At 64.4% G+C, this 54,986-nt stretch carries 55 protein-coding genes (2 of these 55 cut by a window edge); 28 read left to right on the plus strand and 27 right to left on the minus strand.

Annotation, left to right across the window (positions count from 1 at the left end; translation table 11 throughout):
* Positions 1 to 746 carry the 3' portion of an L-rhamnose 1-dehydrogenase Lra1 gene (lra1, locus tag B0G62_RS06550; protein ID WP_103703352.1) on the plus strand. It extends 37 nt beyond the left edge of the window, so only the last 746 of its 783 coding nucleotides appear in the window; the start codon falls outside the window, past its left edge; it ends in the stop codon at positions 744 to 746.
* 22 nt (positions 747 to 768) lie between these two features.
* On the opposite strand, the gene B0G62_RS06555 is transcribed toward lra1, so the two are convergent.
* Positions 769 to 1,752 carry a LysR family transcriptional regulator gene (locus B0G62_RS06555; protein WP_103703353.1) on the minus strand — a complete coding sequence of 328 codons (984 nt, stop codon included), beginning with the start codon at positions 1,750 to 1,752 and terminating at the stop codon, positions 769 to 771.
* A gap of 195 nt (positions 1,753 to 1,947) precedes the next feature.
* Between B0G62_RS06555 and rhaM the strand changes: the two genes are divergently transcribed.
* From rhaM to B0G62_RS06590, 7 genes are all read left to right on the plus strand, one after another.
* Positions 1,948 to 2,262 (plus strand): L-rhamnose mutarotase, encoded by a 315-nt coding sequence (rhaM, locus tag B0G62_RS06560; RefSeq protein WP_103703354.1) that lies wholly within the window; start codon positions 1,948 to 1,950, stop codon positions 2,260 to 2,262.
* Between the two features lie 20 nt (positions 2,263 to 2,282).
* Entirely contained in the window at positions 2,283 to 3,170 is an 888-nt protein-coding gene (locus B0G62_RS06565; RefSeq protein WP_103703355.1) for an amidohydrolase family protein, read from the plus strand.
* Positions 3,171 to 3,241: 71 nt separating this feature from the next.
* Positions 3,242 to 4,777, plus strand: a complete 1,536-nt coding sequence (locus tag B0G62_RS06570) for a sugar ABC transporter ATP-binding protein (protein WP_244193126.1) — start codon at positions 3,242 to 3,244, stop codon at positions 4,775 to 4,777.
* Positions 4,774 to 5,829, plus strand: coding sequence for an ABC transporter permease (locus B0G62_RS06575; protein ID WP_103703356.1), 1,056 nt, complete (start codon positions 4,774 to 4,776; stop codon positions 5,827 to 5,829). The genes B0G62_RS06570 and B0G62_RS06575 overlap by 4 nt, the downstream gene beginning before the upstream one ends.
* The gene (locus tag B0G62_RS06580) at positions 5,822 to 6,832 is read left to right on the plus strand and encodes an ABC transporter permease (protein ID WP_103703357.1); all 1,011 of its coding nucleotides are present in this window, start codon (positions 5,822 to 5,824) and stop codon (positions 6,830 to 6,832) included. Before B0G62_RS06575 ends, B0G62_RS06580 begins: the two co-directional genes overlap by 8 nt.
* A gap of 101 nt (positions 6,833 to 6,933) precedes the next feature.
* Positions 6,934 to 7,941, plus strand: coding sequence for a rhamnose ABC transporter substrate-binding protein (gene rhaS, locus B0G62_RS06585; RefSeq protein ID WP_103703358.1), 1,008 nt, complete (start codon positions 6,934 to 6,936; stop codon positions 7,939 to 7,941).
* 317 nt (positions 7,942 to 8,258) lie between these two features.
* On the plus strand, positions 8,259 to 9,791 hold the full coding sequence (locus tag B0G62_RS06590; RefSeq protein WP_103703653.1) for a methyl-accepting chemotaxis protein: 1,533 nt from the start codon (positions 8,259 to 8,261) through the stop codon (positions 9,789 to 9,791).
* 96 nt (positions 9,792 to 9,887) lie between these two features.
* Here the strand turns inward: B0G62_RS06590 and B0G62_RS06595 are convergent, their stop codons facing one another.
* Positions 9,888 to 10,328 carry a hypothetical protein gene (locus B0G62_RS06595; RefSeq protein WP_103703359.1) on the minus strand — a complete coding sequence of 147 codons (441 nt, stop codon included), beginning with the start codon at positions 10,326 to 10,328 and terminating at the stop codon, positions 9,888 to 9,890.
* Positions 10,329 to 10,706: 378 nt separating this feature from the next.
* Between B0G62_RS06595 and B0G62_RS06600 the strand changes: the two genes are divergently transcribed.
* The 5 genes from B0G62_RS06600 (at position 10,707) to B0G62_RS06620 (ending at position 13,801) form a co-directional block, all read left to right on the plus strand.
* Positions 10,707 to 11,588, plus strand: a complete 882-nt coding sequence (locus B0G62_RS06600) for an alpha/beta hydrolase (RefSeq protein WP_103703360.1) — start codon at positions 10,707 to 10,709, stop codon at positions 11,586 to 11,588.
* Positions 11,589 to 11,998: 410 nt separating this feature from the next.
* Positions 11,999 to 12,580, plus strand: coding sequence for a type 1 glutamine amidotransferase domain-containing protein (locus tag B0G62_RS06605; protein WP_103703361.1), 582 nt, complete (start codon positions 11,999 to 12,001; stop codon positions 12,578 to 12,580).
* Between the two features lie 10 nt (positions 12,581 to 12,590).
* Entirely contained in the window at positions 12,591 to 12,908 is a 318-nt protein-coding gene (locus tag B0G62_RS06610) for a DUF1488 family protein (RefSeq protein WP_103703362.1), read from the plus strand.
* Between the two features lie 30 nt (positions 12,909 to 12,938).
* Positions 12,939 to 13,517: a hypothetical protein gene (locus B0G62_RS06615; protein ID WP_103703363.1), complete on the plus strand. Its 579-nt coding sequence runs from the start codon at positions 12,939 to 12,941 to the stop codon at positions 13,515 to 13,517.
* A gap of 119 nt (positions 13,518 to 13,636) precedes the next feature.
* Positions 13,637 to 13,801 (plus strand): DUF1328 family protein, encoded by a 165-nt coding sequence (locus tag B0G62_RS06620; RefSeq protein ID WP_027820439.1) that lies wholly within the window; start codon positions 13,637 to 13,639, stop codon positions 13,799 to 13,801.
* Between the two features lie 101 nt (positions 13,802 to 13,902).
* On the opposite strand, the gene B0G62_RS06625 is transcribed toward B0G62_RS06620, so the two are convergent.
* A complete protein-coding gene (locus tag B0G62_RS06625) occupies positions 13,903 to 14,697 on the minus strand; it encodes an SDR family NAD(P)-dependent oxidoreductase (RefSeq protein WP_103703364.1) in 795 nt (264 codons plus the stop codon).
* A gap of 134 nt (positions 14,698 to 14,831) precedes the next feature.
* Here B0G62_RS06625 and B0G62_RS06630 point away from each other — a divergent pair, with 134 nt between their 5' ends.
* Both B0G62_RS06630 and B0G62_RS06635 read left to right on the plus strand, forming a co-directional pair.
* Positions 14,832 to 16,058, plus strand: a complete 1,227-nt coding sequence (locus B0G62_RS06630; protein WP_103703365.1) for a YbfB/YjiJ family MFS transporter — start codon at positions 14,832 to 14,834, stop codon at positions 16,056 to 16,058.
* 286 nt (positions 16,059 to 16,344) lie between these two features.
* On the plus strand, positions 16,345 to 17,550 hold the full coding sequence (locus tag B0G62_RS06635; RefSeq protein WP_103703366.1) for an NAD(P)/FAD-dependent oxidoreductase: 1,206 nt from the start codon (positions 16,345 to 16,347) through the stop codon (positions 17,548 to 17,550).
* A 75-nt stretch (positions 17,551 to 17,625) separates the two neighbouring features.
* Here B0G62_RS06635 and B0G62_RS06640 read toward each other — a convergent pair whose 3' ends face one another.
* From B0G62_RS06640 to B0G62_RS06655, 4 genes are all read right to left on the minus strand, one after another.
* Entirely contained in the window at positions 17,626 to 18,147 is a 522-nt protein-coding gene (locus tag B0G62_RS06640; protein ID WP_103703367.1) for an RrF2 family transcriptional regulator, read from the minus strand.
* A gap of 90 nt (positions 18,148 to 18,237) precedes the next feature.
* The gene (locus tag B0G62_RS06645; RefSeq protein WP_103703368.1) at positions 18,238 to 18,843 is read right to left on the minus strand and encodes a TetR/AcrR family transcriptional regulator; all 606 of its coding nucleotides are present in this window, start codon (positions 18,841 to 18,843) and stop codon (positions 18,238 to 18,240) included.
* Positions 18,844 to 18,917: 74 nt separating this feature from the next.
* Entirely contained in the window at positions 18,918 to 21,059 is a 2,142-nt protein-coding gene (locus tag B0G62_RS06650) for a phosphocholine-specific phospholipase C (protein ID WP_103703369.1), read from the minus strand.
* Between the two features lie 100 nt (positions 21,060 to 21,159).
* Complete coding sequence (locus B0G62_RS06655) at positions 21,160 to 22,068, minus strand: LysR substrate-binding domain-containing protein (RefSeq protein WP_103703370.1); 909 nt, start codon at positions 22,066 to 22,068, stop codon at positions 21,160 to 21,162.
* A 130-nt stretch (positions 22,069 to 22,198) separates the two neighbouring features.
* Between B0G62_RS06655 and B0G62_RS06660 the strand changes: the two genes are divergently transcribed.
* Positions 22,199 to 22,465, plus strand: a complete 267-nt coding sequence (locus tag B0G62_RS06660) for a hypothetical protein (RefSeq protein WP_103703371.1) — start codon at positions 22,199 to 22,201, stop codon at positions 22,463 to 22,465.
* A 67-nt stretch (positions 22,466 to 22,532) separates the two neighbouring features.
* On the opposite strand, the gene B0G62_RS06665 is transcribed toward B0G62_RS06660, so the two are convergent.
* The 3 genes from B0G62_RS06665 to B0G62_RS06675 all read right to left on the minus strand — a co-directional run bounded on the left by B0G62_RS06665 (position 22,533) and on the right by B0G62_RS06675 (position 23,626).
* The gene (locus B0G62_RS06665) at positions 22,533 to 22,739 is read right to left on the minus strand and encodes a hypothetical protein (RefSeq protein WP_103703372.1); all 207 of its coding nucleotides are present in this window, start codon (positions 22,737 to 22,739) and stop codon (positions 22,533 to 22,535) included.
* A gap of 68 nt (positions 22,740 to 22,807) precedes the next feature.
* Positions 22,808 to 23,158 carry a response regulator transcription factor gene (locus B0G62_RS06670; protein ID WP_167401194.1) on the minus strand — a complete coding sequence of 117 codons (351 nt, stop codon included), beginning with the start codon at positions 23,156 to 23,158 and terminating at the stop codon, positions 22,808 to 22,810.
* A gap of 192 nt (positions 23,159 to 23,350) precedes the next feature.
* On the minus strand, positions 23,351 to 23,626 hold the full coding sequence (locus tag B0G62_RS06675) for a DUF2795 domain-containing protein (RefSeq protein ID WP_103703374.1): 276 nt from the start codon (positions 23,624 to 23,626) through the stop codon (positions 23,351 to 23,353).
* Between the two features lie 330 nt (positions 23,627 to 23,956).
* Between B0G62_RS06675 and B0G62_RS06680 the strand changes: the two genes are divergently transcribed.
* A complete protein-coding gene (locus B0G62_RS06680) occupies positions 23,957 to 25,150 on the plus strand; it encodes a GGDEF domain-containing protein (RefSeq protein ID WP_103703375.1) in 1,194 nt (397 codons plus the stop codon).
* A gap of 880 nt (positions 25,151 to 26,030) precedes the next feature.
* Complete coding sequence (cqsA, locus tag B0G62_RS06685; RefSeq protein WP_103703376.1) at positions 26,031 to 27,329, plus strand: alpha-hydroxyketone-type quorum-sensing autoinducer synthase; 1,299 nt, start codon at positions 26,031 to 26,033, stop codon at positions 27,327 to 27,329.
* A gap of 42 nt (positions 27,330 to 27,371) precedes the next feature.
* Here the strand turns inward: cqsA and B0G62_RS06690 are convergent, their stop codons facing one another.
* Positions 27,372 to 28,397, minus strand: coding sequence for a response regulator (locus B0G62_RS06690; RefSeq protein ID WP_103703377.1), 1,026 nt, complete (start codon positions 28,395 to 28,397; stop codon positions 27,372 to 27,374).
* Positions 28,394 to 29,755 carry a sensor histidine kinase gene (locus B0G62_RS06695; protein ID WP_244193127.1) on the minus strand — a complete coding sequence of 454 codons (1,362 nt, stop codon included), beginning with the start codon at positions 29,753 to 29,755 and terminating at the stop codon, positions 28,394 to 28,396. Before B0G62_RS06695 ends, B0G62_RS06690 begins: the two co-directional genes overlap by 4 nt.
* A gap of 515 nt (positions 29,756 to 30,270) precedes the next feature.
* Here B0G62_RS06695 and B0G62_RS06700 point away from each other — a divergent pair.
* A complete protein-coding gene (locus tag B0G62_RS06700) occupies positions 30,271 to 30,735 on the plus strand; it encodes a PaaI family thioesterase (protein WP_103703378.1) in 465 nt (154 codons plus the stop codon).
* Positions 30,736 to 30,751: 16 nt separating this feature from the next.
* Here B0G62_RS06700 and B0G62_RS06705 read toward each other — a convergent pair whose 3' ends face one another.
* The gene (locus B0G62_RS06705; RefSeq protein WP_103703379.1) at positions 30,752 to 31,663 is read right to left on the minus strand and encodes a ketopantoate reductase family protein; all 912 of its coding nucleotides are present in this window, start codon (positions 31,661 to 31,663) and stop codon (positions 30,752 to 30,754) included.
* 59 nt (positions 31,664 to 31,722) lie between these two features.
* Entirely contained in the window at positions 31,723 to 32,568 is an 846-nt protein-coding gene (locus tag B0G62_RS06710; protein ID WP_103703655.1) for an NADPH-dependent oxidoreductase, read from the minus strand.
* Positions 32,569 to 32,865: 297 nt separating this feature from the next.
* Here B0G62_RS06710 and B0G62_RS06715 point away from each other — a divergent pair, with 297 nt between their 5' ends.
* Positions 32,866 to 33,726: an oxidoreductase gene (locus B0G62_RS06715; RefSeq protein ID WP_103703380.1), complete on the plus strand. Its 861-nt coding sequence runs from the start codon at positions 32,866 to 32,868 to the stop codon at positions 33,724 to 33,726.
* Between the two features lie 21 nt (positions 33,727 to 33,747).
* On the opposite strand, the gene B0G62_RS06720 is transcribed toward B0G62_RS06715, so the two are convergent.
* Together B0G62_RS06720 and B0G62_RS06725 are read right to left on the minus strand one after the other, a co-directional pair.
* Positions 33,748 to 34,398: a hypothetical protein gene (locus B0G62_RS06720; RefSeq protein ID WP_167401195.1), complete on the minus strand. Its 651-nt coding sequence runs from the start codon at positions 34,396 to 34,398 to the stop codon at positions 33,748 to 33,750.
* Positions 34,399 to 34,409: 11 nt separating this feature from the next.
* A complete protein-coding gene (locus tag B0G62_RS06725; protein ID WP_103703657.1) occupies positions 34,410 to 35,804 on the minus strand; it encodes a selenium-binding family protein in 1,395 nt (464 codons plus the stop codon).
* A 266-nt stretch (positions 35,805 to 36,070) separates the two neighbouring features.
* Between B0G62_RS06725 and B0G62_RS06730 the strand changes: the two genes are divergently transcribed.
* A complete protein-coding gene (locus tag B0G62_RS06730; RefSeq protein WP_103703381.1) occupies positions 36,071 to 36,373 on the plus strand; it encodes a DUF4148 domain-containing protein in 303 nt (100 codons plus the stop codon).
* Between the two features lie 75 nt (positions 36,374 to 36,448).
* Here the strand turns inward: B0G62_RS06730 and B0G62_RS06735 are convergent, their stop codons facing one another.
* A complete protein-coding gene (locus tag B0G62_RS06735) occupies positions 36,449 to 37,024 on the minus strand; it encodes a TetR/AcrR family transcriptional regulator (protein ID WP_103703382.1) in 576 nt (191 codons plus the stop codon).
* Positions 37,025 to 37,139: 115 nt separating this feature from the next.
* On the opposite strand from B0G62_RS06735, the gene B0G62_RS06740 reads away from it, so the two are divergent.
* The gene (locus tag B0G62_RS06740) at positions 37,140 to 37,943 is read left to right on the plus strand and encodes an SDR family NAD(P)-dependent oxidoreductase (protein ID WP_103703383.1); all 804 of its coding nucleotides are present in this window, start codon (positions 37,140 to 37,142) and stop codon (positions 37,941 to 37,943) included.
* Between the two features lie 91 nt (positions 37,944 to 38,034).
* Here B0G62_RS06740 and B0G62_RS06745 read toward each other — a convergent pair whose 3' ends face one another.
* The 6 genes from B0G62_RS06745 to B0G62_RS06770 form a co-directional block, all read right to left on the minus strand.
* The gene (locus tag B0G62_RS06745) at positions 38,035 to 39,507 is read right to left on the minus strand and encodes an efflux transporter outer membrane subunit (protein ID WP_103703384.1); all 1,473 of its coding nucleotides are present in this window, start codon (positions 39,505 to 39,507) and stop codon (positions 38,035 to 38,037) included.
* Positions 39,504 to 40,463, minus strand: coding sequence for an efflux RND transporter periplasmic adaptor subunit (locus B0G62_RS06750; protein WP_103703658.1), 960 nt, complete (start codon positions 40,461 to 40,463; stop codon positions 39,504 to 39,506). Before B0G62_RS06750 ends, B0G62_RS06745 begins: the two co-directional genes overlap by 4 nt.
* Positions 40,464 to 40,470: 7 nt before the next feature.
* Entirely contained in the window at positions 40,471 to 40,680 is a 210-nt protein-coding gene (locus tag B0G62_RS06755) for a DUF1656 domain-containing protein (protein ID WP_027818583.1), read from the minus strand.
* Positions 40,681 to 40,717: 37 nt separating this feature from the next.
* A complete protein-coding gene (locus tag B0G62_RS06760) occupies positions 40,718 to 42,862 on the minus strand; it encodes an FUSC family protein (RefSeq protein ID WP_103703385.1) in 2,145 nt (714 codons plus the stop codon).
* A gap of 17 nt (positions 42,863 to 42,879) precedes the next feature.
* Entirely contained in the window at positions 42,880 to 43,335 is a 456-nt protein-coding gene (locus tag B0G62_RS06765; protein ID WP_103703386.1) for a MarR family winged helix-turn-helix transcriptional regulator, read from the minus strand.
* Between the two features lie 267 nt (positions 43,336 to 43,602).
* Positions 43,603 to 44,307 carry an HAD family hydrolase gene (locus tag B0G62_RS06770; protein ID WP_103703387.1) on the minus strand — a complete coding sequence of 235 codons (705 nt, stop codon included), beginning with the start codon at positions 44,305 to 44,307 and terminating at the stop codon, positions 43,603 to 43,605.
* A 115-nt stretch (positions 44,308 to 44,422) separates the two neighbouring features.
* Between B0G62_RS06770 and B0G62_RS06775 the strand changes: the two genes are divergently transcribed.
* On the plus strand, positions 44,423 to 45,181 hold the full coding sequence (locus B0G62_RS06775; RefSeq protein ID WP_103703388.1) for a class I SAM-dependent methyltransferase: 759 nt from the start codon (positions 44,423 to 44,425) through the stop codon (positions 45,179 to 45,181).
* A gap of 18 nt (positions 45,182 to 45,199) precedes the next feature.
* On the opposite strand, the gene B0G62_RS06780 is transcribed toward B0G62_RS06775, so the two are convergent.
* Positions 45,200 to 46,336 carry a pyridoxal-phosphate-dependent aminotransferase family protein gene (locus B0G62_RS06780; protein WP_244193148.1) on the minus strand — a complete coding sequence of 379 codons (1,137 nt, stop codon included), beginning with the start codon at positions 46,334 to 46,336 and terminating at the stop codon, positions 45,200 to 45,202.
* Between the two features lie 419 nt (positions 46,337 to 46,755).
* On the opposite strand from B0G62_RS06780, the gene B0G62_RS06785 reads away from it, so the two are divergent.
* Positions 46,756 to 47,151 carry a PaaI family thioesterase gene (locus tag B0G62_RS06785; protein WP_103703390.1) on the plus strand — a complete coding sequence of 132 codons (396 nt, stop codon included), beginning with the start codon at positions 46,756 to 46,758 and terminating at the stop codon, positions 47,149 to 47,151.
* A gap of 100 nt (positions 47,152 to 47,251) precedes the next feature.
* On the opposite strand, the gene B0G62_RS06790 is transcribed toward B0G62_RS06785, so the two are convergent.
* The 3 genes from B0G62_RS06790 to B0G62_RS06800 all read right to left on the minus strand — a co-directional run bounded on the left by B0G62_RS06790 (position 47,252) and on the right by B0G62_RS06800 (position 50,114).
* Positions 47,252 to 48,046: an ABC transporter ATP-binding protein gene (locus tag B0G62_RS06790; protein WP_103703391.1), complete on the minus strand. Its 795-nt coding sequence runs from the start codon at positions 48,044 to 48,046 to the stop codon at positions 47,252 to 47,254.
* Between the two features lie 3 nt (positions 48,047 to 48,049).
* The gene (locus B0G62_RS06795) at positions 48,050 to 48,946 is read right to left on the minus strand and encodes an ABC transporter permease (protein ID WP_103703392.1); all 897 of its coding nucleotides are present in this window, start codon (positions 48,944 to 48,946) and stop codon (positions 48,050 to 48,052) included.
* Between the two features lie 178 nt (positions 48,947 to 49,124).
* Entirely contained in the window at positions 49,125 to 50,114 is a 990-nt protein-coding gene (locus B0G62_RS06800; RefSeq protein WP_103703393.1) for an ABC transporter substrate-binding protein, read from the minus strand.
* A gap of 1,041 nt (positions 50,115 to 51,155) precedes the next feature.
* Here B0G62_RS06800 and B0G62_RS06805 point away from each other — a divergent pair.
* The 4 genes from B0G62_RS06805 to livG form a co-directional block, all read left to right on the plus strand.
* A complete protein-coding gene (locus B0G62_RS06805) occupies positions 51,156 to 52,283 on the plus strand; it encodes a branched-chain amino acid ABC transporter substrate-binding protein (RefSeq protein ID WP_103703394.1) in 1,128 nt (375 codons plus the stop codon).
* A gap of 143 nt (positions 52,284 to 52,426) precedes the next feature.
* A complete protein-coding gene (gene livH / locus B0G62_RS06810; protein ID WP_103703395.1) occupies positions 52,427 to 53,353 on the plus strand; it encodes a high-affinity branched-chain amino acid ABC transporter permease LivH in 927 nt (308 codons plus the stop codon).
* A gap of 7 nt (positions 53,354 to 53,360) precedes the next feature.
* Positions 53,361 to 54,635, plus strand: a complete 1,275-nt coding sequence (locus tag B0G62_RS06815; protein WP_103703396.1) for a high-affinity branched-chain amino acid ABC transporter permease LivM — start codon at positions 53,361 to 53,363, stop codon at positions 54,633 to 54,635.
* On the plus strand, positions 54,632 to 54,986 hold the 5' portion of the coding sequence (gene livG, locus B0G62_RS06820; RefSeq protein ID WP_103703397.1) for a high-affinity branched-chain amino acid ABC transporter ATP-binding protein LivG. Its footprint extends 416 nt past the window's final position; 355 of the gene's 771 nt are visible here — the first part of the coding sequence; its start codon is at positions 54,632 to 54,634; the stop codon falls past the right edge of the window. Before B0G62_RS06815 ends, livG begins: the two co-directional genes overlap by 4 nt.

A 54,986-nucleotide genomic window follows, 5' to 3' on the forward strand; every position in this document is an offset into this window, starting at 1 on the left:
GCTCGCGCGGCATCGGGCGCGCCATTGCGGTTGCGAGCGCGCGCGAAGGCGCGGACGTCGCGATCAACTACTGGGGCGATAACGACGCCTCGTATGGCCGCCGCTCGGCGATTGGCGAAGTGCTCGACGAGATCGAGCGGCTCGGGCGTCGCGCGATTGCCGTCGAAGGCAACGTGGCGGCTCCGCAAACGGGCGTCGATCTCGTGCGCCAGACCGTCGAGCATTTCGGGCACGTCGACGTGCTGGCGAGCAACGCGGGCATCTGTCCGTTCCATTCGTTCCTGGACATGCCGCCGGCCGTGCTCGAACGCACCATCGGCGTGAATCTGAACGGCGCGTTCTATGTCACGCAGGCCGTGGCGCGGCAGATGAAGGAGCAGGGCACGGGCGGAGCGATCGTCGCGACCAGTTCGATCAGCGCGCTCGTCGGCGGCGGCATGCAGACGCACTACACGCCCACCAAGGCCGGCGTGCATTCGCTGATGCAGTCGTGCGCGATTGCGTTGGGGCCGTACGGGATCCGCTGCAATTCGGTGATGCCGGGCACCATCGCCACCGATCTGAACGCCGAAGACCTCGCGGACGAAGAAAAGCGCGCGTACTTCGAAAAACGCATTCCGCTCGGGCGACTGGGCGCGCCGGAAGACGTGGCCGACTGCGTGGTATTTCTCGCTTCGGATCGGGCGCGTTATGTGACGGGCGCAGCGCTGCTGGTGGACGGCGGCTTGTTCGTCAACCTGCAATAGCAGGCAATGGATCGATAAGGACTCACGAATGTGTGGCGAGCCTCATGTCGCGAACGGTGTCGTCGGGCTTGAAGGGCTGCGAGAAGCGGCGCAGCAGGCCGACGAAATGCTCGGCGGGTTCCGCGAGCGCCTCGCCTTTGCGCGTGAGCACGCCGTAGCCCGGCAGGCTCTTGCCGATTTCGAGCGGCAGCACGGTGAGCAGCTTGCCGCGCACATGATCGCGCACGACGGATTCGGGCAGCATCGCCACGGCGTCGAAGCTTTCGAGCAGTTGCAGCGTGGCGAAGATGGAAGCCGACTCCGTGAGGTTCATCGGCGTGGCAAGACCGGCGCGCGCGAGTTCGCCTTCGAACAGTTCACGCGCGGGACTCGTGATGGGCTGCGCGACCCATGGCCAGTCCATCAGTTCGGCGAGTGTCACTTGTTCGCGGCGCGCGAGCGGATGGCGCGCGCGCACCACCAGCACGAGCGTTTCGCGCGCGAGTGGCTCGAAGCTGAAATCGTTGTGTTGCAGCGGCGTGGTCAGGCGGCCGAGCGCAAGGTCGACATCGCGGCGATGCAGCAGTTGCACGACCTGATCGCTGGTTTCGCCAAGGATGCGCACATGCAGCAGCGGCCGCTCGGTCTTGAGCGTGGCGACGGCCTGCGCGAGCAGATCGGGCGCGGCGCCCATGATCGCGCCGACGGTGAGCTGACCGTGGCCGCCGCGCCGCTTCACGTCGAGATCGTCGGCGAAGCGGGTGAGATCGGACAGCGCGCGGCGCGCGTAGGCCAGCGTGACGACGCCCAGCGCCGTAGGCTGCATGCCGCGCGCGTTGCGCTCGAAGAGGCGAAAGCCGAAGGCTTCCTCGATGTCGCTGAGCATGCGGCTCGCGCTGGGTTGCGCGACGTTGATGGCATCGGCGGCCTGATGGACATTGCGGGCGTCGTCGAGCGCGACGAGCAGGGCGAGGTGCTTGAACTTGAGACGATTGACGAGCGAAACGACGGCGGTCTGATGGTTCATGAGTCCTGCGATCCGGTTTGTGTATCGCCCGATCCCAACAACGGATTGGTTGGCTATCGATGGCGGAATTATAGTCGTTCGAATCGCTGCAAGACCATGTGAAAACACGCGTAAAGGTTAGGGCAAACGCCAGGCCCGTGACTAAAACCGCGCGCCAGAAAAACGCAGCAACCAGGCTGGACCGGAGACACGATCATGGAAACAGTTGCGTTTCGGATGCAGCTCGATCCCGGCAACCGGGATGAATACGAGCGGCGTCACCGCGAAATCTGGCCCGAACTCGCCGGCGCGCTGCGCGACGCGGGCGTGCAGGACTACTGGATCTTTCTCGACGAAAGCACGCATGCGCTCTTTGCGGTGCTCAAACGGCGCGACGATCACACCATGGATCGCCTGCCCGAAACGGCCATCATGCGCAAATGGTGGGATTTCATGGCCGACATCATGGCGACCGGCGAGAGTAATGTGCCTTTGACGCAGCCGCTGGTGCCGGTTTTCCATTTGCCATGATTCGCCACGAGGAGCACGCCATGCAGGTGGTCGATCCGCACGTTCACTTCTGGGATCTCGACACGCATCACTATCCCTGGCTCGCGAACCAGGGCACGTCCTTCGTGGGCGATGCGCGCGATCTTAAGCATAACTATCTACCTGACGATCTCTTGCGCGAAGCGGGCGATATCGAAGTGCTCAAGGTCGTGCACGTGGAAGCGAATCACGATCCGGCCGATCCCGTAGAGGAGACGCGCTGGCTGGAGTCGATCGCCGACGCCGGGAAGGGACTTCCCAACGCCATCGTTGCCGCCGCGGATCTGAGCGCGCCGAATGCATCGGAAATCCTCGCGGCGCACGCAGCGTTCGACCGCACGCGCGGTATTCGCCAGATTCTCAACGTGCATGCGAATCCGCTCTATGACTATGTGGGCCGCCACTATATGCGCGAGCCGGCCTGGCGCAAGCACTTCGCGCTGCTCGAACAACACGGGCTGTCTTTCGATCTGCAACTCTATCCGGCGCAGATGGAAGAGGCCGCCGCGCTCGCGCGCGCGCATCCCGGCGTATCGCTCATCGTCAACCACGCGGGCATGTTCGTGGACCGCAACGGCGTGCAGGGGTGGCGCGATTGGCGCGACGGCCTGCGCGTGCTCGCGGCGTGCCCGAATGTGTCGGTGAAGATCAGCGGCCTGGCGATGTTCGATCACGAATGGACGGTGGAAAGCCTGCGTCCCTACGTGCTCGAAACGATCGACGCCTTCGGCGCGTCGCGTGCCATGTTCGCATCGAATTTCCCGGTGGACCGGCAGTTCGGCGGCTATGCCGAATTGTGGCGCGCCTATGCCGCCATCATTGGCGATGCCAGCGAAAGCGAGCGTACGGCGCTCTTTCGCAGCAACGCCGAACGCATTTACCGTATCTAGCGATCCAGCGCCCGAACAAGCTGACCAAGCTGAACAGAAAGATTGCGGGAGCAACGAATCAGGAGACATGCGTGGAATCGAAAGCAACGGCAGCAGGCGTGCCGCGCCTCGAGCTAAGACGGGCCAGCAAGTCGTTCGGGCGCGTGCGCGCGCTCGTGGACGGCACGCTCGTGCTCTGGCCCGGCGAGGTGCATGCGCTGCTCGGCGAGAACGGCGCCGGCAAATCGACGCTCGTGAAAATCCTCGCGGGCGTGCATCGTCCCGATGGCGGCGAAATGCTGATCGACGGCAACGAGCAACAGTTCGTCACGCCCGCGCAGGCGCGCGACGCCGGAATCGCCGTGATCTATCAGGAACCCACCTTGTTCTTCGATCTATCGATCGCCGAGAACATCTTCATGGGACGTCAGCCCGTGGGCCGATTGGGCCGCATCGATCATGACGCGATGCATCGCGACGTGGCGGCGCTGCTCGCCTCGCTGGGCGTCGATCTCAAGGCCGAGCGGCTGGTGCGGGGTCTGTCGATCGCGGACCAGCAGGTGATCGAGATCGCCAAGGCGCTGTCGCTCAACGCCAACGTGCTCATCATGGACGAGCCGACGGCGGCGCTTTCGCTGCCCGAGGTCGAGCGGCTCTTCACGATCGCGCGCAAATTGCGCGATCGCGGCGTGGCGATCCTCTTCATCACGCACCGGCTCGAAGAAGTGTTCGCGCTCACCCAGCACGTGACCATCATGCGCGACGGCGCGAAGGTGTTCGACGCGCCCACGGCGACGCTCACGACCCAGGAAATCGTCGCGCGCATGGTCGGGCGCGACCTTGCCACGTTCTATCCGAAAGCCGATGTCGCGCCTGGCGAAGTGATGCTGCGCGTGCGTGGCCTCACGCGGCGCGGTGTGTTCAAGGACATCGCCTTCGATGTGCGCGCGGGCGAGATCGTGGCGCTCGCGGGTCTCGTGGGCGCGGGCCGCAGCGAGGTGGCGCGCGCGATCTTCGGCATCGATCCGTGCGACGCGGGCCAGGTGCAGGTAGCGGGCAAGGCGCTCGCGATGGGCCGTCCCGCGCGCGCGGTGAAGGCCGGTCTCGCGCTAGTCCCCGAGGATCGTCGCCAGCAGGGCCTGGCGCTTGAATTGAGCATCGCGCGCAATGCGTCGCTCACGGTGCTGGGCCGCCTGGTGCGCTTCGGATTGATTTCCACGCAGCGCGAGGTCGAACTGGCCGGGAAGTGGGGCACGCGCCTGCGTTTGAAGGCGAGCGACCTGAACGCGCCGGTCGGCACGCTCTCGGGCGGCAACCAGCAGAAGGTGGTGCTCGGCAAGTGGCTCGCGACGGGGCCAAAGGTGCTCATCATCGACGAACCCACGCGCGGTATCGACGTGGGTGCGAAAGCGGAAGTCTACGGCGCGCTCGCCGAACTGGTGCGTGAGGGCATGGCGGTGCTGATGATTTCGAGCGAATTACCCGAGGTGCTGGGCATGGCCGACCGCGTGCTGGTGATGCACGAAGGCCGCATCACCGCCGATATCGCGCGCGCCGACGCCGACGAGGAGCGCATCATGAGCGCCGCGCTCGGTCAGGCCAACATCCATCTGGGGAACGCAGCATGATGGGTCATTCCACTTCTCCGCATCCCTTGCAAGGCGGCGGCCCGCGCGTGCCGCGGCGCGGCGCGGCAGCGCTCGCGCAGACGCTTGCGAAAAGCCGCGAAACCACGCTGTTCGTGGTGCTGCTGCTGATCGTCGGCGGCACGGCGCTGGCAAGGCCCCAGTTCCTCAATCTGCAGAATCTGCGCGACGTGCTGCTCAATGTATCGATCGTGAGTCTGCTCACGGCGGGCATGACGATCGTGATCCTGATGCGGCATATCGATCTGTCGATCGGCTCGACGGTGGGCATCAGCGCGTATGCGGTCGGCAGCCTGTATGTGGCGTTTCCGCACATGCCGGTCATCGTGGCGCTGGTGGCGGGCCTCGCGATCGGCATGGTGGCCGGCTCGATCAATGCGCTGCTGGTGGCGGTGGGGCGCGTGCCGTCGCTGGTCGCCACGCTGTCCACTTTGTATATCTTTCGGGGTGCTGATTATGCATGGGTGCACGGTGGACAGATCAACGCGACGAGTCTGCCTGACGCGTTCTCGCATCTCGCGACCGGCGCGTTGCTGGGCGTGCCCGTGCTCGCGCTGATTGCGATCGTGCTGCTCGCCGCGCTCTCCGTCTATCTCAAGCAGTTCCGGCCAGGCCGCGAGTACTACGCGATCGGCTCCAACCCCGAGGCCGCGCGCCTCGCCGGCATCAACGTCGAGCGTCGTGTGGCGATGGGCTTCGTCATCAGCGGGGCCATCGCGGGCTTGGCGGGCGCGTTGTGGCTCGCGCGTTTCGGCACCGTCGATGCCAGCACCGCGAAGGGCATCGAGCTTCAGGTGGTGGCCGCCGCCGTGGTGGGCAGCGTGGCCATCACGGGCGGCGTGGGCACGATCCTCGGCGCGACGCTGGGGGCGCTGGTGCTCGGCGTCATCAGCATCGCGCTGGTGGTGCTGCACGTTTCGCCGTTCTGGGAACAGGCCATTCAAGGCGCGCTGATCGTCGCGGCCATTACCGCCGACACGCTGCTGGCCCGCTCCGTCGCCAAACGCATGATGAGGAAACGCGATCATGGCTAAACCCGACTCCGCATTGCTGACACGCCGCGCCGGCCTGCCTCTTACCTGGGAGTCGCTGCTGGTGGTGATACTCGTGCTCTCGCTCGGGGTGGGGCGCGTGCTGTCCGACGTGTTTCTCACCGGCGCGAACCTGAGCAACATACTGGCCGATCTCACCGAAGTCGCGCTGATGGCCTTGCCGATGACGCTCATCATCGTCGCCGCCGAAATCGATCTGTCCGTCGCCTCGATGCTGGGCGCGTCGAGCGCGCTGCTGGGCGTGCTCTGGCACATGGGCGTGCCGATGCCGCTGGCGATGGCGCTCGTCCTGGTGGCAGGCGGCCTCGCGGGCCTCTTCAACGGGCTCGTGATCGTCAAGCTCAATCTGCCGTCGCTCGCGGTCACTATCGGCACGCTCGCGCTGTTTCGCGGCCTTGCCTACGTGCTGCTGGGCGATCAGGCGATCGCCGATTTTCCGCCGGCCTACACGCTGTTCGGCATGAGCAATCTGGGCAGCACCTTCATTCCGCTGCCGTTCCTGATCGTCGCCGCGGGCGCCGTGGTGTTCACGCTGCTGCTGCAGGCGACCGCCTTTGGCCGCAGTCTCTATGCGATCGGCGCGAACAGCACGGCGGCGTCGTTTTCTGGTATCGATGTCGCGCGCGTCAAGTTGCGCCTTTTCGTGCTCTCCGGCGTCATGAGCGCGCTTGCGGGCATTGTCTATACGCTGCGTTTCACCAGCGCGCGCGGCGATAACGGCGAAGGCTTCGAGCTGTCGGTGATCGCGGCGGTGCTGTTCGGCGGCGTGAGCATCTTCGGCGGACGCGGTTCGATGTATGGCGTGCTGCTGTCCTTGCTGATCGTCGGCGTGCTCAAGAACGCGCTCACGCTCGCGGACGTATCGAGCGAAACGCTCACCATCGTGACGGGCGCGTTGCTGCTCGCCTCGGTGCTGATTCCCAATCTCGCGGCGCGCTGGCGCACGCTGCGCGACCGGCGTGCAATTGCACGCGCGGCAAGCTGAAACGCAGTCGAAAAAGAAGGAAGCGGTAAAAAGCAGGAAAAAGCAGTCAGCCGTCAATCGGTCCGGCGCATCAGCCGGACCCTCATCGAGGAGACACGTTCATGATGAAGCCAGTCCGTCACGCATGCACGGCGCTGCTATGCGCCATGCTGTTGGGCGCGGGCCTGTCCGCGCACGCCGCCGGCATCAAGGAAGGCCTGAAAATCGCCTTCGTGCCCAAGCAGATCAACAACCCCTACGAAGTGATCGCCGATAACGGCGGCATGGACGCCATCAAGGAATTCAAGGGCGACGGCAAGGTGGTCGGGCCGTCGGACGCGGGCGCGTCCTCGCAGGTGTCGTACATCAACACGCTCACCACGCAGCATCAGGACGCCATCGTGATCGCGGCCAATGACGCGAACGCGCTCGTGCCCTATCTCAAGCGTGCGATGGCGCAGGGCATCAAGGTCGTCACCTTCGATTCGGACACGGCCCCCGATGGCCGCCAGATCTTCGTGAATCAGGCCAACGCGGAAAGCATCGGGCGCGGCCAGATTCAGCTCGTGGCGAAGCTGATGAACAACGAAGGCGAGTTCGCGATTCTCTCGGCCACGCCTAACGCGACCAATCAGAATACCTGGATCAAATGGATGCAAGAGGAACTGAAGAAGCCCGAATACGCGAAGATGAAGCTCGTGAAAATCGCTTACGGCAACGACGACGACCAGAAGTCCTTCGTCGAAACGCAAGGTCTGCTGCAGGCGTATCCGAACCTGAAGGCGATCGTCGCGCCGACTTCGGTGGGCATTGCGGCGGCGGCGCGCTATATCTCGTCGTCATCCAGCAAGGGCAAGGTGGCCGTCACGGGTCTGGGCACGCCGAACCAGATGCGCGCGTTCGTGAAGAACGGCACGGTCAAGGCGTTCCAGTTGTGGGATCCGGGCGCACTGGGCTACCTGGCCGCTTACGCCGCCGCGAATCTCGCGTCGGGCACCATCAGCGGCAAGGAGGGCGACAGTTTCGATGCGGGCAAGCTCGGCAAGCGCACCGTCGGCAAGAGCGGCGAGGTGATACTCGGACCGCCCACGACCTTCGACGCTTCGAATATCGATAACTTCAATTTCTAGCCGGTATGGAGTAAAACGAAAACGATTTCATTGGGTGTACCGATTAAAAGGCCCGATCGATTCGGGCCTTTTGCTTGCGCCAATCGCTTTCCATTTATTGCATTTTCTGACGAGAAATTTCGTCTGATTAAATCTTCATCCACAACAGTCCTTTCTTGCCCTTCAGTTTCGCGCGCATATGCCGATAGCATGGCGGGGCGGTGGTTCCTCAAGAGGGCTGCCTGACCGCTCCCGCCGCGCTTATTTCGCGCTTAGTCCGCGTCTAACCCCACGCTTCGAGCGCCGACGCCGCGCAAGCCAACCGCAAGGAAATGACGATGAAGTTGACCCTGAAGATTCCGCTCGCCTTCGCGGCGGCGCTCCTGCTGATGTTTGCGGGCGCGTTCTACGGAATCTATTCGCTGAACCAGTCGCTGAACGTGTATGGCACGACGGTGCAGAACAGCGCGGCCAACGAGCGCGCGGTGACGGCGACGCTGCTCGCCTTCAAGGTGCAGGTGCAGGAGTGGAAGGACACGCTGTTGCGCGGCAAGGACCCGGCCATGCTCGACAAGCACTGGTCCGCGTTCGAGGCGCGCGAGCGCGAGGTGGATACGCTCGCCGGGCAACTCAAGTCGAGCCTGCCCGAAGGCGAAAGCCGCGATCTGATCGATCGCTTCGCCAGCGCGCATACGGCGATGGGGCAGGGCTATCGCACGGGACTGGCGGCCTTCAAGGCGGCAGGTTTCGAGCCCTCGGCGGGCGATCAGGCAGTGGCGGGCGCCGACCGCGCCCCGGCCGCGTTGCTTGACGAAGCCGCACACAAGATCGCTGCACAAAGCGCCGAGGTGTCGGCGCAAGCCGCGCAGCAGGCCCATCAGGCGACGCTGCTCAGCGCAGTGTTGATGGTGGCCGCACTGGCGGCGTCCATGACGGGCGCGTGGTTCTTCAGCCGCACCGTGACGAAGCCGCTCGCGCGCGCGCTCGAATGCACGCAGGCGGTGGCGCAGGGCGATCTCGCTTTCGAGGTGCGCACGCAAGCCGGTGCGCGCGACGAAACGGCGCTGCTGCTCGACGCGCTCAAAAGCATGCAGTCGAGTCTCGCGGGCGTCGTGAGCCAGGTGCGCAGCCATGCGCAAGGGGTGGCATCGGCGAGCGACGAAATCGCAGCGGGCAATCTCGGCTTGTCGGCGCGCACGGAAGACCAGGCGGCCTCGCTCGAAGAGACGGCCGCGAGCATGGAAGAACTGACGGCCACGGTGCGCCAGAACGCGCAGAACGCGAAGCAAGCCGCGCAACTGGCGGGCGACGCGGCAGGCACGGCCGCGCGCGGCAAGGACCTGATGAGCGAAGTCGTCGAGACGATGCGCGGTATTGCGTCCAGCTCGGGCGAAATCGTCGACATCATCGCCGTGATCGACAGTATCGCGTTTCAGACCAATATCCTCGCGCTGAACGCGGCGGTCGAGGCCGCGCGCGCGGGCGAGGAAGGGCGCGGCTTTGCCGTGGTGGCTTCGGAAGTGCGTACGCTCGCGCAGCGCAGCGGCGCGGCGGCCAAGGAAATCAAGGCGCTGATCGAAGCGTCGGCGCAACGCATCGACGCCGGATCGGCGCTCGTGAACGACGCGGGCAACGTGATCGGCGAAATGGTGGACGCGGTGCAGCGCGTGACGGTGATCGTCGATGAAATCTCCACCGCCTCGCAGGAGCAGAGCACCGGCATCGAACAGGTGAACGTCGCCGTCACGCAGATGGACGAGGTCACCCAGCACAATGCGGCGCTCGTCGAGGAAGCCTCGGCTGCGGCGCATGCGCTCGCGGAACAGGCCGCCGAGCTGCGCGAGGCCGTGGGCGTGTTCAGGCTCGCCTGATTTGCGCCGCCAAGCGCGGAAAAAAGAACGGCACGGGATGAACCGTGCCGTTTGTTCTTGAGGACCGGGTCGAAGTCCCGGTAGCGTTCCCGACGCTCAATCCCAATGATGGCGTTTGCCGTGGTGATGCTTGCCGCGATAGCCGCGCGAGTAGTCGTCGGCGTAGGAGTTCGAGCGCGAGATATTGCCGCCGAGCGCCGAACCCGCGCCGCCGCCCAGCGCAGCGCCGACCAGGCCGCCACTGCGTCCGCCCATCGCATTGCCCGCGGCTGCGCCGGCGCCGCCGCCCAGCGCGCCGCCGACGATGGCGCCCGTGCGCTCGCGGCGGTTCGACGTGACCGCGCCGCCTGCACCGCCGCCGACCGCGCCCCCGATCACCGCGCCCGTGCTGCCGCCCACCGCGCCGCCCAGCGCTGCGCCGGCCACACCGCCGAGCGCGCCGCCCAGCGCGTTATTCATGTCGCCAGCCATGGCGGGCAACGAAACCGCTGCGGCCAGCGCCGCAATCGCAACCATCGGGATGAATTTCTTCGACATGGAGGAACCCATTCATTTTTAAGATGGAGCGGAGTATAGCGGGCAATCTGAAAGGCTTCTGTAACGACGAAAGAAGCTCTGGGTAAGAGGTGTAACAAAATGATCCCAAACCTTCGAGATACGGCGAGAGAGCGTTGCGGGGATTGAGAAAGTCCCGTCAAACGCGTTAGAGCCGGTGCCTGACGGCTGGCTATCCGCATTACGCCTTCAGGTGGGTGGCTGCGACGGCGTAATGGGGACTAATCGCTAAGGGGAAGAAAACCGGCGCTTTGTGAAGGAAGCCGTAGGGTTCATAGAAATTTGGTTGTAAGTGGCCCTTGTTAGAGTCGTTGCAGGCGTCGTGCCTTCCGTGGCAGTTAAAACAAGAGCGACTACCTCATGCTGACACCCCGCGCGTTCCGGCCCTTCAAGTTACTCGCGTTGTTCCTGACGCCGCTTTTCGCGCTGCTCCTCGCCGCGCCCGCGTGGTCTTTCCAGACGCGCATCGTCTCGATCCCGAGCGCGGCCATGCATCGCGCGTTCGACGCAACCGTCGTGCTCCCCGACGACTACGCGCGCGGCAGCGGCGCGGCCCGCTATCCGGTGATCTACGCGCTGCACGGCTCGGGCGGCAACTATGCCGACTGGACTTCGAACACGCAGATCGGCAAGCTCGCGGATCGCTATCACGTGATACTCGTGATGCCCGACGGCGGCCACGAAAGCTGGTATATCGACAGCCCGTTCGATACGGCGAGCCGCTACGAAACCTATGTGGGCACGGAAGTCGTGTCGTATATCGACGCGCATTTCCGCACGCTCGCCACGCGTCAGACGCGGGCGATCACGGGGCTGAGCATGGGGGGCTTCGGCGCGCTGCGCATCGCGCTTGATCATCCCGAGGCATTTGGCGCGGCGGGCAGCATCAGCGGCGCCGTCGATCCGCGCAACTGCGAAGACGAGCCCGGCATCGACCGCATATTCGGCAATCCCGCGAGCCATGCGGATTTCTGGACCCGCAACGCTATTGTCGAAGGTGCCGACAGCTTCGAGCGGGCGAAGATCGCGCTCACGATCGACTGCGGGGTAAGCGACTCGTTCGTGCAATCGAATCGCACGCTGCACGAAAAACTCATTGCGCTGGGCGTGCCGCACGATTATGCGGAGCGGCCCGGCGGACATACGTGGTCGTACTGGTCGAACGCCATCCGTTATCAGGTTTTGTTCTTTGCCACTTCGTTCCAGCGCAACGGCTGGCATCCGGCGACCCATCAGGCGTGATTGGTACGTTTCTGACATGCTTCGCATGACTGACTAATATCGCCGAAATATTTGTTCAGGCCCGCGCAATGCGGGCCTTTTTTCTGCTCGCTTCCCTTCGCATACCGTTCTCTCCCTGCGCGGGCAATTCGTCTGTGGCACATCGATTGCGCTTTCGATGGCGTGCGCGTGGTACGCCATCAGGCGCTGTCGCAGGTCGACAAACGGATCGTTTCGAAGGATAGCAATCATGAACCCGACGACAAAGGCAGTGACGGTGGGTATCGCAATGGCGCTATCGGGCGCCACTTTTGCCGCGCCTTTCAAACCCAGGCATCGCACTTGCGCAGGGAGCGGAACATGCCTCAATGCGCGCCGGCGGTCGAGTGACCGCGCGATGACCGCACCAATGCACCGAATGGAGGACAGCAATGACGGGTGAACTTAAACACTGCAAGGTAGCCATCCTGGCTGTAGACGGCTTCGAGGAGGCCGAGCTTATCGAGCCGCAACGCACGCTCAAGGAAGCGGGCGCGGGCGTCGACGTGGTCTCGCTCGAACCGGGCGAAATTCAGGGTTTTCGTCACATCGACAAGGCGAGCCGTGTGAAGGTGGACCGTACCTTCGCAGACGCCCATGCGGAGGATTACGACGCGGTCGTTCTGCCGGGCGGCGTCGTCAACAGCGACGCGATCCGGATGATTCCGCAGGCGCAGGCCTTCGTGAAGGCTATCCACGCAGCGCACAAGCCGGTTGCGGTGATCTGCCATGGCGGTTGGCTGCTCGTGTCGGCGGGGATCGTGAAGGGGCACACCATGACGAGCTGGCCATCGTTGCAGGACGACATCCGCAACGCGGGTGGCACGTGGGTTGACCAGCGCGTGGTGCGCGACGGCAATTTCGTGTCGAGCCGCAAGCCCGACGATCTGCCCGCGTTCAATGCCGAGTTGATCGCTTGCCTGAAAACTGCGTACAGCAGCGCGGGGTATCAAGCTCCGACGCTCAATCGATAAGGACACCGATATGAATATCCACTACCGGAACGATCCGCCGCAGTTCGACGGAGCGAATCTGCAAATGCACTTCGTCGCCGAGGTGGACGGCGAACCGCTCGATTGCGCCATCACGGCGGAGGCGCTGGAAGATCACTTCGGTGCGCCTTCGGCGCTCGAAGGGCCATTGCGGGAGGCATTCGAGCGCGGACAGAAGCGCATCCACACGGTCTGCACGCGCGCCATCGAGCAGAGCGGCGGTGCGGTGGTGCTGCATAGCGGCCGCTTCCGCGCGCCCGATCTGGCTGATTTGCCTGACGTGACCGGCGGCAATGACGCCCTGCATTGAGCCATCGGAGAGGGCATCGAGGAGGTCATCATGTCTTTGATCGTAGCGAGCCGCTTCACGACGTTCAACGACGCCGAAGCGGCAATGGATCAACTGCATACCAACGGATTCGTCGACGAGGACGTGTCGCTGTTCTACGTCAACCCGGGCGGCCAGCACGCGCGCTTTCCGGTCGGCGGCGACCGCTTCACCGATCCGCAATCGCGTTGGGCTTCGCTTGGCGCAGGAGCGGGGGCAGCGGCGGGCGCCCTTGTGGGCGTGATGCTCGCCATCGTGCTCTCGCTCCTCTTTTTACGTTCGCTGCTCGTGCTGGCGGTTGCCGCTGGCGTCGGCGCCTACGTGGGCACGCTCGCGGGCGCGTTGTGGCAAACGCGCGGCGGTGGTCGCGGCCGGCGGCCCGATATCGGCCATGATGCCGACGGCACGCCTGCCGCGCGCGAATCGGGTGTGCTGGTGGCCGTGCATGTGAGCGCTGCAACACAGCAGCAGGCTGCGCATGTACTGGGCGCGGCGGGCGGCCAGGAGATCGAGCGCGCCAATGGGCGCTGGCAGGACGGACACTGGTCCGACTTCGATCCGACCCATACGGTCGAGCCGTTGCAGCGCTGAATGGCTGATCGGGCGAATTCGCCCACAGGCGCAAGCGAGCACCAACAAGCTGTTTTTACCTGCCGCGTTCGCGCGGCATCTGACCTAAACCCGGAGTGAACCGGAGACTGGAGGACGTCATGCTTCAATACGCAGTCATTTTCTTCATCATCGCTATCATCGCTGCCGTGTTTGGTTTTGGCGGCATCGCAGCGGGCGCGGCATCGATTGCCAAGATCCTGTTCTTCATTTTTCTCGTGGTGTTTCTCGTCACGTTGCTGCTGGGCGTGGTCCGGCGAGGTTAATGCATCGGTATCGCGTGACCAGTCTCACGACGAAAAAACGGCCCGTGCTGTCATGCGCGGGCCGTTTTTTTCGTGGAAGTAATAAGGATGACGAATGTTATTCAGGCGATCGTATCCACCACGCCACCATCCACGCGCAGCGCCGCACCCGTGGTCGCCGAAGCCTGCGTGGAGCATACATACACCACCATGTTCGCCACTTCCTCGACGCTCGCCGCGCGCTGGATGATCGACGACGAGCGGTGTTCGCGCACGAAGGCCGCCGCGACTTCCTCGGCGCTCTTGCCGGTCCTCGCGACCTCGTCCTTGAGCATTGCCTCCACGCCGTCCGAAAGCGTCGGGCCCGGCAGCACCGAATTCACCGTCACGCCGGTCCCGGCCAGCCGCTTGGCTAGGCCGCGCGCCACCGCGAGTTGCGCGGTCTTGGTCATGCCGTAGTGAATCATGTCGGCCGGAATATTGAGCGCCGATTCCGACGAAATGAACACGATGCGGCCCCAGCCCTGTTTTGCCATCGCGTCCGCGTAGGCACGCGAAAGCCGCACGCCCGACATCACGTTGGTTTCGAAGAAGCGCAGCCACTCGCTGTCGGGAATCTCGAAGAAGTCCTGCTGCTTGAACACGCCGAGATTGTTCACGAGGATGTCCACCTTCGGATACGCCTTCACGAGCGCGGCGCAGCCGGCCTCGTTCGACAGGTCGCCGACGAAACCTTCCACCTGCGCGCCCGGCACGCTCGCGCGCACCGCGGCTTCGGCGTCGCGCACATTGGCTTCGTGGCGGCTGCTCACGATCACGCTCGCGCCGGTGCCCGCAAGCCCCTTGGCGATGGCCAGACCGATGCCCGCGGCCGATCCGGTGACGAGCGCGAGTTTTCCTGACAAGTCGATTTTCATGCTGGCTCCAGTCTCATAAAGAACGGGCAGTGTACTGCGCGTGCAGTAACGCTGCGCTCAAGGCTTGCGTTTTGTGTCAAACGATATAGAATGCGCCGTATTGTATCAATCGATATAGAAAAGGGAAAGCAAACATGTCCGCGACTCCTTCCACTGTTGGCTTGCGCGCGCCAGACCGGCTTGACGCGCAAGCGCTCTTCGCGACGCTCGCTGGTCTGTGCGGCAGCTTCGTCGCCATCGGACTTGCGCGCTTCGCGTACACGCCGCTGATTCCACCGCTGATCCAGGCGCACTGGTTCACGGCTTCGCAGGCCGTCACGCTGGGCGCGGCCAATTTCGCGGGTTATCTCCTCGGCGCACTGCTCGGGCGTCCGATCGCGCATGCGCTCGGCAATCGTCTCGCCTTGCGCGGACTCATGGCGACGGCCACGCTGGCGTTCTTCGCCTGTGCGTTTCCGTTGTCGGTCGCATGGTTCTTCGCGTGGCGGCTGGCTTCCGGCGTGGCCGGCGGTGCGATCATGGTGCTCGTGGCCACGTCGATCCTGCCGCACGTGCCGCCCGCGCGGCGCGGCTTCGTAAGCGGCATGATCTTTCTGGGGCTTGGGCTGGGCATTGCCGCTTCGGGCACCGCGATTCCCTGGTTGCTTCACCATGGTCTGCGCGCGACGTGGATGGGCCTGGGCGCGATTGCGTCGGTGCTCACGCTGGTTAGCTGGTTCGGCTGGCCGCGCGGCGATGCGCCGGCGGTGGCGCCCGCGCCCGGAAGCGCGCAGCACGCTGGAATCCAAACCACGGGCGCGCTGCGCGTGCACTATGCACAATACGCGGCCAATGCGCTCGGTCTCGTGCCGGTGATGGTGCTGCTCGTCGATTATGTGGCGCGAGGACTCGGGCAGGGCGCGGCGAACGGCGCGCATATCTGGGTGCTGTACGGGATCGCAGCGATTGCCGGGCCGATCGTGTGCGGTCAGGTGGCGGATCGAATCGGCTTTCGTCTGACATGGCGTTTTGCCCTTCTGGGCCAGGCCGCCGCCGTGGCATTGCTTGCAATTTCGAGCCACACGGCGGCGCTATTGACGGCGACTGTGATATTGGGCGCCTTCACGCCTGGCGTCGTTCCGCTCGCGCTTGGCCGTATCCACGAACTGATTCCGCACGATCATCTGCAGCAGCGCGCCGCGTGGAGTCGCGCAACCACCGCGTTCGCACTGTTTCAGGCGCTGGGCGGCTACGGTTATTCGTATCTGTTTTCGCACACGCACGAAAACTATGCGTTGATCTTCACATGCGGCGCCGTTGCACTGACGTTGGCATTCGTTGTGGACCTGTTCACGAGCCGAGGCCCCAACGCCGCCAGGTAATTCGTATCGCTAATCGAATGATCGCAAACGCCCGCGTGCCACTCGCACGCGGGCGTTTTCATTTCCACCGGCGAACGTGCGCCGCATCGATTGATCCGATGAAATCAATCCGGGACCGCCATCGATCATGGCGATTCCGGTCAACAGAGTGTTTCACTAAGTCGCATTGTATCGCATAACTACGACTCATAGAATCGTAGTTATGCGTTGCGACGGCGCGGCGCGTTTTCCAGATGCAGTGGTTCGACAGGGTTCGGACTCACGCAACGATCTACAGGAGTTGAAAATGTCGAAGCGAATTCTGATTGTCGGGGCCGGTTTTGCCGGTATGTGGAGCGCGCTGAGCGCGGCGCGTCTGATCGACGAAGCCGGTCGCGCCGATGTCGAAGTCACGCTGATCGCGCCGGACCCGCATCTGCACGTGCGCCCGCGTCTGTACGAGGAAGGCCCGGAAAATATGAAGGCGCCGCTCACGGAAATCTTCGACACCGTGGGCGTGAAATTCGTGCAAGGCACTGTCGGGCAGATCCATACCGATCGCCGCGAAGTCACGGGGCGGGATGCGCAAGGACGCGCGTTCACCATGGCCTATGACCGTCTGGTGCTGGCCACGGGCAGCAAACTGTTCCGCCCGGAGATTGCGGGCCTTGCCGAGCACGCATTCAGCGTCGACCAGATCGACGAAGCGGCGGCGCTCGAAACGCACATCCGTAGCCTGGCGCAGCAGCCCGATACGCCTGCGCGCAACACCGTCGTGGTGGCGGGCGGCGGATTCACGGGCATCGAAACGGCCGCTGAAATGCCAGCGCGTTTGCGCGCCGCGCTCGGCGAAGATACACAGGTGCGCGTGGTGGTGGTGGAACGCAACGAAGCGATCGGCCCCGATCTCGGGCCGGGTCCGCGTCCCGTGATCGAGACGGCGTTGCGCGATCTGGGCGTGACCTGGCTTCTGGGCCAGGGCGTTACGGCTGTCGACGCGAATGGCGTGACGACCGCCGACGGCACGCGTATCGAATCGAAGACGGTGATCTGGACGGCAGGCGTGCGGGCCAGCGCGCTGACCGCGCAGATTCCCGCGCAACGCGATGCGGTGGGCCGCCTCTACGTGGACAGCAATCTTGCCGTTGAAGCCGTGCCCGGCGTCTACGCGACGGGCGACGTTGCCAGCGCGGCCACTGACGACGAAGGCAACCGCACGCTGATGTCGTGCCAGCACGCGATGAATCTGGGCCGCTCGGCGGGGCACAATGCGGCCGCCGATCTGCTCGGTCTGGAAACGATTGCCTACAGCCAGCCGAAATACGTGACCTGTCTCGATCTCGGCCCGTGGGGCGCGGTTTACACGGAAGGCTGGGAGCGTGAAGTGAAGATGAGCGGCCAGGAAGCGAAGCAACTCAAGCAGCGCATCAACACCGAATGGATCTATCCGCCGCGCGCGGATCGTGACGAGGTGCTGGCGGCTGCCGATCCGCGCCGGATCGTGGTTGCTTGAGTTAATTGAGGTCGCAACGTGAAAACAGGCTCTGAAAAGAGCCTGTTTTTTTATGCCCGCATTTTATGGCGGGTTTTAAGCCCGATCGCTGCGCCGGTTCGCGGCGCGCTCGCTGAACCACTGCACCACATGCTTGCCGTGAGTTGCCGGCGCCTTGGCGTTGGCGCGCGTGGCGAGGTCGGCGAGCGTGTGCTTTTTCAGCTCCTCGCGCATGCTGCGCTCGGCGCCTTGCATGACCGCGTGAATCGAGCAGGTGCCGCGCGTGGCCCATGCGGGCGCGGTGTCGTCGAACAGCGCGCATTGAGCGCGGATTTCGCGGCAATCGAACAAGGCCTTTTCGCCGTCGATGGCTTCGACGACATCGTGCACCGTAATCGCTTGCGGTGCGCGCGCGAGCGTAAAGCCGCCGCGAATGCCTTCGGTGGCCGACACGAGACCGGCCTTCGCAAGGCGAGTGAAAAGCTTGGCGGCGTAATCGACGGAGACGCCCTGCATCTCGGCCAGATCGCGCACGCTCGCTTCGCGCACGCCTTCGGGGTCGGCCAGATAGAGCAGGCAGTGCAAACCGTACTCGACGCCGGTGCTGATGTAAGACATGGCTATACCACGACTAATTGAATCGGAGTTATAAGCGTATCACGCTTGCGTGCGTCGCGCAGGCTCAAGGGAGTCCCTCGATAAAAGGACTCAATGCGCGGCGCGGCCCGGCAGCAGGCCCAGCAGCGTGAGCGCTGGAGCGACCGCGCCCGTGAGCCACTCGCGTTCGGGATGAATGCGGGCGATGACGCGCAGGCCCATGAGCACCGCGAGCAGATGTTGGGCCGCTTCCAGCGCGCCGACTGTCGTGGCGATTTCGCCGCTGCGCTGGCCGGCTTCGACACAGCGCAGGAAAAAGTCGCGGATCTGCGTGATTTCGACGGCGATGGCGCCGCGCAGTTCGTCGTCGTCGGGAGCGGCTTCCAGACCGGAATTCACCATCAGGCAGCCGCGTTTGTCCGGATCGTCAAGCGAGCGCTGCACGGTTTCGGCGAAGAACCCCGCGATGGCCGTGCCCGGCGTGGCGGCGGCTTCGTGCCGGGCGATACGCTCGCGCAGCGAATGCTCCAGATAGTGATCGAGCACGCGCAGGAACAGCGCGCGCTTGTCGCCGAAGGCGTTGTAGAGACTGGGCTGCGTGAGCCCGGTGGCCTTCACGAGATCGCGCGTCGAGGTGGCTTCGTAGCCGCGTGCCCAGAATGCGCCGCACGCGGCGTCCAGTACGCGGGTTTCGTCGAATTCGCGGGGGCGGCCCATGGCGGCTCCATCGGGTAGGGATACCGCATTTTAAATCAATCGATATAAAATGTCCCGAAACCGATGGCGTTGGCCTACCGGTTCCCCATTTCCGGATCGCTGATGCTGTCGCGGCCGGTTTCCAGACGGCCCGCGAAGCGGCGGGTAACGCCGTCTTGCGCGCTCAGCGTGAAGTCGTACCAGCCGCCCGATGCCGCGAGTTGCCAGCTTTGTTCGGCGCGGCCGTGCGGGGGCACCGTGGCGGTCCAGGGCGCATCGGTGCGATAGGCGTTCGGCGTCACGCTGCATGGGGCGGGTTCGCGCCCGCTGTTCTCGATCGCGAGCGTCAGGACGTTGTTCGCCGCGTCGTAGCGCAGCCGCGCTTCTGGATTCGCGCCGTGGCGCGCGGCACTCAAGTCGCCGGTAAAGCCGCGATGAAAGCCGTTCGGACCCAGCACCCAGAGATCGTAGCGGTCGGCGTCGGCGGCTTCGGGCGTCCATGCGTCGCTCAACTGCTTGCCCGCTGAGACCGTGTAGCGGCGCGGCACGCGATCGAGATGCAGCCGGTCATAGACGTGAAAGACCGCGCCTGCACTGCCTTCATTGACGAAGTCGAGACGCACGTTGCGCCGCGCGTCCACTCTCGCGTGCACATGCAACTGATAGGGCAGCGCGCGCGAAGGCCGCGAGAACCGCGCCTGATGGGGGAGCGACTGATCGGCCACGGCGGGCGGCGGGACGGCCTTGAGCTTGCTTTGCTGCGCGTTGAGCGCGTCGGCGGCGGCCTTGTCCGGCTTGGGAAGCGACGTCGCGGTCTTTTCGTTAGTCATCCTGAAGTCGAGCGCGGAGGTCATATCGCCGAAAACCACGCGTCGCCACGCGCTGATATTGGGTTCGTCCACGCCAAAGCGCCGTTCGAGAAAGCGCAGCACGGACGTGTGATCGAAGGTCTGCGAGTTCACGAAGCCGCCCGTGCTCCACGGCGAAATCACGAACATCGGCACGCGCGGGCCGGGGCCATACGGCAGGCCGTCGGGCGTGAGCGGCTTTTCATCGCCGGGCGGGTTGGGCACCGTGAAGTATTCGTGTTTCGTGCTGACCGTGGATTTGCCCGCATAGCTGCCATCGGCGTTGGGCGAGGGCGCGTCGGGCGGCGGGACGTGATCGAAGAAGCAGTCGTTTTCGTCGTAGTTCACGAATAGCACGGTCTTGCTCCAGATCTCCGGATTGGCCGTGAGCGTGTCGAGTACCTGCTGGATGTACCACGCGCCCTGGTTCGGCGTGGAAATGGCGGGATGTTCGCAATACGCCTGGGGCGCGACGATCCAGCTCACCTGCGGCATGCGGTTCGCGGCGATGTCGTCCCTGAGCGCCTGCAGGAAGCCGCCATCGGGCATGGTGTTGCCGATGCCCTTGTAAAGCGGCGCGACGGCTTCGATCTCAGGCGTCCACGGCGCATTGGGCGCGTCGCTGATCGATTCGTGTACCGTGCGAAAGGCCGCGAAGCCGCAGAGCGGATTGTCGTTGTAGTTATCGGGCTGATTTTCGTAGACCTTCCAGCTCACGCCGGCTTTTTGCAGGCGTTCCGGATACGTGGTCCATTTCAGCCCCTTTTCAGCGGGGCCGAGCCAGTCCCAACCGTTGTTGTTCACGACGGCATGCGGTTCCAGGCCACCGCCGCCGGGGCCGTTCGTGCCGGTCCACAGGAACATGCGGTTCGAATTGGTGCCGCCGTGCAGCGAGCAATGGTAGGCGTCGCAGATCGTGAAGGCATTCGCGAGCGCGAAGTGAAACGGCAGATCGGCGGCGTTGAGGTAACCCATCGAGGTATCGCCTTTAGACTTCGGCCACTGCGTCAGGCGGCCATGGTCCCAGGCGCTGTGCGCGTCGAGCCATTCGTGCGCCCCGCCCGAGAGCAGCGCGTTGCCCCTGGTTTTGTCGAGGTGAAACGGCAGTACGCTGCGTGAACCGTCGCTCTGCTGCCAGACGCTCGCGCCCTGCGGCTGCGGGATCGTGATGCGGTCGCCGAAGCCGCGCACGCCCGGCAGCGTGCCGAAATAATGATCGAACGAGCGGTTCTCCTGCATGAAGATCACGACATGCTGGACGTCCTGGATCGTGCCGGTGACATTGTTGGCAGGAATCGCGAGCGCGCGGCGGATAGCCGGAGGAAAGAGGCCAAGCGTGGCGCCCGCGGCGGCGGCGCGCAGAAAGTGACGGCGGTCCTTCGATGTCATGGTGCCAGTTCGTTCCGGGTCGTGTGGCGCTATCGTACCCGGAACACGCGCCGTTGGTTTCTGCGTGGCCGACGCGCCACGCGCATGCAACTACATCGTTCTACGAAGCATCGGCGTAAGTGTCAACGGCCTCCATCGGCTTCGCATCGAGCACGCTCATGAAGGCCTCGATCAGCCGCGCGTTGCTGCGGCTCTTGAGATGGTAAAGATATTCATGCATGACCGGGCCATCCGGTTCGATCGGTACGCTCGCCAGCGCCGCGCCGCGCGGCACTTCGCCCGAAGGCATGAGCGAGCAGCCCAGGCCATGGCGGATCGCCTCGCAGATGGCTTCGCGGCTGCCGATTTCGATCAGCGCGGCGGGCGCGACGCCGCGCCGCTTGAGCGCGGCCTCGGTGGCGTCGCGCGTGCGCGAGCCGGGCTCGCGCAGCAGAAGTGTTTCATGGGCGAGCACGTTCAGATCGGTGCTGCGCCGCCGCGCGAGCGCATGCGACGGATCGACCACCAGCACGAGCGAATCGCTCGCAATGCGATGGCGCGCGAGCGTGGGGTCATCGACGCGATTCGACGAAACGGCGACATCGACGCGATATTCCACGAGCGCGTCGAGCACTTCCTTCGAATTGCCCACCTCGATGCCGATCTGCACATTCGGATAGCGGCGGCGAAACGCCGCGACGGCCGGAAGAATGTAGTAGGGGCCGGTCGTGCCCAGCCGGAAGCTGCCGGCGTCGAGCGTGCGGCCGTCGCGTAGCGCGCAATCGATCGCGAGTTCGCTTTCCATCAGCCGGTCGATGAGCGGCATGAGCGCCGCGCCCGTCTGCGTCAGCTCGACGCGGCTGCCGCGCCGATGAAACAGCTCGACGCCATAGTGCTTTTCGAGCTGCTGGATGCGCGCGGTGACCGTGGGCTGGCTGATCGAGAGGTGCCGGGCGGCGGCGGTGATGCTGCCATGCCGGACGGTTTCGTAGAAGGCGGCGACGAGCGGCGCGAGTTGCGGGGCGAGCATAGGGGCTTGAAACGGCAAATAGCGTCGACTCTACCGCGCCTGCGCGACAGTTTCGTTAAGGCGGCGTCAGGACGCATGCGGCGGGCATCGGGCTTGCGCCATCAGGTCATAAACAGCACGGAGGTTCGCCATGAAAGATCAGCGCAAGTCCACAGGCGCCCAGCCGGCGCGCACGGAGCGGGAAGACGACGCTCCGGTCAAACATCCGCGACATGAAGGCGGCGAGCCGGTGGCGGCGAAACACCCACACGAGCCGCGCTCGGTCGGCAAGCAGGGGCATGAAGATCTGGAGCGCGGTCTGGAAGACACCGACCGCCGGGGCGGCGACGCGTATCAGGAACGCACGCAAAATGATGCGCAGGTCAACGAGAACACGCGTGAGAAGCATCATCGATGAAGGCGCGGGCTTCCTGGGCGGGGCGTGATTTATCAAGCCACGCCCCGCGCGTCATTCAATCACCGCGCTAATCCGCCTTCCCGCCGCCGTCCAGGCCTGCGCCGCGCCGCCAGACTTCTTTGCCCCGCCCGGAAAGCTCGCCGCTGCTGTGGGTTCGATCAGGTTGCGTTCCGTCTACGGCCATCTCGCCGCCAGGCGGCTCCTGGGCGCGCTGCTTTTGGTGTTTGCGCTGCGAAACGCGATCGTCTTGTGAGCGTCCTGCGTAATCGTTCATGTGCTTTCTCCCGGATCGACAAGATCCGCCGATCAATGCGCATCGCGCGTACCTTGTGCCTGGGTTCGTCACGGCGCGGCGATGCGATGCAGCATGTCGAGCAGTTGCGAGACGGCAAACGGCTTGCGCAGAAACCCGGCCACATCGGCGTCCGGCGGCGGCGTGACGAGCGCCGACACGAGCACGAGCGGCACGTCCACCAGCACGCTGCTACGGCGCATCTCGCGCATCAGGGAAAGGCCGTCCATATGCGGCATCATGCAGTCGGAGATGACGACGTCGGGCGGCTCGGCCAGGGCGCTCTTGAGCGCGTCGAGGCCGTCCCCGGCAGTTCTGACCCGATAACCTTCCTGCCCGACCAGATCCCTGAGTGCATTCAACGTGTTGATGTCGTCATCGACGAGTAAAACGGTAGCCATACGTCGTGTACCTGGGCGGCGCGCGCCCGTATCCTTCCCGGGGTTTTGACTTTTATCGCGGCGGCGGGAGCCGGCCGGGTCAGGCTTTGGCCTGGCGATGGGGGCGGTGCTCGCAATTTCTGTTCCCATGAGTTTTGTCGGATTCATGGCGATCCTCCCTGACTGCCCTGACGAGCGCGTTAATGAGCGCCTTCAGCCTGGCACTTCTCGGCGCGGCAGGGCGCGCGCGTCGAGTCCGGCCACGATCAAGGCCGACACTTCGGAGAAATTGCCGAACGCCTCGTCGGGCAGACGGCGCAGCGCTTCGAGCACCTCGGGATCCGCGTGCTCCTGCGTGGCCGCGTCGATCAGCGTGCCAGGGTGCGCGGGATAAGACACGTCATTGACGGCGCGCTGAACCCGATCGATCAGTGCATCGCGAGGGTTGCCGGGCGCGGCGGATATCGAAGAAGCGGGTGTGAGTGGCATGAGCGTTTCCTGTCAGTCAGTAAGCTGATAGCGCAGATGCTGTGCCCGTTTAGCGTCGATTATCGTTTTTGCTCCGTGCGTCATGCATAAATGCCGCTTACCCACATTGAGATACGCCTGCCATCGCACTGGATACGCCGAAAATATTTGACCGGAATAATTGACTTATTAACGGTGGCGGCGCGTTCAGATCGCCATTGAAGAGCATAAATTCATAGGCCGACGCAATATTCTTAAAGTTTCTGCCCTAAACTGATGCGGGCCCTTTTTTGCCGGCCTATGGCGCGCGATTCCAGGCGCCGTCCCCAGCTCTTGCGTCGTGCGCCGCTCATGCTAGATCCGGTCAATATTCTTCTCGTCACGGTGCTTTCGAGCATCATGAGCCTTGCCATTCTCGGTTCGCTGCGGCCCGCGCGAATTCCTGGCGTGAGCCGCTGGATTGGCGCTTACGTGGTGGCGAGCGTGGCGCTCGTGCTCACGGGCATGCAGCGCTGGGGAACGCCGGCTCTGACGATCCTCGCGTCGAATACCCTGCTGGCCATCGCGGTGACGCGCGTGCTGGAAGGCTGCCGCGAATTCTTCGGATTGCGGGCCCGCGCGCCGCTCGCGCGAGCCGGCTGCGGCGTGGTCGCTATCGGCATCGCCTGGTGGTACTGGGCGCAGCCGAGCCTCGCCGCGCGCGTCGCGCTCGTTTCCGCGTTCCATGCCTCCATTTACGCGGTGATTGCCTGGATGGCGTTGCGCTACCGGCCGCCTGGCCGCCCCGTCTACAGCTATCGCTTCGTCACCGTTTCCGCTGGGTTGGGCGCTTTCGCGCATGGTCTGCGCGGGATCACGTATGGCTCCGGGATGATCGAGCAAAGCACGCTTCTTGTCGCCACGCCGCTCAATGTCATCTGGCTCGCACTGGGGATTCTGGTGCTGCCGTCGCTGTCGATCGGCATGGTGTTGCTCGCGCATGACCGCATGGCGGAACGACTGGAGCATCTTGCCAATCGCGACGAACTCACGGGCGCGCTGACGCGCCGCGCCTTTGTCGCCCACGCGGGTGCGATGATCGAGGCCGCGCGCATGAAAGGCACGCCGGTCGTGCTCGCGATTCTCGACATCGACCACTTCAAGGCCGTCAACGACCACTTCGGCCATGCCGCGGGCGATCGCGCGCTGGCGCATTTCGGCCGCGTGGTGGCGACGGGCGTGCGCGAGACGGATCTGTTCGGACGTCTTGGCGGCGAGGAGTTCGCGCTGCTGTTCCCGGCGATGACACGCGAGGACGCCGTGATGTGTCTCGACGGGCTGCGCGTGGCCGCGCTCGCGGTGCGGCGCGGCGACGACACGCCGCTGCAGGCGCGCGATCAGCGCGATCAATCGGCCCCACACGCGGGGCTGACATTCAGTGCCGGTGTGGACGTCCTGCAAGACGGCGATACGCTGGCAAGTGTGATGGCGCGCGCGGACGCGGCGCTCTATGAAGCCAAAACGCGTGGCCGCGATCGCGTGGTGACGGCGCAATCGGCGCATTGATTTTCCGCGCGGGCCGCACGAGCGCCAAAGATTCCTGCCGCTTCATAAAGAATTCAAAGAGAAAGCGGCAAGATTGGCAGCGGATTATGAGTCCGTCGGATTCATTTCGGCCGCCTGTCGCTTCACTGACGGCAATGCAAAGCGAATAGATTCGGGCGATGAAATGCCGCTCCAATTCCGGCGCGCTATGCGATGCAATATGGCGCAATCGTTTCGTTATGCATAATGGATTTCCATGCGGAGGAAATCTGTCACGTCGCTGTTTTTAAACGATAATTATCAAAAGGCGTGAATGACGTTTCACGCAACGTTCATTCCGGTTAGCCGCGCGGCCCGACGCTCGCGCTGTCGCGGCAGGCATCGAATCCTGCGGGACGGCATCTCTATCCTGGTACCCAGTGGCGATCACGCGAAACGGGAATCGCGCGGATGTCGACGCGTTTGCTCACGGCGTCGAGCGAATCGATTGGCTCGCGAAACCCGCTGCCCCTTGCGCGAACGCCGGACGCATTGACGAAAGAAGGCGCACGCCGACGCGGTCCGCGGCGCCAGGTGGTCCCGCGCGCTGTAGCGCGCCGCGCACGCTTCCGTGCGCCCCTGCATGTGCCTGTGCCGCACATGTGTCCGGGCGCCGACGTGCCCGCTGGCGCAGCCGGCGCGGGCGCCGCTTTCATTCGCGCGTTTCCCGCAATCGGCGCGCCATGCGCGCGTTCATCAGTCTTCGATTTTTCCGCATTCAAGAGTCCATGCCCGGCGTGCGTGTGCGAGGTTCGTTCGCGCGCGTCAAGCCGGCGTGGGCCCACTACCGGCCAGCCATCCCAACGGTTCTTTGACGGGACGTCGCCTGCGGGAGGCGGCCACTAACCACCAGGAGCCTGAGATGCAAGTAACCCATAACAATTGGCGGGACGCGCACAACAACGACGCCGCGCTGCCGGCTTTCCTCGCTGCGCGCGTAGACCGTTACTACGGGGAACGTGTGCAGCAGAGTTGGGGAGGCGGCCACATCATGCGCGGCCGCGTACCCGATGCGAACGCACTGCACCTGTCGAGCAACGACTATCTGTCGATCGCGCGCCATCCTGAGATTCTCGACGCGATGTGCTCGACGATTCGCTCGGATGGCAACGGACTGTTGATGTCGGGCATTTTCCTGCACGACGACGACTGCCCGCAGCTTCAACTCGAAGCGCGTTTCGCGCGCTATATGGGCGCGCAGGCAAGCGTGCTGTGCCAGTCGGGGTTCGCGGCAAATACGGGGCTGATTCAATCGATCGCCAACGAGCAAACGCCGGTCTATATCGACATGATGGCGCATATGTCGCTGTGGGAAGGCATTCGCAGCGCGGGCGCGAAACCCATCAGTTACATGCACAACGATGCTGATCACCTGGCGCAGCGCATTCGCCGTCACGGCCCGGGTATCGTGATCGTCGATTCGGTGTATAGCACGAACGGTAGCGTGTGCCCGTTGGAGGATTTTGCCGATGTATGCGCCGCGCACGATTGCGTGTTCGTGGTCGACGAATCGCATTCGCTCGGCACGCATGGGCCGCATGGCGCGGGACTCGTTGCGGAACTCGGGCTGGGCGATCGCGTGCACTTTCGCACGGCGAGCCTCGCGAAGGCGTTCGCAGGCCGCGCGGGCATCATCAGTTGTTCGCGTCGCTTCCAGGAGTATTTCAAGTTCGAAGCGCTGCCCGCGATTTTCAGCTCGACGTTGCTTCCGCATGAGACCGCCGGTCTCGCGGCCACGCTCGACGTGATCGAACGCGATGACTGGCGCCGTGCGAAGCTCGCGTCAAATGCGCTTTATGTACGCTCGCGTTTGACCGGGCTGGGCTACAACCTCAACGGCAGCGAGACGCAGATCGTGGCGCTCGAAGCCGGACCAGAAGCGCAGACAATCGTGCTGCGCGATGCGCTGGAGGCGCGCGGCATTTTCGCGTCGGTGTTTTGCGCGCCGGCCACGGCGCAGAACCGCTCGCTCATGCGCCTGTCGATCAACGCGTCGTTGAGCGAGGCCCAGCTTGAGCGCATCGTCGATGTTTGCGAAGCGATCCGCGACGAAGTGCAATTGTCCAACTGGCCGTCCACGCGTCGCCTGCTGGAGCGCGGTGCAAACCGTACGCGCGTGCGCGAGACAACGGCGCTGCTCGACCTGCCCGTGGCGGCTTGATTGAATGAGGGCGTGCTCGCCTGACGGCGTGGAACGCGGTGTTTAATGCGTGTTCCACGCCGCCTGAATATCGCGGTCGAGGCGTTGCAGATAATTGTCGAACGGCACGAAGTTGTTCAGCGAGATGCCAGCGGGCTGCTTCACGAGGGCATAAACGTAGCGGCAATCGCCTTCGAACACCGATGCCGGATGCATGTACGGGCGCCAGTCGGGGCACTGCGTCGGATAGTAGCCTTCGGTGAGCCAGAAGTAGGGCACGCTGTTGCGGCTGTCCAGCTCGGCCAGGAACCTGGCGGGCGAGCCTTGTTCGACGGCGATTTCGCGCACGCCGCGCAGCGATTCGTCGGTATGGATGATGAGCAGCCAGGCCGTGCCCTCGGCATCGAACATCAGCAGCCCATGCGGCTGATACGACAGATAGTGTTCGACGATGCCGAGCGACGAGAATATGCCCTGTACATGCGCAGCGAGCGCGGCATCCTTGAGAAACGCATATTCGGACACCGCAAGCGCTTCGAGCACCGCGCCGCTAGTCTTGTCGATCCAGGCGGTTTGCATATCGTGGATCGCCTGATTCAGGGTCTCCACTGCGTCGACTTCATGCTTGCGGATGAAGCGGTCGATCAAGCCCTCGTTGAAGCTCTTGACCGCGACACGTTCGTCGGCCTTGCCCGTAAGCATGATCTTCTTGAGGGCGGGATTGGCGAGGCGGCGGCAGAACTCGACGCCATTGAGCTCGGGCATGTCGTAATCGACCACCACCACGGAAATCGACTCGAAACGTGCCGGTCGCTGCACGAGACTGCGAATCGCATCCACGCGCATGGCAATTACCTGATGCGCATCGTTTTCTTCCGTGCGGTCGAGATAAGGGCTGAAGATGGGCGAGGCGGGATGATCCTGCGCCGCGCGCGCATTCAGGAATTTCAGCGCGCCGGTGGGCGAGCTGAACATCCGGAATGCCAGTTCCGGATCGAGTTGCAGGCTCAGATTCGAAAGAAATGCCGCACTGTCGTCCACGAAGGCGGCAGTGGTTGGCCAGGAAAACGGCTGAATGGCTTTCGTCATGGCGCAGGAAATGTCAAAACGAACTCGGTATATTTGCCTTGCTCCGAGGAGCAGGTTATGGCTCCTCCCATCGCCTGCATGACATCGCGGCAGAATGCCAGCCCGATTCCCGCACCGAGCGAGACGTCATCGGAGATCGTGGACGAAGTATAAAAGCGGGTAAAGACGTGCGGCAAGGCTTCAGGCGAAATACCCGCGCCCGTATCGCTAAAAATCAGTTGATTAGCGCGTTTACCCGACGCGAGCCGGATCGTAATCTGCGCACCCTCGATACTGCCCATATGCCGGAATGCATTTTTGAGCAGATTGAACAATACATGCACGGTGAGCATTTCCGATCCGATAAATTCGAAATCCGGTCGCAGGTTGCAATGCACGCGTGCGCGGTCGCCTTCGCGAAACGGATAGCGCGCGAGGGCAGTCTCCACGCAATGCACGATCGAGCATTGCGTTGCGTTTTGCATGCTTGCGCCTGTAAAGCGCGCAGTCGCAAGCAGCATGTCGATGATTGCATTCGAATGCAGCGCTTCCTGTTCGATGCGGCTGACGACGCCCTGCATGGAATGCAGATGCGCCACGCGTATTTTGGGCACTGGCAGGCGATGCCGTTGCGCGAGCACATAAGTGTCGAGCAGTGCAGGCAGATAGCGCATCAGGCCCGCGGCGCCCACGCGGATCGCCACGAGGGGCGTGCGCAATTCATGCGCGACGCTGCCCGCCGTGGCCAGCATTGCCCGGTCCTGTTCGATCTGGATGCGGTCCTGGTCGTAGTTGGCCACCGCGCCGATCGCTACGGCGAACGAAAAGATCGCAAGATGCGTGAGGTAGTTGCCGTTGAGATGGATCGGATCGGTGGTCAGCGCGTAGGCGAGCACGGCCAGCCCGATCCCCACGATGAACTGCAGCACGAGCATGAGCCAGTCGAGCAGCAACACCATCACGAAGGCGGCGATCAACGCGCTTTCCACCCAGACTTCATTGCCGTTGTTCTTGAACAGCATGAAGGTGAAGAAAAACGGCAGCGAATAAAGCGTGGCCAGATACCACCACCAGGGCAGAAATTTTCTGGCGGATTCGGGCCAGCGCTCGGAGAAAAGGATCGGCAGAAACAGGGCGGAGCCGATCAGGCGCAGTGTGAGGTTTTCGTAAGGCTGTGGAAACAGGTCTTTCCAGACGTAGTAATAGAGCGGGAAACCCATCGTGGCGACCAGTGCGAACGGCCGCATGCGACGCTTCACGTACTGCAGGTTGCGCAGCGCCGGCGCGAAAGCGCGCGCCATGCGCGGTTTCAGCGATGCCCAGCCGCGCCGCGCGCGCGATGTGAGTCTCGATACGTTCATCAGGGTGGAATCGTTCATGGTTCGATGCCGGAATTCGATGCTGCGTGGATCGCCGCCTGGGTTGTTCGGGGGCGTCGATCGTGCGCCTGGCGCGGCCAGTTGCAGACAATACCTCATTGTGACGCGCCGATGTGGGTGTCCTCGGCGGCGATGTCACATTTCGGCACGACGTAGGCAGGCACGCAAAGAGAACGATGCGGAGCGCATCGAATGGCCTGATGAAGCGGGTAGGACGGCGTGGACTCAGGCGCTCGTGCCGTCCTGTGTGCGCACTCGATTTCGCTGGATAAGTCGTTAGGAAATCGAAGTATTTTTTTGGGGCGCCGATGGCCGCGCATCATGCGCATCGTGCACGGCGATTGGGGCGCGGTTCAGACGCGCGGGGCGGCTGCACCTCGAAACCTGCTGAAACATCAGAGGAAATCCAGCAGCGAGCATTTAAGCACGATCGTTCGCAACAAGGTAGGATGTCATATTGGCGCTGTGCCTTGCAAGCCAGGTGCAGCACGCTCAACCGATGGAGACCGTCACCCATGAACCTCGTTGCCGAACTTCCCGCCGGCCTCACCGGCCTCGAACAATTGCAGCAGATGCTCGCCAGTGGCCGCCTCGCGCCGATTGGCGAAACGCTGGGCTTCAAACTGGTGGCAGTGGAGGAGGGGCGCGTGGTGTTCGAAGGCGTGCCCGGGATGCATGCGTATAACCCGATCGGCACGGTGCACGGCGGCTATGCGGCCACGCTGCTCGATTCCGCGTGCGGTTGCGCGGCGCATTCGCGCCTGGCCGCGAATCAGGGCTATACCACGCTTGAATTGAAGGTCGCCTATCATCGCGCGATGACGGTCAACACCGGCCCGGTGTACGCCGAGGGCCGCGTGCTGACCATTGGCCGACGCGCGGCCTTCGCCGAAGCGACGCTCAAGGACGCGGCGGGCAAGCTCTACGCGTCGGCCACCTCGACGTTGCTGGTGTTCGAGCGCGAGGCGAGCGGCGGCTGAACTGCCGTGATGGCGCTCAGATCGCGCCGTGCGCCTTGTCTTCGACGAGCTTCACGATCGTATGCAGCAGACGATTGGCGGGCGTTGCGACACCCAGCGCCTCGCCGCGTTGCACGACGAAACCGTTGAGATGATCGATCTCGCTGCGTTTGCCGCGCGCGAGATCCTGCGCCGTCGACGAATACTGCTCCTGCATGGTCTCGGCGATACGGCGCACGGCCGCGTCCACATCGGGCGGCAACGTCACGCCATCGGCTTGCGCAACGGCCTTGCATTCGGCCACCACATCGCGCATCGCGTCGCGCACGCCCACGCCCTGCACGAGGCGCCCGTAAGGCAACTGCGAAATCGCCGACAGCGCGTTGTACGCGCAGTTCAGGATCAGCTTGGCCCAGAGCGCGCCGCGTACATTGGCCGAAACTTCCGTGGGCACGCCCGCGGAGATCAGTGCGTGCGCAACGGTTTCGCTGCTGGGCGACGGCTCGATCACCAGTTCGCCGCGGCCGTTGTGGCGCACGTGGCCGGGACCGGCCATTTCGCTCGCCACGTAGACGACCGCCGCAGCGACCTCCTGCGTGATCGCCGTGCGCAGCCGGTCGGCGTTGTCCACGCCGTTTTGCAGCGTCAGCACGAGCGCATCGGCCTGCAGATGCGGCGCGATGGATTCGCCCGCGCTCACTGTGTCGGTCGACTTCACGCAGAACAGCACGAGTTGCGCGCTGGCGACGGCACTCGCATCGGCGCTCGCGCGCAGATGCGGAGCGCCGACACGTTCGTCGAAGCTCTGCGTTTCGAGGCGCAGGCCGTCGCGTTCGATCGCTTCGACGTGCTGGCTGCGCCCGATCAACACCACATCATGCCCCGCGCGCGCGAGCATGCCGCCGTAGTAGCAACCCACCGCGCCGGCGCCCATGACAGCGACTTTCATTTGCCTCGCTCCTTGCTCAATGTCGTTGCTTACTCAACGGATTTGCGGACGCACGCGCTTTAACGCAGCTCGAAACCGAGCGCGTTGAGCGCGTCGCGCAGACGATCGCGACCATGTAGCGACTCACGGCTGCGCCAGCGCGCGAGCGAGCGCGAGGTCCAGCCTGCCGCGCTCTGGCCCTGCGCGGTCTGGAATTCGCCAATCACCTCGTCATATTGCGCGATGCCGTCTTCCTGCGAAGGCGCGTCGTATTGCTCGCGGTGGAGCACGACCGGCTGCGGCAGGCGCGGCTTGATCTGCGCGGGGTGCGATTCGTCGGCGTAACCCACGCACAGGCCGAACACGGGCAGCACGCGCGGCGGCAACCCCAGTTCGGCGGCCACCTGCTCGGGCTGATTGCGGATCGCGCCGATATACACCGCGCTCATGCCGAGCGATTCGAGCGCCACCACGGCATTTTGCGCCGCGAGCGCCGCATCGATCACGCCGACGAGCAGCGTCTCCAGATAGTGCAGACCTTCCGCGCTTGCGCCGGTACGCCCGGCTGCGGCTTCGAGACGATTGAGGTCGGCGAGCCAGACGAGAAAGAGCGGCGCCTCGCGGATCTGCGACTGATTGGCGGCGAGCGTCGCCAGACGCGCCTTGCGCTCCGGATTCTCGATCGCCACTACGCTCCACGTTTGCAGATTCGACGAAGTCGAAGCCGATTGCGCAGCGGCGATCAGTGTTTCGAGCGTGCCGGCAGGCAGCGGTTTATCGGCGTAATTACGCACCGACCGGTGCGCGAGCAGCGAATCGAGCGTCTCGTTCCAGGCGGGCAGCGGCGCGCTCCAGGGCGTGCCGTAGCGCGTTTCGAGGGCGCGTTGAGCGGCGGCGGACGTCTCGGGCGAGGTGGCGGTGGACATCGGGTTTTTCTCCGGCAGATTCGATTGAAAGCAGTGCGCCCAGATAGTTTCGGTTGCTTGGGGTGCGAGCGCCGTATGGTACATGGGCTGCGCGATTGGCGCTTGGCGCCGCCTGCACGCCGCGCGCGTTACCGCTATCATCGGCACTCGTGGCGCGCTGTTTCTGAACGCAATGCGCTCACGTCTTCCACTTTCCTTTCGGGCGCGCGCCGTGCTCCCTCACGCCGTTTGCGGCGCGGCGCCGGTTGCGCGCCCTCCGACCTTCGACTCCGTGGCTCTTCGTCTGCGAGGCTCTCAATGTCCGATACTTCCTCAAACGCGTCTCCCGTCTGGTTCATTACCGGCTGTTCCACCGGCTTCGGCCGCGAACTGGCGCTTGCCGTGCTGGAGCGCGGCTGGCGTTGCGTCGCCACCGCGCGTAACAAGGCGTCGCTCGACGATCTCGCGCCCGATGCGGGCGAGCGTCTGCTGCGCATCTCGCTCGACGTAACCGACGGCGCGCAGATCGAGGCCGCCGTCGCGCAGGCGCGCAAGCAGTTCGGCGCGATCGACGTGCTCGTCAACAATGCGGGCTATGGTTATCAAAGCTCGATCGAAGAGGGCGACGAGCGTGAAATCCGTGCGCAGTTCGATGCGAACACGTTCGGGCTCTTTGCGATGACGCGCGCGGTGCTGCCCGGCATGCGCGCGAAGCGCAGCGGTCACGTCATCAATATCACGTCGGTGGCGGGGCTCGCGGGCTTTCCTGGCTCGGGGTATTACTCGGCCTCCAAGCACGCCGTCGAGGGCTTCTCCGACGCGCTGCTCGCGGAGGCGGGCCCACTTGGCATCAAGGTGACCTGTGTGGAGCCGGGGCCGTTTCGCACGGATTGGGCGGGACGCTCGCTCGTGCAGACGCCGGGCCGCATTGCCGACTATGCGGAAACGGCCGGCGCGCGCATGCAGCGCACGGCGCAGGGCAGCGGCAAACAGGCGGGCGACCCGAAGCGGGCGGCGCTCGCGATGATCCGCGTGACCGAGGTGGAGAAGCCGCCGCGTCATCTGGTGCTGGGCGCGTTCGGCGTCGATGCGGTGGCGCAACGTCTGCGCGCGGCGCTGGCCGATATCGACGCATGGCGCGACACGAGCCTGGCGGCCGATTATCCCGAGGGCGAGTGAAGCGAAACAATCGAGGCGGGTTCAGCCTGCCGCGATCATGATCGCGCCCGTGGCGACGAGCGCGCCTTGCCATAGCCATTCGAAATTGATCCAGCCGCGCCGCAAAATTCCCAAGCCCAGGTATTCATAGGCGAGCAGCGCAATGGCGGCGGTCGTCGCGAGCGTGACGGCCGTATGCAGCACGGTAAAAGCCGCCGATACCGCAAGCGGCCCTCCCGCGCTCATGCCGCTGCCGCATACGGGGAGCAGTGCGGGCATCAGCATGAGACCCGCGCCATGCAGCGTCGCCATCAACGCCGACCACGCCGCGAGACCGAGAAAGCCCGCCGTCATGCCAACCCGCACGCGATGCTTGTGTCCATAAGCATGTTGCCAGGCGGCCCAGCCGATCAGCAACGCGCCGAGCAACCAATGCAGGCCGCTCTGCGCGAGCGGCGGCATCCACGCGCCCAGCACGGCGATCGAACTTGTGAACAGCAGAACGGACGCCGCATGGCCGAGCGCAATGGGCGGCAGCGCCAGCAGCAGCGCCGAGCGGCTGCCGCGCTGCAGGCCGAGCGCCGTCGCGAAGAGCCAGCCCATGGCCGGATTGACGCCGTGGAAGACCCCGCTGGCGACCACGGCGCTCCATGCCGCCCAATGTGCGTTAAGACTGCCGGCCAGGTTTTCCATGCCGGTCGGCGTTAAGGATAGCAGTACGAATCAGACGAGCAATCGCCGCCTTCGAGCCGGATCTGGTGAGGCCGGTGCGTCTTGGGCCATTCCACGAAAAAGCGCTCGTCGAAAGCGAGGCCGCCGTCGGGACCGGCATCGAGCTTGACCATCCAGCCGTCGATTCCTTCCGGATAGAACTGCGCGTCGATGGCTCCATACAGCGAGTTCGTGAAATAGACGCGGCGGCCGTCGCGGCTTACTTCGACCATCTGCGGGCCGCCATTGAGCGCACGGCCCTGTGCCGCCGGATGCGCGGCCTTCGACACGATGCCGCCCACGCGCACCTTGCCCGTCAGTTTAGGATGTTCGGGATCCGAAACATCGTACTGGCGCAGGTCGCCGGTACCCCAGCACGCCACGTAGAGAAAGCGGTCGTCGAGCGAAAGCGCGATATCCGTCACGAGCGGCGGCACGGCGGAAAAGCCCTTGAGCATGGGCGGCAGTGTTTCCGGATCGGCGGGCTCGGCGGGAATTTCGATGATCTTGCGCGCAGCCCATTTGTCGCCGTCCAGATACCACTGCCAGATCGAGGCCGACAGATCCTTGAGGCTGATGACCGAGTTCACGAAACCATAGGGTTTGGTGGGATCGTGCGCGGGGCGCAGTTCGAAAACGAGCTGGTTTTCCGCGCCGAAATCGAGCACCTGTTTGTGCTTGCGCGTATGCAGATCCCAGAAGTGCAGCCGGTGGCCATACTGGCCGCCGAGCAGCACTTCGGGCACGAGGCCGTTTTCGAAGGCCGCGGGCAGGCCCCATTCGCTCGTCACGAGCGTGTCATAACCGAGGTGCCACCAACCGTCGTAGGCCAGTTGTTGCGGACCCCGATCGATTTCCCATTGGCCGAGAATGTCGAAGCTCTCGTGATCCATCAGGAAGATGCCGCCGGGCGCTTCGCCTTCGCCATTGGCGAGCGCGGTCACATAAATGCCATCGGGGCCGCAGTGCACGGTATGGGGGCGCGAATAGCCCGCGCGTTGCGCGACGTCTTCCGGTTCATGCACGCGCACGATGGAAGGGCGGCGCGGATCGGGTTTCGTATCGACGATATGAATACGCGAGGAGCGCAGTCCCGGCACGATCAGATAACGCCGTTCCGTGTGCGCGTGCGGCGCGTTCGGGCAGAGACACGAACTGCAGGCGTTCCAGCCGAAGTGATGGAGTTCGTCGCCCGTATTCGGCATCGCGAGGCGATGGACGACGCGCCCATAGTCGGGCGAGGCAGGGTCGAGATCGACCACGTCGAGCGAATCGGGGACGGTGCCCGTGGGGTCGAAACTCGCGACCCACGCGAGCGTTTCCGCTTTCGCTCCCGCCGCCAGTCGCGCGGAGGGATAAAAGCTCGGATCCGGCTTCCATGTCGCCATCTTTGCCTCCTCTTCGATATGGTCGAAGCGCCTATCATGACCCATTTAGCGCGCGTGTGGATGGCGGGTGCGCGGCTTTTTTAAACGCTTATTCCTGGTGGATTCGAGCTTATAAGCGGTGGTGATAAGGCGCGCGATTATACGTTCTGCGAAAACAGTGAATTCGCCGTGCCGGCATTTATCTGGTGCTCCGATCTTTCTAGACTTTAGACACCGGTTCGCAGCCTGGGCTGCGCCGAACAAGTCAAGTTATCGGAGGTGTCGTCATGAAGTCGCTGATCAAGGCAGCCGCGCTGGCTGCGGTACTCGTAGCACCGGCCATTTCTTTTGCTCAATCGCAGGCCGAAAACGGTCCGGTTACGCGCGAACAGGTGCGTAATGAACTGAAGGCGCTCGAATCGGTGGGTTGGCGTCCGAACGTGGCGTCGCCATATTATCCCGAGGATTATCGCGCCGCGAAGGCGCGCCTCGATGCGCGTAACAACAGCGGTTATGGCCCCGCAATGGACGGCACTTCGCAAAGCGGCGCCGCGAGCAGCTATTCGCCGCCTGTGTATATGAACCGTTAAAGGTTTGCTGCTGTGGCCGAGGGTTATGGCCGCCCGGATGGAAACATTCGGGCGGCTTTGCTTTATAGACCGGCTTTAGTGCGATGTCGATGTATCGGCGTCCTGATGTTCGATCCAGGCCAACGTCTCGTTCAGCACTTCGTCCGATAGCACCGGATCGTCGACCAGGCGCGCGAGAATCACTGCGCCCACCATCGCCGACCAGCCCCCGATGGCCGCGCGCCGCGCCTGCGCCGCATCATAGGCGGCGTCGCCCGAACCCCGTGCGCTCAGGCGCTCGATCTGTCTCCTCAGGCCCGCCGCCATCGCGGCGCGCGCTTCAGGCGTTTGCCGCACGGTTTCCGCGCCGAGCGCCGCAGTAGGGCAGCCGCCCGCGATATTGTCGCGATGCTCGCTCGACAAATAGCGCGCCGCATAACGCACCAGATCCGTTTCGCCCGCGTCGCCTTGCCCGAACACATGGGCGAGCGTCTGCGCGATCAATTCGTCCTTCGACTTGAAATAGCCATAAAAGCCGCCGTGCGTGAGCCCGGCGGCGCTCATCACGTCCGCGACCGTCACGGCGTCGTAGCCGTGTTCCCGAAAGAGCCGGCTCGCGGCCTCCAGGATTTTCTGGCGATTGATCGCCACCTGTTCCCGACTGACTCGCATCGCGTCCTCCGTGCTGCATTTTCCTGCTTGACATTATACATGATGGTAGTCATGATTCGATCAAATACATGATGATCGTCATGTAAAACACCCCGACACTCGAAGGAGTTTCACCATGTCTGCTCAACAACCTGCTGTTCTCATTACAGGCGCTTCCTCCGGCATCGGCGCCGTGTACGCCGATCGTTTCGCCAGTCGTGGTCATGACCTCGTGCTGGTCGCGCGTAATCGCGAACGGCTGGAAGCGCTCGCGGCGCGTTTGCGTAGCCGCGATGGCGTCAACGTCGAAATCCTGCGAGCCGACCTTTCGCAGCGCGCCGATCTCCTTGAGGTGGAGAAGCGCGTTGCTGAAGATTCGCGCATCGGCGTGCTGGTGAATAACGCGGGCGTTGCGTCGGCGGGCGGTTTTCTCGATCAGGGCGTGGACGAAGTGACGCGCGTGATCGATCTGAACACCACGGCGCTCGCGCGCCTGGCGTCTGCCGTGGCGCCGCGTTTCGTGCGTGAAGGAAAGGGCGCGATCGTGAATATCGCGTCGGTGGTGGGGCTCGCGCCGGAGTTCGGCATGAGCGTGTATGGCGCGACCAAGGCTTTTGCGTTGTTTCTATCGCAAGGCCTGCATCTGGAGCTGGGGCCGAAGGGTGTTTATGTGCAGGCGGTGCTGCCCGCGGCCACGCGCACGGAAATCTGGTCGAGCGTCGGCAAGGACGTCGACACGATCGAAGGCGTGATGGAAGTGGACGATCTCGTGGACGCGGCGCTGGTGGGCTTCGATCGGCGCGAGACGGTGACGATTCCGCCGCTGCCCGACGTCGGGCAATGGAATGTTTTCGACGAGGCGCGCCGCGCGATGGTGCCGAATTTCGCGCAATCGCAACCGGCGGCGCGTTACCGCGCGGCTGCGCACGACGCGACGTAAGCAACCCTGGAACGCAGCGGCGCGCAATGGGCGTCGCTGCGGGGCTTCTGCCAAACAGGCGGATGCGGCAACGACCGGATCCGCCTGTTGCTTATTCGGAATGACCCGCTTGTCCCGCCGCCGGCTTCTCCTGATCCGGCTCCCAGCCTCCGCCCAGCGCGAGGAACAGCTTTACCTGATCAAGCGCCACCTGGCCTTCCGCTGCCGCGACCTGCGAATGCGCGCTCGTCAGCGTGCGCGTCGCGTCGAGATCGGAAATAAACGATTCACGCCCCGCCGAATAGAGCCGATGCGTTTCGTCAGCCGACTGCTTCGCCGACGCATAAGCCGTGCGCAGCGCGTCGGCACGCTGATCGTCGGCCGCATAGGTGGCGAGGCTCGACTGAGTTTCCCGCAGCGCATTGAGCACCACGCCGTCGAAGTGCGCGAGCGCGCCATTCGTCGCCGCTTCGGCTGCGCGTACGCGGGCGCGCTGGCCGTTGGCTGGGAAAGTCCAGTTGATCAGTGGTCCGAATGACCAGCTATTGGTGGTCGGCGAGAACAGATCGCTGGCGATACCGACCGTGCCCACGCTCGCGCCGATGCTGATCGACGGATACATGTCGGCGATCGCCACGCCGATTTTCGCGGTGGCCGAAGCCAGTTGGCGCTCGGCTTCGCGCACGTCGGGACGGCGGCGCAGCAGGGCCGCGCCGTCGCCGACCGGGATCGGCTGCCTGAGCTTCGGCAGGCGGTTGCAACTGAGCGCAGCAGGCGGCAGATCGGCGGGCGCACGCGCAAGCAGCATGGCGAGCTGATATTGCGCGATGCGGCGGCGGCCCTCGAAGCGCGGGATATCCGCGGCGAGCGTCTGCACCTGAGTCACGCCGCGCGTCACGTCGGGCTGGTTGCCGCGGCCCGCGTCGCGCAGGCGTTTTGTGAGCGTCACGCGCTGCTGTTGCAGCTTGAGCGATTCCTGCGCGATGGCGAGTTCTTCCGCCGCCGAGCACGATTCGACATAGGCCTGCACCACGTCCGCCACCACGTTGATGCGCGCGAGATCGGCGGCGGCGAGCACGGCTTCGTCCTCGGCTTCGGCCGATTCCACGCCGCGTCGCAGCTTGCCGAACAGGTCGATTTCATACGAGACGTTGATGCCGCCGTCGCCGAGGTTTTCGACCGGCAGCTTGCTGAACAGCAGGTACTGTTCGGCAGACTCCTGGGCGCGCTGGAAGCCCGCGGTCGCGCTGCCCGAGAAGCCGCCCTGGGCGTTGGCGATGTCGTACGCGTCGCGCGAGCGCGCGAGATTCGCGGCAGCCACGCGCAGGCTCGTGTTCGATTTGAGCGCGTCCTGCACGAGCTGATCGAGTTCGGGATCGTCGTAGAGACGCCACCAGTCGTTCGGCACCGCAGCCTGCGAAACGGGCGCCTTGTCGGCGCCGGCGATCGGCCCTTGCGCAAGCGGCGCGTTGACGAGCGCATCCTGCGGCAGCTTGTAGTTGGGGCCGAGGTTGATACACGCGCCCACGGCCAGCGTGAGCGGCGCAAGCGCGAAAGTGCGCCAGAGAAGACGACGGCGCGTCATTGCGAGGCTCCGCTCGCCACGACCGGCGCAACGGCTGCGCTTGCGCTATTCACGCCCGTGGCGCCGTTACGCTTGTCCTTCTTGTCCGCTGCATCGTCGCGCACCGCGACGGTGGCCGTGCGGCCCGCGATCATGCGGAAATCGTCGGGGACTTCGTCGAGCGCGACGCGCACCGGAATACGTTGCGCAAGGCGCACCCAGCTAAACGCCGGGTTCACGTTCGGCAGCAGGTTCGGGCTGGCCTGGCGGTCGCGGTCTTCGATGGCGGCGACGATGCTCTGCACGTGGCCGCGCAGCGGGCGCGACTCGCCCATCACGATGATCTCGACAGGCTGGCCGATATGGATGCCATGCAGGCGCGTTTCCTCGAAGTAGCCGTCCACGCGGAACGAATGCAGATCGACCACGGAAAGCACGGCGCGGCCCGCCGACACGTATTCGCCCACACGCGGCGCGCGGTCGTTCAGATAGCCGTCGACGGGACTCACGATGGTCGTGCGCTGCAGATTGAGCCTGGCTGTGTCCACCTGCACCTGGCCGTCGGCCACGGACGCTTCGCCCTGTTCGACGCGCGTGCGGCTTTCTTCGATCGTTTCGCTCGCCACGAGGTTGCCGAGCGCGATATTGCGCGCGTACTCGCGTTTGGCCTGCGCGAGCGTGGCCTTGCGCTGTTCGAGCGCCGCTTGCGCGAGTCGCAGCGAAAGCGTGTAGCGGGCCTGGTCGATCACGAACAGCACCTGGCCTTGCTTGACCGGCTGGTTGTCCACCACGTCGACGCTGGTGATGAGGCCGCCCACGTCGGGCGCGACCTGAATCACGTCGGCGCGCACGTGACCGTCCCGCGTCCACGGCGAGAACATGTAGTAATTGACGATGCGCCACAGCACGAGGGCGGCGACCACGACGACGATGAGCGTCAGCAGGATCTGTCCTGCGGAGAACCAGGTTTTTTTCACGTTCACGTTAGTTCACGAAGCGATGCGACACGATGATGACGGCGGCCAGTACAAAAACATAAATGCCGAGATCGAAAATAGAGCGATGCCAGACGAGCCGGTAAAAGCCGACGCGCGTCAGCACCTTGCCGATCACGACGTTGATGAGGTACGCGATCAGCATCAGCACGAGGACGGCGGGCACGAAGACGCCAAAGATATCGATTTCGCCGATCATGATGCGGGTTTCGAAAAAGGTTGAACAGGATGTGCGCTCATGCACCGGCCTCCGTTGTGCCGCCATGCGGGCGTTGTCCGGCAAGCGTTGGGTAGAGCGCCAGGCGCAGGCCCACCAGCGCGTGCAGCGTGTCGCGCAGCCAGCGCTGCGATACGCGCGCTCGCGCGACGCCGCCGGCGGGCGCGGTGGCAGCGTCGGCGGCGCTGGCCGCTTCCTGGGCGAGGCCGCGCGTGGCGACGCGATGCATGGCGTCGTCGATGGTCGAAAGCAGCGCGGGCGATGCGCTCTGGCGCGAGCGCGCATTGGCGCAGCGCGTGTAATGATCGCTCACGCCCGCGAGCACGCGGTCGATCGCGGCGGGGACGTCGCCGTCGAGCTTGCGGCGCGAGCGGCGCAGATCGAGCGCGTTGAGCGCGATGCGCAGATCGCGAAAGCTCTCGATCGACGGATGGCGATGCTCGTCCGAGGCCGCGAGGCGCGGGATCAATTGCATCAGGCGATCGACCATGCGCGAAGTCAGATTGCGCTGATCGGCGAGCGGCGCGGTGGACGCGGACAGCGCCACGTCCGTCCAGCTCGAACGCAGCAGTCGCCTGGCCGCGAATTCGGCGCCGAACGGGCGTGTCGCGCGCGTCCACACATAGGCGAACAACAGGCCCGCGACGCCCGCGATATTGCTGTTGAGGAACACGAGGAAGTCGGTGTCGTAGGCGCTCTGGATGCTGATGAAGGTCGCCGTGTTCACAGCCGTGAGCATCGTCACCATATTGAAGGCGGGGCGCGGTATCAGCGTGCCGATCAGAATGAACGGCCCGGCGAACATCAGCACGAGCATCGCGAAGTCGTGCACCTTGGGCAGCACGACGAACAGATAGAGGCCCGCGAACACCACGCTCGCGGCGGTCGCGGCGAAGAAGCGGAACACCATTGGCGCGGGCTCGTCGAGCGCGGCGAAGAAGCAGCAGGCCACGGCGGCGAGCGTCACGGCGCCCGCGCCGTCGTGCCAGCCCGAGCTGACCCAGAGCCAGCAGGCCACGAGGATCGCGCTTACCGGCACGGCGCACGAGATCAGCATCAGGCCGCGGTCGTAGAAGCGCTCGGTGCCGCCCAGACGCCAGTGCCGGTAGCGCGGGCGCCAACTGCCTTCCTCGTGCGCGATCAGCGTGCGCAAGGTGAGGCAGTCCTGCCAGACGTCGATCACCTGTCCGAGACGCCAGAGCGCATTCGAAAGCAGCGCGCCTTCCCAGCCCGTGAGTTGATCGTGCGCCGGCTGCAACGCCGCGATGCGCGCGCGCAGGCTGTCGGCGATGCTGTCGCCCGCTTCCTCGTGCATGTCGGCGGGGCGCGTCGGCAGCGGCGCGTCGAACCATCTGGCGGCGTCGGACAGCAGCGCATCGAGCCCTTCGGGCCAGACGTGCAGATCGCGCCGCAAGGCGATGAGCGGATCGGCGAGCGCCGAAATCATCGGCAAAAAGAGCTGCATGCGTCCGCGCAGATTCTCGGCGCGCGCGAGGATTTCCGGGTGCGTATGGTCGTAGCCCAACTGGCTGAGCAGGAATTCGAGCTGGTTGACCGTGGCGGCCAGACGCTGGCGGCAGGCCGAAATCGCCTTGCCGACAATGTTGCCCGAGAGCGTTTCGCGGCCATAGAAGGCGGCGTCGCGGAACCAGGCGTCGGCGCGCTCGATGAGCGTGGGCGCGAGGCGGCTCGGCAGGATGTTGCTGCCGATCACGCTCGCGCAAATGATGCCGACCGTGATTTCCTCGGTCCGCGCGATCGCCACGTCGAATACCGTGGACGGATCGGTCACGGTGGGGAAGGCGATGAGCGGCATGGTGTAGCCCGCGAGCATGAACACATAGCTGCGCGCCGTGCGGTCCATGATCGCGAGGTAGAGCAGCGTGCCGGTCCAGAGCGCCACGATCACGCTGAAAAGCAGCGGCGTTTCGACGAAGGGCGGCACCAGCGCGATGGCGGCGGCGGCGCCGAGCGCCGTGCCGAGCACGCGATAAAGCGCCTTCGAACGTGTCGCGCCGACGAACGGATTCGAGACGATATAGACGCTCGCCATCGCCCAGTACGGGCGCGGCAGCTGGAACGCAAGCCCGATGTAGAGCGCCAGCATCGACGCTGCGAAGGTCTTGACCGAGAAGAGCCAGTCGCGCAGGGAAGGGTAGGTCATGAGGCTGCTTTCAGCTTTCAGTCATGAAGGGTGCCGTCGGCCGGGTCCGGCGCGTTGAAGGCGTTGAGCACGCGCAGCGTGGCTTCCAGATCGGCGCGGCTCACGCCCTTGAGGACGCGTGCGCGCAGCCCGCGCAGGTCTTCTTCCATTTTGGCGGTGACGGCGCGGCCTTCCTCGGTGAGCGAGATCGTTTTGGCGCGGCGGTCGTCGGGGTCTTCGTCGCGGCGCACGAGACCGGCGGCGCAGAGCTGATCGAGCAGGCGCACCAGCGACGGGCCTTCGATGCCGACGTGCTCGGCCAGCGTGACCTGGCGCACCGCCTCGCCCAGACGCCCGGCGGTGAGCAGCGGCGTGGCGCAGGCTTCGGAGACGTTGTAGGCCGTAAGCGCGCCGTGGCTCGTGCGCCGCCACTTGCGGGCGGCCGTCACGAGCGTGCTACTGACGGCCAGACGTAAGGTGTGAAGATTCGACATCGGCGGGATGATAGCGTAAAGCGATTCGGTAGCAAACTATCTTTTCCTGCATTTTTCCCGGCAGATAGCAGTCTCCGGATGGTAATCGAGCCGCCGCCCGCGTGCGTCCTGATTGCTGCTTTTCCGCGCTGGGTGTGACGTGCGCGCCACGCGGGCACGGCTATGTCATATGTGCTTAACGCCGAGATTTGACGGGAACTGACAGGAGCCGGAGATGACGCGGGTTTCCGATCGGAAAATTTTGTGCGTTTTACTGGAGGACGGTGATTACGACGCGCTCCAGCCCGTGAGCAGGGAAGGCAACTGCGCCATGTCGGTGAAGACGTGCGCGACGCCTTCGGCCTTGAGCGCTTCGGCGCTGCTGTGACCGGGCGCAGCGGGGCTGTAGCCGAACACGGTTGCGCCCGCCGCCAGGCCTGCGCGCGCGCCCGTCACGGTGTCCTCGATCACGGCGCAGCGGTGCGGGTCCACGCCGAGTCCCGCGGCCGCAGCCAGATAAACATCGGGATGTGGCTTGCTGCGCGGCGTTTCGTGGCCGCTGTAAATATGGTTGCCGAAGCAGTCGAGCAGACCCACCTTGCGCAATTGCAGCTCGACCTTGCGGCGGTCCGCGCCCGAAGCCACGGCGATGTGGCCGTCGTAGGCCTCCCGCACGGCGCGCACGGCAGTGGGGGCGCTGGGAATCTCGATCAGATCGCGCGCGAGTGCTTCGTTGCGACGCGCACGGAAGCCTTCGAGCCAGGCTTCGGTCAGGCGAAAACCCGTATGAGCCTCGATGCGCGCAGCTTCGTCCTTGACCATCTTGCCGACGAAAATACCCATCGCTTCATCGACCGACAGCGTCCAGCCAAGCTCGCCGAGCATCTGGACCAGCACGATATGCGTGATGCGCTCTGAATCGACCAGCACGCCGTCACAGTCAAAAAGCACGGCGTCGAAAGGAAGGGCGGGGTGTGCTGGAGGTGCGGACATCGTCGGGTGGAAAATTGGTAAGCCGAGGGGCGATGATAACCGGGATGGCGGTGTGAGGTGGAGGGGGCGCAGCCAACTGGCACAATACGCATTTCGCCCGGATTTTCGCTTCAGCATGCCGACCGATCCTGATACCGACCAGCCTTCCACATCCGAACTTCCCGGCCGCGCGGCCTACACGCAATTCGCCGACCGCTACGCGCAGATGGCCCCGGAAAAGCCGCACAACGCGCTTTACGAGCGCCCGGCGACCGCCGCGCTGCTCGGCGACGTGGCGGGCCTGAGCGTGCTCGACGCGGGCTGTGGCCCCGGCATCGTCAGTGTCGAAATGGCACGCGCGGGCGCCGCTGTGAAGGCCTTCGACGTCACGCCCGCCATGGTCGAACTCGCGCGTTCCCGCTGCGCGGACCTGAGCGTGGACGTCGTGCAAGGCGATCTGGGCCAGCCGCTCGCGTGGCTCGCCGATGGCCAGTTCGACCGTATCGTCTGCTCGCTTGCGCTCGACTATGTGGAGCGCCTTGCACCCACTTTCGCGGAATTCCATCGCGTCGCGCGGCCCGGCGCGCTGCTGGTGTTTTCGATGGCGCATCCGATGCGCGACTGGATCGACACGCGCACGCGCGGGAACCGCCCGTACTTCGAGACCACGCGTTTCGGCCTGCACTGGGGTGGCTTTGGCGAGCCGAAGCCTTATGTGGAGGCGTATCGCCGCCCGCTGGCCGATATCGTCAATGCGCTGCTCGAAACCGGCTGGCAGATCGACGCCATGGTGGAGCCGAAGCCTGTCCCGGAGATGAAGGCCGTGGCCCCGGCGCTTTACACGGAGCTTGCGCTCGCGCCCGCGTTCCTCTGCATACGGGCGCGTCGCGCTTGACCCAGCCTTAGCCCTGCCTTAGCGGCGCGCGGCCGCCGACAGCGACTCTTCGAGCGCGGCCACGCCCGCAGGCAGATCGACGTTCGCGCCCAGGTCGCGCATGGTGCGCCCGAGCGCGTGCACGGTGCGGAACAGATGGTGCTCGCGGCACTGCTCGCCCATCTGGCCGATCCGCACGATCGGCAGTCCGAACGATCCGGCGATTTCGACCTGATACTGCTGCGAGATATGGTTGCACACGTCGCGCGGCGTGAGCCCCTCGGGCAGCCCGATGCCGACCACCGAATTCAGGCGGCATTCCTCGGGCGTATAGAGTTCGAGGCCGAGCGCGGCGACGCCGCTTTGCAGCGCCAGCGAGCAGCGCTGATGCCGCGCGAAACGCTTTTCGAGCGTTTCCGAGCAGACGAGCCGCAGCGCTTCGTGCAGCGCGAGCACGCCCGACACCGGCGCGGTGTAGTGATAACCGGCCTTGTGCCAGAAGTTTTCCGCGAGCGTGGCGTCCAGACACCAGTGCGTATTCGGCGCGGTGCGCTCGCGCACGCGTTGCCACGCGGCGTCCGAGAACGCGATCAGCGACACGCCGGGAATCGAGGAAAGCCCTTTCTGTCCGCCGGTAATGACGGTGTCGATGCCCCACGCGTCCATTTCCAGCGGCATCGTGCTGAGCGTGCAAACGGCATCGACGACGACCAGCGCGCCCGCCGCCTTCGCGATACGGACGATGTCTTTCAACTGGCGGTTCCAGACCGTATTGGAGGTCTCGCCATGCACGATCGTGACGATCGCGGGGCGCGTGCGCTCGATGGCCTGTGCAACGGCGTCGAGCGAGGCGATCTCGCGGTCGCTCACGTCGAGCGTCGAGACGTCGGCGCCGATGCGCCGCGCCATCTCCGCCATACGGCCGCTGAAAAAGCCGTTGACGATCGAGAGCACGCGCGTGCCGGGCCATGCAAGGTTCGAAACTGCCATTTCCATCGCCGCAGATCCTGGGCCGGCCACGCCGAGCACCCAGTTCGAACGCGTCTGGAAGACGTAGCGCGCCATGGTCTTCACCTGGTCGATGACGCGCGCCATGGTGTCGCCGAGGTGATTGATGACGACCGAATTGGCCTTGGCGACGGCATCCGGGATCGGCACGGGGCCCGCGCCCATCATGAGCAGCGGCTCGTCGGGCAGGATCTCGGTGAGCGGATCGACCGCCGGGCAGGCGACCGGCAACGCGGCGGCGGCCGCCGCTGCCCGTTGCGGGATCAGGGTGTCGGTGGGGCGCGTGTTGTCGGTCATGGTGAGTTCCTTAACGGTGCAGCAAAAGGCTGCGAATGAAAAATGCGCGCACGCTGGCGGCAGGGGAAAAGCAAAGTGTTCTCCGGCGCGGCCCACAAAGCCATGTACAGTTGCGCACATTTCCTCTGAACAGTGGGTAGGGCTGGCTGCGAGGCCTTGCATGGCGGCCTATAATCGCTGGCGCGTCGTGCATGAGCCTTTGCACCGGGGCAGCACCGGGTTTGCACTTTACTACGTGCTCGTGCCGGACTCGTCGATTGATTGCCTCACATTATCAAGGGGACCGCACCATGCCGCAATTCGCCGTCGACAATCCGTTTCTCGAAACGCTCGGCGTGAGCATCGCGCAGTGGCGTGAGGGCTACGCGGAGCTTCTCATGCCGATCGACGGCTCGAAGCTCAATCGCCAGGGCGTGCTGCAGGGCGGCGCGATCGCCACGTTGCTCGACGCGGCTGCGGGTTATGCGGGCCTTTACGCCGATCCGGACTCACCCGCGCGTCACGGCTTTACGCTTTCGCTCACGACGAATTATCTCGACAAAGGACTCGGCGAATTCGTGCGCGCCAAGGGATTTCTGGAGCGCGGCGGCCGGTCGATCTTCTTCGCGCGCGCCGAAGCATGGGTGGACGACCGCCTGCTGATCGCGAGCGCCCAGGGTACGTTCAAGTATTCGAAGTCGGTTTGAAGTAATTCGGAATCCACAGCAAATCACGCGCAATAAAAAGCCCGCAGACCACAAGGCCAGCGGGCTTTTTCGAAGCGTAACGCTTGCAGGAATAAAGCGTTTATCCCAGCAGCAACGCGTCGTCGTCGAGCTTTTCGTGGCGCGTCTGCTCGAACATACGCAGCAGATCCGGCACGTCCAGACCACGGCGCTCGTCGCCGGACACATCCAGCACCACCTGCCCCTGATGCAGCATGACCGTGCGCTGACCATAGTCGAGCGCCTGGCGCATGCTGTGCGTGACCATCATGGTCGTGAGCTTCGCTTCTTCGACGATGCGCGCCGTGAGTTCGAGCACGAACGCGGCCGTCTTCGGGTCGAGCGCGGCGGTATGCTCGTCGAGCAGCAGGATACGCGAGGGTTGCAGCGACGCCATCAGCAGGCTCACCGCCTGGCGCTGGCCGCCCGACAACAGGCCGATACGGTCGGTCAGGCGGTTTTCGAGGCCCAGATTCAAGAGGCGAAGCTTCGCGCGAAATAGTTCGCGATCCTGCTTTTTCAGCGCTGGGCCGAAGCCGCGCCGCTTGCCGCGCGCCATCGCGAGCGCCATGTTTTCTTCGATCGTCAGCGCTTCGCAGGTGCCCGCCATCGGGTCCTGGAACACGCGCGCGACCAGATGTGCGCGATCCCAGGCCTGCTTCTTCGTGACGTCGTTGCCGTCGATGGTGATCTTGCCGTCGTCCACCATCTGGTCGCCGCTGATGGCGTTGAGGAAGGTGGACTTGCCCGCGCCGTTCGAGCCGATCACGGCTACGAACTGGCCGGTCGGGATTTCCAGCGTGAGACCGCGCAGCGCGCGCGTTTCGATCGGCGTGCCGGGGTTGAAGGTGAGTTTGAGGTCTTGTGCGCTGAGCATGGCTTAGGCTCTCCCGTTCTTGCGGCCGAACAGCTTCTTGCGCGTCGCGGGCAGCACGAGCGCGATCGTCACGAGCACGGCGGTGACGAGATTCAGATCCTGCGCCTTCAGGCCGATGAAATCGCTATTGAGCGCAAGCGCGATAAAGAAGCGATAGAGAATTGCGCCCAGCACGGCGGCGAGGGTCGTGAGCACGAGACGGCGCGCGGGCAGAATGCTTTCGCCGATGATGACCGCAGCCAGCCCGATCACGATGGTGCCGATGCCCATCGAAATATCCGAGCCGCCTTGCGTCTGCGCGAACAGCGACCCGGCCAGCGCGACGAGAGCATTCGAGAGCGCCATGCCGGCCAGCGTCGCGCGGCCCGTGGCGATGCCCTGCGCGCGCGCCATGCGCGGGTTCGCGCCGGTCGCGCGCAGCGCGAGACCGTACTGCGAGGAGAAAAACCAGTCCACGCCGAACTTCGCCGCCAGCACGACCACGAGCAGCGCGAGCGGGCGCAGCACGTAGTCGGGCAGCCACGCGGGCTGGATCATCGTGAAGACCGTGGATTCGGTGATCAGCGGCACGTTCGGCGCACCCATCACGCGCAGATTGATCGAATAGAGCGCGATCATCATCAGGATACTGGCGAGCAGATCCATGATCTTCAGGCGCACGTTGAGCCAGCCCGTGACGAAGCCGGCTGCCGCGCCCGCGATCATCGCGCAGAGCGTGGCGAGGAACGGATCCTGGCCGTGCGCGATCAGCGTGGCCGCAACGGCGCCGCCGAGCGGAAAGCTGCCGTCGACGGTGAGGTCGGGAAAGTTGAGGATGCGAAACGAGATCAGCACCCCGAGGGCGACGAGGCTGAAGATCAGGCCGATCTCGAGCGCGCCCAGTAGCGAGTAGAGGGACATGGGAAATCCTGTTGCGGTTTCCGGCGGGCGGATTGCGATGGTGCAGCCGGATGGGTCGCCGCGTGCGCCGTGCTGCCCGGATGAGGCGGCGCGGCGCACGCGTGCGCGAGGCCCGATGAAGGCCGGTGCTTTGCTGCTGCTGTTTGCGTGTGCACGTCAGGCATGCACGCGGGGCGCCTTACTTGACGACCGAGGTTGCATCCTTGAGCAGGTCGGCGGAAAGCGTCACGCCTTGCTTCTGCGCGGCAGCGGGATTGACGAACAGTTGCAGCCTGCTGCTGGTTTCCGATGCGATCGAGCCGGGTTTTTCGCCCTTGAGAATGCGCACGACCACCTTGCCCGTCTGATGGCCGAGGTCGCTGTAGTCGATGCCGAGCGCTGCGATGGCGCCGCGCTTCACGCTGTCCGTATCCGAGGCGACGAGCGGAATCTTCGCGTCGTCGGCCACCTTCACGAGCGCTTCGTAGGCCGAAACAACGTTGTTGTCGGTGTTGGTGTAGATCACGTCGACCTTGCCGATCAGACTCTTCGCTGCCGGGCCGATGTCCACCGTGCGCGGTGCGGCCGCTTCCTTGAGCGTCATGCCCTGTTGCGCCAGTAGCTCCTTGAGCGCCTTCACGACCACGACCGAATTCGCTTCACCCGGGTTGTAGACCATGCCGACGGTCTTCGCATTCGGCACCACGCGCTTGATGAGCGCAACCTGCTTGTCGAGCGGCAGCTTGTCCGAGACGCCGGTGACGTTGGTGCCGCTGGGCGACCACGTCTTCACGAGCTGCGCGGCGACCGGGTCGGTCACGCCCGAGTACACCACGGGCACCGACTTCGTTGCGGCCACAACGGCCTGCGCCGACGGCGTGGCGATCGCGACGATCGCGCTGGGGTTGTCGCCGACGAACTTGCGGGCGATCTGCGCGGCGGTGCCGGTGTTGCCTTGGGCGCTCTGGTATTCCCACTTGAGGTTCTTGCCCGCGTCGTAGCCGGCGGCCTTCAGCTCGTCGCGCACGCCGTCGCGGATCGCGTCGAGGGCGGGGTGTTCGACGATCGACAGGACTTCCACGGTGGCCGTGTCGGCCGCATGCGCGGCGCCGGAGGCGAGCGTGAGCACGGCGGCGCTGGCGATCAGGGTAAGGGTGGCGGCCTTGGCGGCGAGCTTAAGGGTCTTCATTCTGTTTGATCTCCCCCGAATGTTCGGTTCTGGACGGGTGTGGTCCGCTTGCGCGGCTGCGTCGCCGAACGCGGCACTCAACTTTGCGCACGGCGCGCACGTCTTGAGCTTGCGTGCCCCTACGCCATGCGCCGCAATGGTGCATAAGAGCGGCGGCGAGGCAGCGAGCATACCACCGACTTTTACGGATCAGTAACGCGCACGGGACAGTGCGGCGAGGATGCGACGGCTTGCCGTGGGCGATCGAAAAATGGTCGGCGGGATTTTTGGGGGGAATCGATAGGGTGACGAAAGTTTTCCCGGATTCCGATCGGAAATAATGCGCATTGCTGATGCGCGCTGATTATTGGTCGCGAAGACGCTTCGAGAAGCGTGTCAATGAAAATGAAATGTAATTTTTGTCAAATTAATCAACAGGTTGGCGCAGTTTGTATTTAGGGTTTTTACTACGCGCCAGGCAGGTTTTCTCAAAATTAGTGCGGATGACGATAATAGTTTTCCGGCCAAATAAATCCGTTCGATCTGGCCTCCAGATCATTTTCCGATCGGAAAACCCGGCGTGATTTATTTCGGATCGGAAATCGATTTCTTCCAAACCGCGCCAGCCGGTCGTTCTGGCGGATCGACGTCGTTTCCATCCGTCACACCCCGCGATTTTCCAAATGTTTTCAAGCTCCTTGGCCGGATTTTCGTCAATTGACGGCGATCAATACTTTGGGAGGTATCGGAAAAAACCCTTGGTTGCGAGTGCGGGATTTTATTGATAGCATCCGCCGGTCGCTGATTGAGTCCGGACCACCCTCCGGTACGAAATGCAGTGAACGGGGCAGGCGGATCGCTTGCGCAACAGAGGCCGCGTAACCGCGCGATTCTCTCCGAACTCAACCGCTACAACGCGGGTGATAAACGCCGGGCCCCGTCACGTCTTCATTTTTTCTGGCCCGTCGTTGTCGTCCCCCTTGGGCCTGTCCTCGGGGTGCTGTTCGTTTGCGCAGGTCATCCGTCTGACCGGTTGACCCCAAAACAATCGAGGAGCTCCTGATGACGTCGTTGTCCCGTCTTACCCGCCTTACCTCCGTCTCCGCGGCCGCCGCGCTGCTCGCTTTTGGTGCAGCCGCTCACGCCGAGACCGTCAAGATCGCTATCGCCGGCCCGTTCAGCGGCCCGGTCGCTCAGTACGGCGACATGGTCAAGGCTGGCGCCCTGACCGCCATCGACCAGATCAACGCCGCTGGCGGTGTGAACGGCAGCAAGCTCGAAGCCGTCCTGATGGACGACTCGTGCGAGCCGAAGCAGGCCGTCGCCGTCGCCAACAAGATCGTCTCGCAGCACATCCAGTACGTGGTTGGCCACGTCTGCTCGGGCTCGACGATCCCCGCTTCCGACATCTACGAAAACGAAGGCGTCGTGATGGTCACGCCGTCGGCGACCGCGCCGCAGCTGACCGAAGGCAAGAAGCGCCAGTTCATCTTCCGCACCATCGGCCGCGACGACCAGCAAGGCCCGGCCGCTGCCGCTTACATCATCAACAAGGTCAAGCCGAAGAAAGTCGCGATCCTGCACGACAAGCAGTCGTACGGCCAGGGCATCGCCACGTCGGTGAAGGCTGCGCTCGACAAGGCGCACATTCCTGTCGTCGTGTTCGAAGGCATCAACGCGGGTGATTCGGACTACTCGGCAATCGTCACCAAGCTCAAGGCGCAAGGCGTCGATTTCGTCTACTTCGGCGGCTACCACCCGGAAATGGGCCTGCTGATGCGCCAGTCGCGCGAGCAGGGCGTCAAGGCCACCTTCATGGGACCGGAAGGCGTGGGCAACAAGGACGTGACGGCCATCGCCGGCCCGGCCTCGGAAGGCATGCTTGTCACGCTGCCCGCCGACTTCGCGGCCGACCCGGCCAACGCGAAGCTCGTGAAGGCATTCGCCGATGCGAAGCGCGACCCGAACGGCCCGTTCCAGATGCCGGCTTACGCAGCAGTCGAAGTGATCGCCGACGGCATCGCCGGCGCGAAGAGCACGGATCCGACCAAGGTTGCGGCTTACCTGCACAAGAACGCGTTCAACACGCCGATCGGCAATGTGCAGTACGACGCACAGGGCGACCTGAAGTCGTTCCGCTTTGTCGTGTACACGTGGCACAAGGACGCGACCAAGACCGCCGTGAACTGATCCCGGCGCATCGGCCGCACGCCCCGATTCCCTCCTCCCGCTTCGGCGGGCGGGGCGTTTTTATGGCGGTCGCTCGCACGGGAAAGATCGACACGGTTTCAAAAAGGCTCTCTTACCGGCTCATACGCCGCGGGGCTTAAGGCATGAATGATTTTCTTCCGCAGTTCACCCAGCAGCTCGTCAACGGGCTCACGCTGGGTGCGATCTATGCGCTGATCGCCATCGGCTACACGATGGTCTACGGCATCATCGGCATGATCAACTTCGCTCACGGCGAGATCTATATGATCGGCGCCTATGTGGGCCTCGTCACGCTCACGGCCATCGGCACCACGGCGGGTTATCCGCTGCCGCTCGTGCTGGGCGCGGCGCTCATCGTCTCGGTGGTGGTCACCGGACTCTACGGTTTTGCGGTCGAGCGCGTCGCGTATCGGCCGCTGCGCGGCGGGCCGCGTCTCGTGCCGCTGATCTCCGCGATCGGCATGTCCATCTTTCTGCAGAACTACGTGCAGATCGGGCAGGGCGCGCGCGACGTGTCCGTGCCGATGCTGATTTCCGGCGCGCTCGACTTCAACATGGGCGGCAACTTCGACGTGACGATTCCGTACGCGCGCATGTTGATCGTGGGCACCACGGTCGTGCTGATGATCGCGCTCACGCTCTTCATCTCGCGCTCGCGCATGGGCCGCGCGTGCCGCGCCTGCGCCGAAGACATGAAGATGGCGAACCTGCTCGGTATCGACACGAACCGCGTGATCTCGTTTACGTTCATTCTTGGCGCGATGCTGGCGGCGGTGGGCGGCGTGCTGATCGGTCTCACGATCGGCAAGCTCAATCCGTATATCGGCTTTATCGCGGGCATCAAGGCGTTCACGGCGGCGGTGCTCGGCGGCATCGGCAGCATTCCCGGCGCGATGCTCGGCGGCGTGCTGTTGGGTCTGGCCGAAACCTTCGCATCGGCGTACATGCCGTCGGAGTACAAGGACGTCGTGGCATTTGGCCTGCTCGTGCTCGTGCTGCTGTTCCGTCCCACCGGCCTGCTCGGCAAGCCGGACGTCGAAAAGGTGTGAGGTCGATATGAGCCAAACTGTTTCGGTTCGCGCGGCCAGCCATAGCGGCCCGTCTTCGTCGCAGACGCTGAAGGGCGCGTTTGTCGCCGCCTTTGCGACCATCATCCTGACCGCCCCGATCCTCGGCCTGCAGCTCACGCTCGATGGTTATCAGGTGGTGTTGCAGCAGCATTGGCATCCGGTGTGGATCGCCGCTGCCGTGGTGTTCGTGTTTCAGCTCGTCAAGCCGATGTTTGTGCGCGCAACGAGTTCGGTGAAGTTGCCGAAGGCGCCTGCGCTCGGTGCGCGCCAGCAGCGCGTCGCGATCTGGGTGCTGCTCGCCTTCGGCGCGGTCTTCCCGTTCATCAGCTCGCGCGGCACGATCGACGTCGCCACGCTTGCGCTGATCTACGTGATTCTGGGTCTCGGCCTGAATATCGTGGTGGGCTTCGCGGGTCTGCTCGACCTCGGTTACGTAGGCTTCTACGCGGTGGGCGGCTATACGTATGCGCTGCTCAACCAGTACTTCGACTTCACGTTCTGGGAATGCCTGCCGCTCGCGGCGCTGGCCGCGGCGACGTTCGGCTTCGTGCTGGGCTTCCCGGTGCTGCGTCTGCGCGGCGACTATCTCGCGATCGTCACGCTCGGCTTCGGCGAAATCATCCGCCTGCTGCTGAACAACCTCACGAGCATCACGGGCGGCCCGGACGGCATCTCGGGCATTCCGAAGCCCACCGTGTTCGGTTTCGAACTCGCCCGCCACGCCAGCGTGGAAGGCGCCAAGACCTTCAACGAGCTGATCGGCATCGAGTACAGCGGCGAACACATGATCATCTTCCTGTACCTGCTCGCGCTGGTGCTGGTGGCATTCACGCTGTTCGTCACGAGCCGCCTGCTGCGCATGCCGATGGGCCGTGCATGGGAAGCGCTGCGCGAAGACGAAATCGCCTGCCGATCGCTCGGTTTGAATCCCACGCGCATCAAGCTCTCGGCGTTCACGCTGGGCGCTTCGTTCGCGGGTCTGGCCGGTGCGTTCTTCGCGGCGCGCCAGGGGCTCGTCACGCCCGAGTCGTTCACCTTCATCGAATCGGCGCTCATTCTTGCCGTGGTGGTGCTGGGCGGCATGGGCTCGCAACTGGGTGTCGTGCTGGCTGCGATCCTGCTGACCGCGTTGCCCGAAGTGGCGCGCGGCTTTGCCGAGTACCGCATGCTGATCTTCGGTCTGGTGATGGTGCTGATGATGATGTGGCGTCCGCAGGGCTTGTTGCCCGCAAGCCGTCCGCACGTGGAGTTGCCGCAATGAGTGCACAAGCATTGTTGAAAGTGGCGGGTCTGCAGATGCGCTTCGGCGGTCTGCTGGCCGTGGATGGCATCGAGTTCGACGTGCGCCCGAATGAAGTCTTCGCGATCATCGGCCCGAACGGCGCAGGCAAAACGACGGTGTTCAACTGCGTAGGCGGCTTCTATAAGCCCACGGCGGGCGACATCGTGCTCGACGGCCACGCGATCAACGGCCGGCCGAGCCACGAGGTCGCGCGTCGCGGTCTCGTGCGCACGTTCCAGAATATTCGTCTCTTCAAGCAGTTGACGGTGCTCGAAAACCTCATGGTCGCGCAGCATCTGAAGGTGAACCGCAACATGCTCAGCGGCCTGT

Source organism: Paraburkholderia eburnea (assembly GCF_002917095.1).
Taxonomy (GTDB): Bacteria; Pseudomonadota; Gammaproteobacteria; order Burkholderiales; family Burkholderiaceae; genus Paraburkholderia; species Paraburkholderia eburnea.

Excerpts from the sequence above, each read along its gene's own strand:
- B0G62_RS06555 (WP_103703353.1), bottom strand. The coding sequence starts at position 1,752 with ATGAACCATCAGACCGCCGTCGTTTCGCTCGTCAATCGTCTCAAGTTC.
- rhaM (WP_103703354.1), top strand. The coding sequence starts at position 1,948 with ATGGAAACAGTTGCGTTTCGGATGCAGCTCGATCCCGGCAACCGGGAT.
- B0G62_RS06565 (WP_103703355.1), top strand. The coding sequence starts at position 2,283 with ATGCAGGTGGTCGATCCGCACGTTCACTTCTGGGATCTCGACACGCAT.
- B0G62_RS06575 (WP_103703356.1), top strand. The coding sequence starts at position 4,774 with ATGATGGGTCATTCCACTTCTCCGCATCCCTTGCAAGGCGGCGGCCCG.
- B0G62_RS06580 (WP_103703357.1), top strand. The coding sequence starts at position 5,822 with ATGGCTAAACCCGACTCCGCATTGCTGACACGCCGCGCCGGCCTGCCT.
- rhaS (WP_103703358.1), top strand. The coding sequence starts at position 6,934 with ATGATGAAGCCAGTCCGTCACGCATGCACGGCGCTGCTATGCGCCATG.
- B0G62_RS06590 (WP_103703653.1), top strand. The coding sequence starts at position 8,259 with ATGAAGTTGACCCTGAAGATTCCGCTCGCCTTCGCGGCGGCGCTCCTG.
- B0G62_RS06595 (WP_103703359.1), bottom strand. The coding sequence starts at position 10,328 with ATGTCGAAGAAATTCATCCCGATGGTTGCGATTGCGGCGCTGGCCGCA.
- B0G62_RS06600 (WP_103703360.1), top strand. The coding sequence starts at position 10,707 with ATGCTGACACCCCGCGCGTTCCGGCCCTTCAAGTTACTCGCGTTGTTC.
- B0G62_RS06605 (WP_103703361.1), top strand. The coding sequence starts at position 11,999 with ATGACGGGTGAACTTAAACACTGCAAGGTAGCCATCCTGGCTGTAGAC.
- B0G62_RS06610 (WP_103703362.1), top strand. The coding sequence starts at position 12,591 with ATGAATATCCACTACCGGAACGATCCGCCGCAGTTCGACGGAGCGAAT.
- B0G62_RS06615 (WP_103703363.1), top strand. The coding sequence starts at position 12,939 with ATGTCTTTGATCGTAGCGAGCCGCTTCACGACGTTCAACGACGCCGAA.
- B0G62_RS06620 (WP_027820439.1), top strand. The coding sequence starts at position 13,637 with ATGCTTCAATACGCAGTCATTTTCTTCATCATCGCTATCATCGCTGCC.
- B0G62_RS06625 (WP_103703364.1), bottom strand. The coding sequence starts at position 14,697 with ATGAAAATCGACTTGTCAGGAAAACTCGCGCTCGTCACCGGATCGGCC.
- B0G62_RS06630 (WP_103703365.1), top strand. The coding sequence starts at position 14,832 with ATGTCCGCGACTCCTTCCACTGTTGGCTTGCGCGCGCCAGACCGGCTT.
- B0G62_RS06635 (WP_103703366.1), top strand. The coding sequence starts at position 16,345 with ATGTCGAAGCGAATTCTGATTGTCGGGGCCGGTTTTGCCGGTATGTGG.
- B0G62_RS06640 (WP_103703367.1), bottom strand. The coding sequence starts at position 18,147 with ATGTCTTACATCAGCACCGGCGTCGAGTACGGTTTGCACTGCCTGCTC.
- B0G62_RS06645 (WP_103703368.1), bottom strand. The coding sequence starts at position 18,843 with ATGGGCCGCCCCCGCGAATTCGACGAAACCCGCGTACTGGACGCCGCG.
- B0G62_RS06650 (WP_103703369.1), bottom strand. The coding sequence starts at position 21,059 with ATGACATCGAAGGACCGCCGTCACTTTCTGCGCGCCGCCGCCGCGGGC.
- B0G62_RS06655 (WP_103703370.1), bottom strand. The coding sequence starts at position 22,068 with ATGCTCGCCCCGCAACTCGCGCCGCTCGTCGCCGCCTTCTACGAAACC.
- B0G62_RS06660 (WP_103703371.1), top strand. The coding sequence starts at position 22,199 with ATGAAAGATCAGCGCAAGTCCACAGGCGCCCAGCCGGCGCGCACGGAG.
- B0G62_RS06665 (WP_103703372.1), bottom strand. The coding sequence starts at position 22,739 with ATGAACGATTACGCAGGACGCTCACAAGACGATCGCGTTTCGCAGCGC.
- B0G62_RS06670 (WP_167401194.1), bottom strand. The coding sequence starts at position 23,158 with ATGGCTACCGTTTTACTCGTCGATGACGACATCAACACGTTGAATGCA.
- B0G62_RS06675 (WP_103703374.1), bottom strand. The coding sequence starts at position 23,626 with ATGCCACTCACACCCGCTTCTTCGATATCCGCCGCGCCCGGCAACCCT.
- B0G62_RS06680 (WP_103703375.1), top strand. The coding sequence starts at position 23,957 with ATGCTAGATCCGGTCAATATTCTTCTCGTCACGGTGCTTTCGAGCATC.
- cqsA (WP_103703376.1), top strand. The coding sequence starts at position 26,031 with ATGCAAGTAACCCATAACAATTGGCGGGACGCGCACAACAACGACGCC.
- B0G62_RS06690 (WP_103703377.1), bottom strand. The coding sequence starts at position 28,397 with ATGACGAAAGCCATTCAGCCGTTTTCCTGGCCAACCACTGCCGCCTTC.
- B0G62_RS06695 (WP_244193127.1), bottom strand. The coding sequence starts at position 29,755 with ATGAACGATTCCACCCTGATGAACGTATCGAGACTCACATCGCGCGCG.
- B0G62_RS06700 (WP_103703378.1), top strand. The coding sequence starts at position 30,271 with ATGAACCTCGTTGCCGAACTTCCCGCCGGCCTCACCGGCCTCGAACAA.
- B0G62_RS06705 (WP_103703379.1), bottom strand. The coding sequence starts at position 31,663 with ATGAAAGTCGCTGTCATGGGCGCCGGCGCGGTGGGTTGCTACTACGGC.
- B0G62_RS06710 (WP_103703655.1), bottom strand. The coding sequence starts at position 32,568 with ATGTCCACCGCCACCTCGCCCGAGACGTCCGCCGCCGCTCAACGCGCC.
- B0G62_RS06715 (WP_103703380.1), top strand. The coding sequence starts at position 32,866 with ATGTCCGATACTTCCTCAAACGCGTCTCCCGTCTGGTTCATTACCGGC.
- B0G62_RS06720 (WP_167401195.1), bottom strand. The coding sequence starts at position 34,398 with ATGGAAAACCTGGCCGGCAGTCTTAACGCACATTGGGCGGCATGGAGC.
- B0G62_RS06725 (WP_103703657.1), bottom strand. The coding sequence starts at position 35,804 with ATGGCGACATGGAAGCCGGATCCGAGCTTTTATCCCTCCGCGCGACTG.
- B0G62_RS06730 (WP_103703381.1), top strand. The coding sequence starts at position 36,071 with ATGAAGTCGCTGATCAAGGCAGCCGCGCTGGCTGCGGTACTCGTAGCA.
- B0G62_RS06735 (WP_103703382.1), bottom strand. The coding sequence starts at position 37,024 with ATGCGAGTCAGTCGGGAACAGGTGGCGATCAATCGCCAGAAAATCCTG.
- B0G62_RS06740 (WP_103703383.1), top strand. The coding sequence starts at position 37,140 with ATGTCTGCTCAACAACCTGCTGTTCTCATTACAGGCGCTTCCTCCGGC.
- B0G62_RS06745 (WP_103703384.1), bottom strand. The coding sequence starts at position 39,507 with ATGACGCGCCGTCGTCTTCTCTGGCGCACTTTCGCGCTTGCGCCGCTC.
- B0G62_RS06755 (WP_027818583.1), bottom strand. The coding sequence starts at position 40,680 with ATGATCGGCGAAATCGATATCTTTGGCGTCTTCGTGCCCGCCGTCCTC.
- B0G62_RS06760 (WP_103703385.1), bottom strand. The coding sequence starts at position 42,862 with ATGACCTACCCTTCCCTGCGCGACTGGCTCTTCTCGGTCAAGACCTTC.
- B0G62_RS06765 (WP_103703386.1), bottom strand. The coding sequence starts at position 43,335 with ATGTCGAATCTTCACACCTTACGTCTGGCCGTCAGTAGCACGCTCGTG.
- B0G62_RS06770 (WP_103703387.1), bottom strand. The coding sequence starts at position 44,307 with ATGTCCGCACCTCCAGCACACCCCGCCCTTCCTTTCGACGCCGTGCTT.
- B0G62_RS06775 (WP_103703388.1), top strand. The coding sequence starts at position 44,423 with ATGCCGACCGATCCTGATACCGACCAGCCTTCCACATCCGAACTTCCC.
- B0G62_RS06780 (WP_244193148.1), bottom strand. The coding sequence starts at position 46,336 with ATGATGGGCGCGGGCCCCGTGCCGATCCCGGATGCCGTCGCCAAGGCC.
- B0G62_RS06785 (WP_103703390.1), top strand. The coding sequence starts at position 46,756 with ATGCCGCAATTCGCCGTCGACAATCCGTTTCTCGAAACGCTCGGCGTG.
- B0G62_RS06790 (WP_103703391.1), bottom strand. The coding sequence starts at position 48,046 with ATGCTCAGCGCACAAGACCTCAAACTCACCTTCAACCCCGGCACGCCG.
- B0G62_RS06795 (WP_103703392.1), bottom strand. The coding sequence starts at position 48,946 with ATGTCCCTCTACTCGCTACTGGGCGCGCTCGAGATCGGCCTGATCTTC.
- B0G62_RS06800 (WP_103703393.1), bottom strand. The coding sequence starts at position 50,114 with ATGAAGACCCTTAAGCTCGCCGCCAAGGCCGCCACCCTTACCCTGATC.
- B0G62_RS06805 (WP_103703394.1), top strand. The coding sequence starts at position 51,156 with ATGACGTCGTTGTCCCGTCTTACCCGCCTTACCTCCGTCTCCGCGGCC.
- livH (WP_103703395.1), top strand. The coding sequence starts at position 52,427 with ATGAATGATTTTCTTCCGCAGTTCACCCAGCAGCTCGTCAACGGGCTC.
- B0G62_RS06815 (WP_103703396.1), top strand. The coding sequence starts at position 53,361 with ATGAGCCAAACTGTTTCGGTTCGCGCGGCCAGCCATAGCGGCCCGTCT.